General features: G+C 66.2%; 44 protein-coding genes, 3 rRNA genes and 2 pseudogenes. 13 read left to right on the plus strand and 36 right to left on the minus strand.

Annotated features, from left to right (window positions below; all coding sequences use genetic code 11):
• The 11 genes and pseudogenes from ppnK to ACQY5A_RS08490 form a co-directional block, all read right to left on the minus strand.
• A pseudogene (ppnK, locus tag ACQY5A_RS08440) lies at positions 1 to 147 on the minus strand (NAD kinase); the annotation flags it as partial.
• A complete protein-coding gene (locus ACQY5A_RS08445) occupies positions 144 to 953 on the minus strand; it encodes a TlyA family RNA methyltransferase (protein ID WP_428339952.1) in 810 nt (269 codons plus the stop codon). The gene ACQY5A_RS08445 and the pseudogene ppnK, both read right to left, overlap by 4 nt.
• A gap of 7 nt (positions 954 to 960) precedes the next feature.
• Entirely contained in the window at positions 961 to 1,137 is a 177-nt protein-coding gene (locus ACQY5A_RS08450; RefSeq protein WP_428338499.1) for a hypothetical protein, read from the minus strand.
• A 12-nt stretch (positions 1,138 to 1,149) separates the two neighbouring features.
• Entirely contained in the window at positions 1,150 to 2,160 is a 1,011-nt protein-coding gene (locus tag ACQY5A_RS08455; protein WP_428338513.1) for an HAD-IIA family hydrolase, read from the minus strand.
• A 1-nt stretch (position 2,161) separates the two neighbouring features.
• Positions 2,162 to 2,950, minus strand: coding sequence for a tetratricopeptide repeat protein (locus ACQY5A_RS08460; RefSeq protein WP_428339953.1), 789 nt, complete (start codon positions 2,948 to 2,950; stop codon positions 2,162 to 2,164).
• A 378-nt stretch (positions 2,951 to 3,328) separates the two neighbouring features.
• Positions 3,329 to 4,573: an HNH endonuclease signature motif containing protein gene (locus tag ACQY5A_RS08465; RefSeq protein ID WP_428339954.1), complete on the minus strand. Its 1,245-nt coding sequence runs from the start codon at positions 4,571 to 4,573 to the stop codon at positions 3,329 to 3,331.
• Positions 4,574 to 4,881: 308 nt separating this feature from the next.
• A 5S ribosomal RNA gene (rrf, locus tag ACQY5A_RS08470) occupies positions 4,882 to 4,994 on the minus strand.
• 78 nt (positions 4,995 to 5,072) lie between these two features.
• Positions 5,073 to 8,187, minus strand: a 23S ribosomal RNA gene (locus ACQY5A_RS08475).
• A 314-nt stretch (positions 8,188 to 8,501) separates the two neighbouring features.
• A 16S ribosomal RNA gene (locus ACQY5A_RS08480) occupies positions 8,502 to 10,034 on the minus strand.
• The 16S, 23S and 5S rRNA genes sit together here, the layout of an rRNA operon.
• A gap of 392 nt (positions 10,035 to 10,426) precedes the next feature.
• Positions 10,427 to 11,719, minus strand: coding sequence for a tyrosine--tRNA ligase (gene tyrS / locus ACQY5A_RS08485; RefSeq protein ID WP_428339955.1), 1,293 nt, complete (start codon positions 11,717 to 11,719; stop codon positions 10,427 to 10,429).
• A gap of 33 nt (positions 11,720 to 11,752) precedes the next feature.
• Complete coding sequence (locus ACQY5A_RS08490; RefSeq protein WP_428339956.1) at positions 11,753 to 12,364, minus strand: DNA-3-methyladenine glycosylase; 612 nt, start codon at positions 12,362 to 12,364, stop codon at positions 11,753 to 11,755.
• A 59-nt stretch (positions 12,365 to 12,423) separates the two neighbouring features.
• Between ACQY5A_RS08490 and ACQY5A_RS08495 the strand changes: the two genes are divergently transcribed.
• From ACQY5A_RS08495 to ACQY5A_RS08505, 3 genes are read left to right on the plus strand one after another with little or no spacing between them, the layout of a single operon-like run.
• Entirely contained in the window at positions 12,424 to 13,176 is a 753-nt protein-coding gene (locus tag ACQY5A_RS08495; protein WP_428339957.1) for an ABC transporter ATP-binding protein, read from the plus strand.
• Positions 13,122 to 13,940, plus strand: a complete 819-nt coding sequence (locus ACQY5A_RS08500) for an ABC transporter permease (protein ID WP_428339958.1) — start codon at positions 13,122 to 13,124, stop codon at positions 13,938 to 13,940. The genes ACQY5A_RS08495 and ACQY5A_RS08500 overlap by 55 nt, the downstream gene beginning before the upstream one ends.
• Positions 13,937 to 14,560: a TetR/AcrR family transcriptional regulator gene (locus ACQY5A_RS08505; RefSeq protein WP_428339959.1), complete on the plus strand. Its 624-nt coding sequence runs from the start codon at positions 13,937 to 13,939 to the stop codon at positions 14,558 to 14,560. Before ACQY5A_RS08500 ends, ACQY5A_RS08505 begins: the two co-directional genes overlap by 4 nt.
• Here ACQY5A_RS08505 and ACQY5A_RS08510 read toward each other — a convergent pair.
• Positions 14,526 to 14,750 (minus strand): Trm112 family protein, encoded by a 225-nt coding sequence (locus ACQY5A_RS08510; protein WP_428339960.1) that lies wholly within the window; start codon positions 14,748 to 14,750, stop codon positions 14,526 to 14,528. The two genes, ACQY5A_RS08505 and ACQY5A_RS08510, sit on opposite strands and share 35 nt — an antisense overlap.
• 14 nt (positions 14,751 to 14,764) lie before the next feature.
• Positions 14,765 to 17,734: an acyl-CoA synthetase gene (locus tag ACQY5A_RS08515; protein ID WP_428339961.1), complete on the minus strand. Its 2,970-nt coding sequence runs from the start codon at positions 17,732 to 17,734 to the stop codon at positions 14,765 to 14,767.
• Positions 17,735 to 17,915: 181 nt separating this feature from the next.
• On the opposite strand from ACQY5A_RS08515, the gene ACQY5A_RS08520 reads away from it, so the two are divergent.
• Both ACQY5A_RS08520 and ACQY5A_RS08525 read left to right on the plus strand, forming a co-directional pair.
• Positions 17,916 to 19,694 carry an ABC-F family ATP-binding cassette domain-containing protein gene (locus ACQY5A_RS08520; protein WP_428339962.1) on the plus strand — a complete coding sequence of 593 codons (1,779 nt, stop codon included), beginning with the start codon at positions 17,916 to 17,918 and terminating at the stop codon, positions 19,692 to 19,694.
• A gap of 194 nt (positions 19,695 to 19,888) precedes the next feature.
• Positions 19,889 to 22,189, plus strand: coding sequence for a putative bifunctional diguanylate cyclase/phosphodiesterase (locus ACQY5A_RS08525; protein WP_428339963.1), 2,301 nt, complete (start codon positions 19,889 to 19,891; stop codon positions 22,187 to 22,189).
• Here ACQY5A_RS08525 and argH read toward each other — a convergent pair.
• The 10 genes from argH to pheS all read right to left on the minus strand — a co-directional run bounded on the left by argH (position 22,186) and on the right by pheS (position 34,308).
• Positions 22,186 to 23,598 carry an argininosuccinate lyase gene (gene argH / locus ACQY5A_RS08530; RefSeq protein ID WP_428339964.1) on the minus strand — a complete coding sequence of 471 codons (1,413 nt, stop codon included), beginning with the start codon at positions 23,596 to 23,598 and terminating at the stop codon, positions 22,186 to 22,188. The two genes, ACQY5A_RS08525 and argH, sit on opposite strands and share 4 nt — an antisense overlap.
• Before the next feature lie 100 nt (positions 23,599 to 23,698).
• Entirely contained in the window at positions 23,699 to 24,895 is a 1,197-nt protein-coding gene (locus ACQY5A_RS08535; RefSeq protein WP_428339965.1) for an argininosuccinate synthase, read from the minus strand.
• Positions 24,896 to 24,922: 27 nt separating this feature from the next.
• A complete protein-coding gene (locus ACQY5A_RS08540) occupies positions 24,923 to 25,417 on the minus strand; it encodes an arginine repressor (protein ID WP_428339966.1) in 495 nt (164 codons plus the stop codon).
• Positions 25,414 to 26,340, minus strand: a complete 927-nt coding sequence (argF, locus tag ACQY5A_RS08545; protein WP_428339967.1) for an ornithine carbamoyltransferase — start codon at positions 26,338 to 26,340, stop codon at positions 25,414 to 25,416. The genes ACQY5A_RS08540 and argF overlap by 4 nt, the downstream gene beginning before the upstream one ends.
• Positions 26,337 to 27,527 carry an acetylornithine transaminase gene (locus ACQY5A_RS08550; protein WP_428339968.1) on the minus strand — a complete coding sequence of 397 codons (1,191 nt, stop codon included), beginning with the start codon at positions 27,525 to 27,527 and terminating at the stop codon, positions 26,337 to 26,339. Before ACQY5A_RS08550 ends, argF begins: the two co-directional genes overlap by 4 nt.
• The gene (gene argB, locus ACQY5A_RS08555; protein ID WP_428339969.1) at positions 27,524 to 28,402 is read right to left on the minus strand and encodes an acetylglutamate kinase; all 879 of its coding nucleotides are present in this window, start codon (positions 28,400 to 28,402) and stop codon (positions 27,524 to 27,526) included. Before argB ends, ACQY5A_RS08550 begins: the two co-directional genes overlap by 4 nt.
• Positions 28,399 to 29,613, minus strand: coding sequence for a bifunctional glutamate N-acetyltransferase/amino-acid acetyltransferase ArgJ (gene argJ, locus ACQY5A_RS08560; protein ID WP_428339970.1), 1,215 nt, complete (start codon positions 29,611 to 29,613; stop codon positions 28,399 to 28,401). The genes argB and argJ overlap by 4 nt, the downstream gene beginning before the upstream one ends.
• Positions 29,610 to 30,653: an N-acetyl-gamma-glutamyl-phosphate reductase gene (argC, locus tag ACQY5A_RS08565; protein ID WP_428339971.1), complete on the minus strand. Its 1,044-nt coding sequence runs from the start codon at positions 30,651 to 30,653 to the stop codon at positions 29,610 to 29,612. The genes argJ and argC overlap by 4 nt, the downstream gene beginning before the upstream one ends.
• Positions 30,654 to 30,769: 116 nt before the next feature.
• Positions 30,770 to 33,256, minus strand: a complete 2,487-nt coding sequence (gene pheT / locus ACQY5A_RS08570) for a phenylalanine--tRNA ligase subunit beta (protein ID WP_428339972.1) — start codon at positions 33,254 to 33,256, stop codon at positions 30,770 to 30,772.
• A complete protein-coding gene (gene pheS, locus ACQY5A_RS08575; RefSeq protein WP_428340436.1) occupies positions 33,256 to 34,308 on the minus strand; it encodes a phenylalanine--tRNA ligase subunit alpha in 1,053 nt (350 codons plus the stop codon). Before pheS ends, pheT begins: the two co-directional genes overlap by 1 nt.
• A gap of 171 nt (positions 34,309 to 34,479) precedes the next feature.
• Here pheS and ACQY5A_RS08580 point away from each other — a divergent pair.
• Together ACQY5A_RS08580 and ACQY5A_RS08585 are read left to right on the plus strand one after the other, a co-directional pair.
• A pseudogene (locus tag ACQY5A_RS08580) lies at positions 34,480 to 38,395 on the plus strand (Pls/PosA family non-ribosomal peptide synthetase).
• On the plus strand, positions 38,350 to 39,723 hold the full coding sequence (locus ACQY5A_RS08585; protein WP_428339973.1) for a M1 family metallopeptidase: 1,374 nt from the start codon (positions 38,350 to 38,352) through the stop codon (positions 39,721 to 39,723). Before ACQY5A_RS08580 ends, ACQY5A_RS08585 begins: the two are co-directional and overlap by 46 nt.
• Before the next feature lie 8 nt (positions 39,724 to 39,731).
• Here ACQY5A_RS08585 and ACQY5A_RS08590 read toward each other — a convergent pair whose 3' ends face one another.
• The 7 genes from ACQY5A_RS08590 to infC all read right to left on the minus strand — a co-directional run bounded on the left by ACQY5A_RS08590 (position 39,732) and on the right by infC (position 44,389).
• Positions 39,732 to 40,529, minus strand: coding sequence for a rhomboid-like protein (locus tag ACQY5A_RS08590; protein ID WP_428339974.1), 798 nt, complete (start codon positions 40,527 to 40,529; stop codon positions 39,732 to 39,734).
• Between the two features lie 9 nt (positions 40,530 to 40,538).
• Positions 40,539 to 41,432 carry an adenylate/guanylate cyclase domain-containing protein gene (locus ACQY5A_RS08595; RefSeq protein ID WP_428340437.1) on the minus strand — a complete coding sequence of 298 codons (894 nt, stop codon included), beginning with the start codon at positions 41,430 to 41,432 and terminating at the stop codon, positions 40,539 to 40,541.
• Between the two features lie 189 nt (positions 41,433 to 41,621).
• On the minus strand, positions 41,622 to 42,128 hold the full coding sequence (locus ACQY5A_RS08600; RefSeq protein WP_428339975.1) for a VOC family protein: 507 nt from the start codon (positions 42,126 to 42,128) through the stop codon (positions 41,622 to 41,624).
• 192 nt (positions 42,129 to 42,320) lie between these two features.
• Positions 42,321 to 43,094: a TrmH family RNA methyltransferase gene (locus ACQY5A_RS08605; RefSeq protein ID WP_428339976.1), complete on the minus strand. Its 774-nt coding sequence runs from the start codon at positions 43,092 to 43,094 to the stop codon at positions 42,321 to 42,323.
• A 38-nt stretch (positions 43,095 to 43,132) separates the two neighbouring features.
• Complete coding sequence (gene rplT, locus ACQY5A_RS08610; RefSeq protein WP_428339977.1) at positions 43,133 to 43,522, minus strand: 50S ribosomal protein L20; 390 nt, start codon at positions 43,520 to 43,522, stop codon at positions 43,133 to 43,135.
• Positions 43,523 to 43,575: 53 nt separating this feature from the next.
• A complete protein-coding gene (gene rpmI / locus ACQY5A_RS08615) occupies positions 43,576 to 43,770 on the minus strand; it encodes a 50S ribosomal protein L35 (protein ID WP_428339978.1) in 195 nt (64 codons plus the stop codon).
• A gap of 19 nt (positions 43,771 to 43,789) precedes the next feature.
• The gene (gene infC, locus ACQY5A_RS08620; RefSeq protein WP_428340438.1) at positions 43,790 to 44,389 is read right to left on the minus strand and encodes a translation initiation factor IF-3; all 600 of its coding nucleotides are present in this window, start codon (positions 44,387 to 44,389) and stop codon (positions 43,790 to 43,792) included.
• Positions 44,390 to 44,780: 391 nt separating this feature from the next.
• Here infC and lysX point away from each other — a divergent pair, with 391 nt between their 5' ends.
• The 3 genes from lysX to ACQY5A_RS08635 all read left to right on the plus strand — a co-directional run bounded on the left by lysX (position 44,781) and on the right by ACQY5A_RS08635 (position 49,909).
• Complete coding sequence (gene lysX, locus ACQY5A_RS08625; RefSeq protein WP_428340439.1) at positions 44,781 to 48,107, plus strand: bifunctional lysylphosphatidylglycerol synthetase/lysine--tRNA ligase LysX; 3,327 nt, start codon at positions 44,781 to 44,783, stop codon at positions 48,105 to 48,107.
• Between the two features lie 71 nt (positions 48,108 to 48,178).
• Complete coding sequence (locus ACQY5A_RS08630) at positions 48,179 to 49,639, plus strand: alpha/beta hydrolase (protein WP_428339979.1); 1,461 nt, start codon at positions 48,179 to 48,181, stop codon at positions 49,637 to 49,639.
• An 18-nt stretch (positions 49,640 to 49,657) separates the two neighbouring features.
• Positions 49,658 to 49,909, plus strand: coding sequence for a hypothetical protein (locus ACQY5A_RS08635; protein WP_428339980.1), 252 nt, complete (start codon positions 49,658 to 49,660; stop codon positions 49,907 to 49,909).
• Positions 49,910 to 50,011: 102 nt separating this feature from the next.
• Here ACQY5A_RS08635 and uvrA read toward each other — a convergent pair whose 3' ends face one another.
• Positions 50,012 to 52,933: an excinuclease ABC subunit UvrA gene (gene uvrA, locus ACQY5A_RS08640; RefSeq protein WP_428339981.1), complete on the minus strand. Its 2,922-nt coding sequence runs from the start codon at positions 52,931 to 52,933 to the stop codon at positions 50,012 to 50,014.
• A 93-nt stretch (positions 52,934 to 53,026) separates the two neighbouring features.
• Here uvrA and ACQY5A_RS08645 point away from each other — a divergent pair, with 93 nt between their 5' ends.
• From ACQY5A_RS08645 to ACQY5A_RS08655, 3 genes are all read left to right on the plus strand, one after another.
• Positions 53,027 to 53,704 carry an MBL fold metallo-hydrolase gene (locus tag ACQY5A_RS08645; RefSeq protein WP_428339982.1) on the plus strand — a complete coding sequence of 226 codons (678 nt, stop codon included), beginning with the start codon at positions 53,027 to 53,029 and terminating at the stop codon, positions 53,702 to 53,704.
• A gap of 131 nt (positions 53,705 to 53,835) precedes the next feature.
• Positions 53,836 to 54,081, plus strand: coding sequence for a hypothetical protein (locus ACQY5A_RS08650; RefSeq protein ID WP_428339983.1), 246 nt, complete (start codon positions 53,836 to 53,838; stop codon positions 54,079 to 54,081).
• Entirely contained in the window at positions 54,078 to 54,962 is an 885-nt protein-coding gene (locus ACQY5A_RS08655; RefSeq protein ID WP_428339984.1) for a tyrosine-type recombinase/integrase, read from the plus strand. The genes ACQY5A_RS08650 and ACQY5A_RS08655 overlap by 4 nt, the downstream gene beginning before the upstream one ends.
• On the opposite strand, the gene ACQY5A_RS08660 is transcribed toward ACQY5A_RS08655, so the two are convergent.
• The 5 genes from ACQY5A_RS08660 to ACQY5A_RS08680 all read right to left on the minus strand — a co-directional run bounded on the left by ACQY5A_RS08660 (position 54,952) and on the right by ACQY5A_RS08680 (position 57,617).
• Entirely contained in the window at positions 54,952 to 55,140 is a 189-nt protein-coding gene (locus ACQY5A_RS08660) for a ribosome modulation factor (RefSeq protein ID WP_428339985.1), read from the minus strand. The genes ACQY5A_RS08655 and ACQY5A_RS08660 overlap by 11 nt on opposite strands.
• Before the next feature lie 101 nt (positions 55,141 to 55,241).
• Positions 55,242 to 55,694, minus strand: a complete 453-nt coding sequence (locus ACQY5A_RS08665) for a hypothetical protein (protein WP_428339986.1) — start codon at positions 55,692 to 55,694, stop codon at positions 55,242 to 55,244.
• An 84-nt stretch (positions 55,695 to 55,778) separates the two neighbouring features.
• Positions 55,779 to 56,606, minus strand: a complete 828-nt coding sequence (locus ACQY5A_RS08670) for a phage major capsid protein (RefSeq protein ID WP_428339987.1) — start codon at positions 56,604 to 56,606, stop codon at positions 55,779 to 55,781.
• Positions 56,607 to 56,742: 136 nt separating this feature from the next.
• Complete coding sequence (locus tag ACQY5A_RS08675) at positions 56,743 to 57,279, minus strand: hypothetical protein (protein ID WP_428339988.1); 537 nt, start codon at positions 57,277 to 57,279, stop codon at positions 56,743 to 56,745.
• Positions 57,276 to 57,617: a hypothetical protein gene (locus ACQY5A_RS08680; protein ID WP_428339989.1), complete on the minus strand. Its 342-nt coding sequence runs from the start codon at positions 57,615 to 57,617 to the stop codon at positions 57,276 to 57,278. Before ACQY5A_RS08680 ends, ACQY5A_RS08675 begins: the two co-directional genes overlap by 4 nt.
• Positions 57,618 to 57,671: the final 54 nt, after the last annotated feature.

Raw genomic sequence — 57,671 nt, forward strand, 5'->3', positions numbered from 1 at the left:
AACCGGCCCGCGGTCGACGGCCTCGGCCGAAAGTATGCGAAGACGAATATTGTTGACGCTCAGCACTTTTTCGATCCGACGGGCGGTCTCGGTCGCTTCCTCGCGCCCGGTGTGGACGACCAGCAGGACGGTGCGCTCACTAGTCATTGCGGACCTGCCTCAATCGCCTCTCGGACCGCAGATTCCAGTTCATCAGCAGACAAACCCCGATCGGTTTCGGCACGTAACCACAGAAAGTATTCAACGTTGCCCGATGGACCTGGCAGCGGGCTGGGGGTCACGCCGACGGCGTGCCATCCCAGCTCGTCGGCGCGACGCGCGACGTTGAGGACAGCGCTTGCCCGCAGCTCGAGACTGTGGACGACCCCGCCGGCCCCCACCTGCCCTCTGCCCACCTCGAACTGCGGCTTCACCATAGGAACGATATCCGCGGCGGGCGAGGCGCATCCAGTCAGCGCAGGTAACACAGTGGTCAGCGAGATGAAGGACAAATCGGCGACGATCGTCTCGACCTTGCCCTCGATTGCCTCTGGCGTGAGTTCTCGCACGTTGGTCCGTTCGAGAACCACCACCCGCTCGTCCGACCGCAGCGACCACGCCAGCTGGCCGTAGCCGACGTCGACGGCGACCACTTCCCGGGCGCCGCGGTCGAGCAGGACGTCGGTGAATCCGCCCGTCGAGGCTCCCGCGTCCAAACAGCGTCGACCCTGCACGTCGATGCCGAAGGCGTCGAGCGCACCGATGAGCTTGTGTGCACCCCGGGACACCCAGCCGCGTTCGGTGTCGCCGGCGACCTTCAGTGCCGCCGTGACTGCAACGGCTGTGCCCGGCTTGACGGCGGGCATCCCGTCGATGCTGACTTTGCCCGCGCCGATCAGCTCCGCGGCTTGCTGTCGCGATCGGGCCAGACCGCGCCGGACCAGCTCGGCATCAACACGGGTACGCCGCGGCACAGTGGCCTCAGGCCTTCTCCGCCGACTCCAGCGCCTGCACCAGCATGTCGTGCGCCTCGGAAAGCTGGCGTGCGAGCTCCTCGAGATCGGCCTCGGAGGGCATCTTGTCGGGGTTGGCAGGATCCGGTAGCTCGGCGAGGATGGCGTCGATCCGTGCGCGAATCTCATCAGGGTCGGTACTCATCGCTTTACCACGCTATCGGATTTGGGCCAGAGACCACCGTTGCAGGGCGTCGCGCGCGGTATCGTCGCCGGCCTCGATGGAAACCGTCTGGCCGTCGGGGTCGCGTGACCAGACCGCATGAGCGACGGCGCGAACAATCGAGAGTCCGTCGCCCTCGTCGTCCGCGGCGGTGCTGACCGTGATCGCGTGGTCCGCGGTGTCGACCTGCCAGGCCGACTGCGGGCCCACCGCAAGCTCCTTTGCGTGCTGGTGCAGCGAACGAAGGTCCTCACCGATGAATGTCGCGCGCTGCTCGGGTACGGCATAGACAGCGTCTCGTGCGGAGTTGACCCCGGTGAGCACCATCAGGCTGGGCAGCCCGGCGGCGGTGGCGCCGGCGATGTCGGTGTTGAGCCGGTCACCGACGACCAGCGGTGTGCGAAACTCGCCGCGTCCCAACGCATCTAGCAACAGTGTCGGCGCCGGCTTGCCCGCGACCTGAGGCTCGGCATCGGTCGCTGCTTTCAGCGCGGCCACCATCGAGCCGTTGCCGGGCAGGAGGCCGCGTTCGGTCGGCAGCGTCGCGTCGACGTTGGCGGCGACCCACAAACCCCCGGCCCGGATCGCCAGCGCCGCCTCGGCAAGGATCGCCCATCCGGTGTCCGGCGAGTGACCTTGCACGACGGCGTCCGGCTTGTCGTCGTACAGCCGGACCGGCTCGAGGCCGACGGCGGCGACTTCGGCGGCCAGTGACTCCGTGCCGACGACCAGCACCCGGGCGCCCGGTTTCAGGTGATCGGCCAACACGTGAGCCGCGCTTTGCGCGCTCGTGACGACGTCGTCGGCGGTCGCTTGCAGGCCGAGGTCAGTCAGGTGCTGGGCGACTTCCTCGGCACTGCGCGACGCATTGTTGGTGACGAATAGCGTTCGACCCGAGGCCTTTTCCAGCGAGTCAGCAGCGCCCTCGGTCAGTTCATGACCCCGGAACACCGTCCCGTCCAAGTCGAGGAGCAGGCAATCATGTTCCTGGGCAAGCGTTCCCACCTCAGCCGAGCTCACTCACTCGATCCTCGGCATCGGTGGCGCCTTCGACGTCAGCTTCGGCCGCGTGCAGGAACCACTCCACCGCCTCCGCGCCGCGGTCGAGTGCCAGCAGGGTTTCGGCGTAGGCGTAGAACAACCGGGCCGCGATCGTGCCGACCCGCGTCGGGTCCAATTGCGGGGTGGACAGAACGGTCAGCGCCTGTTCGAGCTGTCCGAGGTCGGCGCGGGCGCCGGCGGTGACGATCCGCATCTCGTCGGCCTCATCGCCGACCAGCTTGGCCGCCTCGGCCCCGCGGGCCAGTTCCAGTGCGCGTTCGGGCCGACCCAGGCCGCGTTCGCAGTCGGCGATCAGCGGAAGCAGCGGTGACTTGCTGCCCATCCGTCGCGCCGCCCGCAGCTCGGCGATGGCCTGCGCCCAGTCGCCACACTGGTAGGCCGCGATTCCCACGGCTTCCCGCACCGCGGCGATGCGGCCGGAACGCAGTCGCGCGGCGCGGGCATGGCTGAGCGCGGCCTCGGGGTCTTCGTCCAGCAACTCCCCAGCGGCGACCAGGTGGCGCGCCACCGCATCGGCGTTCGCCTTATCGAGGGTGCTGAGCTCGCGGCGAACGTCGGGTGCTAGCTGCTTTGCTTCGATCTTGGGCGGGATCGGCGGCCCGTTGCGATCATCCGCGGCGGCGCCGTGCTGGGGTTGAGATCTTCGAGCGCGGTTGGGACCGGACGCGGAAGCCGGGGCGCGTGGCGGTCGCTGCGGTCGTCGTGCCCCGTCGCCGTGCGTGTCGTCGCCCACTCGTACCCTTCGCTTCGAAATACGTCAGTACCTGCCGACTTAGGATACGGCTCACGTGCGCTCGTCCCTACTACAGTGGGCGGTCCCCGAGAACTGATCCAAAGCTGTGAGAGTCGTTGGACTGGTGCGTTTCACAGACTATCGGACCGGCAGGGTGATGGTTGCGGGCGCCACAAGCGCAATGACGTGACCCAGCGCGCGGGCAAATCGGAACGCCCGTGCAACCTGACTTGGCTCAAATACTGCGTACGTCAGAAGGATCTGGATGAGGGCGTGGGCACGATCTGGTAGCGGCGGGTGTCGCGATCGAATAGCGTTATGGCCCAGCGCTTTTGGGCTTAGGTAGGGTGCCGGTGGTGAGCGGCTCCGATAGCCGAGCTAGTTCATTGGTGGTGGTTGGGGTTGGAAGGGGTCGTACCACCACCAGTGGGCGCGCTCGCCGGTGGGTCCCGGGCAGGGTGGGACCGCGGGCGGGGGACGGTTGGGTGGGCGTGCCAGCGATCCTGCGCTCAGTTCTCGGCCGGCGCTGTCGGTGACGACGAGATTCTCGGCGGGTCCGGTGATGGTGATGGCGCCGCGGTGGTGCAGCCGGTGGTGATACGGACACACCAACACCAGGTTGGACAATTCGGTCCGGCCACCGTCTTGCCAGTGCCGGATGTGGTGTGCGTGCAAACCGCGGGTGGCCCCACAGCCAGGAACCACGCAGCTGCGGTGGCGGTGCTCAAGGGCGCGGCGAAGCCGCCGGCTGATCACCCGGCTCGCTCGGCCGGCCCCGATGACCTGGCCGTGACGTTCGAACCACACCTCACAGGTGGCGTCACAGCCCAGGTAGCGGCGTTGGGCGTCGGTGAGCAGCGGGCCCAGATGCAGCGCGGCGGCGTTGTCCTTGACATCGACGTGCATCACCACCGTGGTGTGCTGCCCGTGGGGGCGCCGGGTCGCCTCGGCGTCCCAGCCCGCCTCGATCAGGCGCATGAACGCCTCGACGGTGCTCGGCACCGGGGGTGTCTGCTCTGATCCGCGCTCGCCGGTGCCGCGGTCCTGGGTCCACTCGGCGAACAGCGCGTCACGGTGCGACGCCAGTGCCGCCTCGAAGGTCGCCGCGTCCAGCTGAGCCAGGGTGATCCGCCAGCTGGTGGTGTGCTCGCCAGAGGTCGTGGTGATCGCGGGCTGCGGCTGGGGCCGCGGATCGGGTTCGGGTCGCGGCTCCAGCTTGACCGCGGTGCGCAGCTGGCTCACCGTCGCGCAGGCCGCCAGCTGGGCGTAATGCTCATCAGACCCCGCGCCCGCCCGCCCCGCGATGACCCCGACCTGATCCAGCGACAACCGGCCCTCCCGCATCCCGGCCGCGCAGCGGGGAAACTCCGGCAGCCGGCGCGCCACGGTGGCGATCGTATGAGCGTTTCCCGAGGAGCAGCCCAGCTTCCAGGCCACCAACGCCGCCACCGACCGCGCACCCGTAGCCCCGCAGAGCCCGTCACGATCCAGCTCGGCGACGATCTCCACGATCCGCCCGTCAATTGCGTTGCGCTGACCCGCCAACTCCGCCAACTCCTCGAACAACACCTCCACACGCTCAGCAGGGCTCACCACTACCAGAGGAGACGCGGTCAACGACATAACGAAATCATCCCAGCCAGGTCCGACACGTTTCGGCGGCCGATCCACGCCCAGATGCTGCCATCTCTCAGCGGCACAGCCTCATTGGCTGCCACACGCGTCTCACGAGGCCTTTGCGGGCGAATCGGAACGCCCGTGCAATGCGGCAGTGCCGCAACGAAATGACGCTACTGCCTGACCCTGATCGTGTTTCGAACCGGTCCGACTCCCGGTCACGGGCCCACCGCGAGGCGCGTACGCCTGACTCATGGGTGCATGAATGCCCGTGCCCCCCAGGGGTTTTGGGGGGCACGGGGCTTGTTGTGTGTGTTCGGCGGTGTCCTACTTTTCCACCCTGGTGGGTAGTATCATCGGCGCTGGCAGGCTTAGCTTCCGGGTTCGGGATGGGTCCGGGCGTTTCCCTGTCGCTGTGGCCGCCGTAACTTTATTCTGTTCATTCTTTTTTGGTTTGTTGTTGGTGGTGGGGTGGGGTGGTTGCGCTGCGTGGAAGTGGTTGCGTGTGTGTAAGTTTTCGGCCGGTTAGTGCCAGTTCCCTGCGCCCGTTGCCGGGTGTGTAGGTCTGGTCTATTGATCCCGTGGTCTGCGGGGGGCCTTATCCCACTTGATGGGTGAGAAGCCTGGTCTTGGAGAGGGTTTCCCGCTTAGATGCTTTCAGCGGTTATCCTGTCCGAACGTGGCTATCCAGCGGTGCCCCTGGTGGGACAACTGGTGGACCAGAGGTTCGTCCGTCCCGGTCCTCTCGTACTAGGGACAGGTTTCCTCAAGCTTCTGACGCGCGCGGCGGATAGAGACCGAACTGTCTCACGACGTTCTAAACCCAGCTCGCGTGCCGCTTTAATGGGCGAACAGCCCAACCCTTGGGACCTGCTCCAGCCCCAGGATGCGACGAGCCGACATCGAGGTGCCAAACCATCCCGTCGATATGGACTCTTGGGGAAGATCAGCCTGTTATCCCCGGGGTACCTTTTATCCGTTGAGCGACACCCCTTCCACTCGGGGGTGCCGGATCACTAGTCCCGACTTTCGTCCCTGCTTGACGTGTCAGTCTTGCAGTCAAGCTCCCTTGTGCACTTGCACTCAACACCTGATTGCCGTCCAGGTTGAGGGAACCTTTGGGCGCCTCCGTTACATTTTGGGAGGCAACCGCCCCAGTTAAACTACCCACCAGGCACTGTTCCTGAACCGGATATACGGTTCGAGGTTAGAGGTCCAATACGATCAGAGTGGTATTTCAACAACGACTCCGCAATTACTGGCGTAATTGTTTCACAGTCTCCCACCTATCCTACACAAACCGTACCGAACATCAATACCAAGCTATAGTGAAGGTCCCGGGGTCTTTTCGTCCTGCCGCGCGTAACGAGCATCTTTACTCGTAGTGCAATTTCGCCGAGTCTATGGTTGAGACAGTTGAGAAGTCGTTACGCCATTCGTGCAGGTCGGAACTTACCCGACAAGGAATTTCGCTACCTTAGGATGGTTATAGTTACCACCGCCGTTTACTGGGGCTTAAATTCTCCGCTTCACCTTACGGTTAACAGGTCCTCTTAACCTTCCAGCACCGGGCAGGCGTCAGTCCGTATACATCGTCTTGCGACTTCGCACGGACCTGTGTTTTTAGTAAACAGTCGCTTCTCACTGGTTTCTGCGACCCACGACCGCTGCCCCGGGCAAGCCGGTTGACGGTGTGTGGGCCCCCCTTCTCCCGAAGTTACGGGGGTATTTTGCCGAGTTCCTTAACCATAGTTCTCTCGTACGCCTTGGTATTCTCTACCTGACCACCTGTGTTGGTTTGGGGTACGGGCCGTGTGTGTGCTCGCTAGAGGCTTTTCTCGGCAGCATAGGATCACCGAATTCACCTCATTCGGTTATGCATCACCTCTGGGACTGATGACATCCGGATTTACCTAAATGTCGTCCTACGGGTTTGCCCCAGTATTACCACTGACTGGTACGGCTACCTTCCTGCGTCACCCCATCGCTTGACTACTACCCATCCGGGTCCCACGCAGCCGGTGGCTCTCGCACCCTCGAAAGGGATTGATGGGCCACCTTTTGGGTGGTTAGCAGAATGGATTCATCACGGGCGCGCACACACGGGTACGGGAATATCAACCCGTTGTCCATCGACTACGCCTGTCGGCCTCGCCTTAGGTCCCGACTCACCCTGGGCGGACTGGCCTGGCCCAGGAACCCTTGGTCTTTCGGCGGGCAAGGTTCTCACTTGCCTTATCGCTACTCATGCCTGCATTCTCACTCCCACACCCTCCACCACTCCATCACTAGGTGGCTTCACTGGATGCAGGACGCTCCCCTACCCAATCAACAGATGTTGATTGCCGCGGCTTCGGCGGTGTGCTTGAGCCCCGCTACATTATCGGCGCACAATCACTTGACCAGTGAGCTATTACGCACTCTTTCAAGGGTGGCTGCTTCTAAGCCAACCTCCTGGTTGTCTATGCGACTGCACATCCTTTTCCACTTAGCACACGCTTAGGGGCCTTAGCCGGCGATCTGGGCTGTTTCCCTCTCGACGCACGGAGCTTATCCCCCGCCGTCTCACTGCCACGCTTTGACTTACCGGCATTCGGAGTTTGGCTGACGTCAGTAACCTAGTAGGGCCCATCGGCCATCCAGTAGCTCTACCTCCGGTAAGAAACACGCAACGCTGCACCTAAATGCATTTCGGGGAGAACCAGCTATCACGGAGTTTGATTGGCCTTTCACCCCTACCCACAACTCATCCCCTCAGTCTTCAACCTAAGTGGGTTCGGGCCTCCACGCGGTCTTACCCGCGCTTCACCCTGGCCATGGGTAGATCACTCCGCTTCGGGTCCAGAACACACCACTACACCACCCAAAAGGTGGATACGCCCTATTCAGACTCGCTTTCGCTGCGGCTACCCCACACGGGTTAACCTCGCGACATGTCCCTGACTCGCAGGCTCATTCTTCAAAAGGCACGCCATCACCCCACGACAAAGTCGAAGGCTCTGACGGCTTGTAGGCACACGGTTTCAGGTACTATTTCACTCCCCTCCCGGGGTACTTTTCACCATTCCCTCACGGTACTCATCCGCTATCGGTCATCAGGAAGTATTCAGGCTTACCGGGTGGTCCCGGCAGATTCACAGCAGATTCCACGGGCCCGCTGCTACTCGGGTAACAACACAAAACAGGATGTACGGTTTTCACCTACCGGGCTCTCACCGTCTACGGCAGACCATCCCAGGCCACTTCGATTAACCCACACCTACTGCCCTCCGGCCGGATAGAGCCAGACGCGTTATCCCCACAACCCCGCACACACAACCCCTACCCGGTCACCCATGCGCACGGTTTAGCCATCCTCCGCTTTCGCTCGCCACTACTCACGGAATCACACTTGTTTTCTTTTCCTACGGGTACTGAGATGTTTCACTTCCCCGCGTTCCCTCCCGCACCCTATGTATTCAGATACAGGTGACACGACATCACTCGTGCCGGGTTTCCCCATTCGGACATCCTCGGATCCACGCTCGGTTGGCAGCTCCCCGAGGCATATCGCAGCCTCCCACGTCCTTCATCGGCTCCTGATGCCAAGGCATCCACCATGTGCCCTTAAACACTTACAAACACAAGAAAACAACTCAACAAAAAACTGAAATACTCAGCACTTTTGCTTAGATGCTCGCAACCACTATCCAATTACACAAACACCACACCCCACCACCAAGATGGAGCGACACCACCTGACCAGGCCACCAGACGGCCAGAACAACACAGGTGTTGCCTCAGGACCCAATAGTGTGTTGGCGGAAATGCCGGCGCCTGAAGAAACCAGAACACCCACGTTGTTGTGCACCAAACCCCCGCCCACTACAGGCACGGAGTTCCTCACGGCCCGAGCACGACGCTGATGCCGCACTCTTTTCGTGGTGCTCCTTAGAAAGGAGGTGATCCAGCCGCACCTTCCGGTACGGCTACCTTGTTACGACTTCGTCCCAATCGCCGATCCCACCTTCGACAGCTCCCCCCACAAGGGTTAGGCCACTGGCTTCGGGTGTTACCGACTTTCATGACGTGACGGGCGGTGTGTACAAGGCCCGGGAACGTATTCACCGCAGCGTTGCTGATCTGCGATTACTAGCGACTCCGACTTCACGGGGTCGAGTTGCAGACCCCGATCCGAACTGAGACCGGCTTTCAAGGATTCGCTACACCTCACGGCATCGCAGCCCTTTGTACCGGCCATTGTAGCATGTGTGAAGCCCTGGACATAAGGGGCATGATGACTTGACGTCATCCCCACCTTCCTCCGAGTTGACCCCGGCAGTCTCTCACGAGTCCCCGCCATAACGCGCTGGCAACATGAGACAAGGGTTGCGCTCGTTGCGGGACTTAACCCAACATCTCACGACACGAGCTGACGACAGCCATGCACCACCTGCACACAGGCCACAAGGGAACCGATATCTCTACCGGCGTCCTGTGCATGTCAAACCCAGGTAAGGTTCTTCGCGTTGCATCGAATTAATCCACATGCTCCGCCGCTTGTGCGGGCCCCCGTCAATTCCTTTGAGTTTTAGCCTTGCGGCCGTACTCCCCAGGCGGGGTACTTAATGCGTTAGCTACGGCACGGATCCCAAGGAAGGAAACCCACACCTAGTACCCACCGTTTACGGCGTGGACTACCAGGGTATCTAATCCTGTTCGCTCCCCACGCTTTCGCTCCTCAGCGTCAGTTACTGCCCAGAGACCCGCCTTCGCCACCGGTGTTCCTCCTGATATCTGCGCATTCCACCGCTACACCAGGAATTCCAGTCTCCCCTGCAGTACTCCAGTCTGCCCGTATCGCCCGCACGCCCCCAGTTAAGCCAGGGAATTTCACGGACAACGCGACAAACCACCTACGAGCTCTTTACGCCCAGTAATTCCGGACAACGCTCGCACCCTACGTATTACCGCGGCTGCTGGCACGTAGTTGGCCGGTGCTTCTTCTCCACCTACCGTCACCGGCAACACAAGCTACCGGCTTCGCCGATGGTGAAAGAGGTTTACAACCCGAAGGCCGTCATCCCCCACGCGGCGTCGCTGCATCAGGCTTGCGCCCATTGTGCAATATTCCCCACTGCTGCCTCCCGTAGGAGTCTGGGCCGTATCTCAGTCCCAGTGTGGCCGGACACCCTCTCAGGCCGGCTACCCGTCGTCGCCTTGGTAGGCCATCACCCCACCAACAAGCTGATAGGCCGCGGGCCCATCCCACACCGCAAAAGCTTTCCACCACAAACCATGCGATTCGTAGTCCTATCCGGTATTAGACCCAGTTTCCCAAGCTTATCCCGAAGTGCAGGGCAGATCACCCACGTGTTACTCACCCGTTCGCCACTCGAGTACCCCCGAAAGGGCCTTTCCGTTCGACTTGCATGTGTTAAGCACGCCGCCAGCGTTCGTCCTGAGCCAGGATCAAACTCTCCAAACAAAAACCCACCCACACCCCAAAAGGCGCAGACCGAATTCAAATCAGAAAAACCTGACCACCAGCAAAACAACACCAAAAACTGGCATCAAAAACAAAACAAGCCACACCCCAACACGGGACGCCAGAATGCAGCCAAAAACAACAACAAAACAAAACCACCAAACACACTATTGAGTTCTCAAACAACACCCGCCGGCCGCGCAGCAAGACCCGCGGCTTTTGGCCGCTTGCTCGTTCCACGGACGTCGAAGGATCCCACCGAAATGGGATCTCCCTCTGGATGCCGCCGCGCTCTCCGGATTGACCGGGTCGCAGCGACTCGATTAAGTTACGTGACAGAAAACTGAGAGTCAAACAGCCTGATAGACGGCGTGTTTCGACTCGTCACAAGATCAACCGAGACGCTCCACGCCGGCGATGTTCCTCTTGCCGCGGCGCAGGACGAGCCACCGTCCGTGCAAGAAGTCGGTCGGTTGCGGCGCCCAGTCTTCGGCGTCGATCTTGGTGTTGTTGACGTAGGCCCCGCCCTCGGCGATCGTGCGTCGCGCCGCACCCTTGCTCTGCGCCAGCCCGCTCGCGACGAGCAGGTCGACGATCCCGTCCGGCGTTCCGGGCTTCAGCTCGGCGATCAATGTCTCCCGCAACGCGGCGCGCAGCGTGGCCTCATCCAGCCGGTTGAGCTCACCGCGGCCGAACAACGCGCCGCTCGCGTGCTCGACGGCTTCGGTGGCCTGCTCCCCGTGCACAAGGGTCGTGAGCTCGCGCGCCAACCGCCGTTGCGCCGCACGCTGCTGCGGGGTCTTCGCGGTGATTGCTTCCAGTTCGGCCAGCTCATCGGCCGAGAGAAAGGTGAACCAGCGCAGGTACTGGATGACGTCGGCATCGGCGGTGTTGACGAAGTACTGATACCAGGCATACGGGCTGGTCATCTCCGGGTCGAGCCAGAGGCTGCCGCCGCCGGTGGACTTCCCGAACTTGGTGCCGTCGGCAGCGGTCACCAGCGGGACCGTGAGAGCGTGCACCGAGGCGGCCAGCTTCTGGCGCACCAGTCGGACGCCGGCGATGATGTTGCCCCACTGGTCGGATCCGCCGACCTGCAGCGCACAGTGATGACGCCGGTGCAGTTCGACAAAGTCGTTGGCCTGCAACAACATGTAGCTGAACTCGGTGTAGGAGATCCCGTCGCCCTCGAGCCGCCGCTTGACGGTGTCCCGGTCCAGCATCACGTTGACCGAGAAGTGTTTGCCGACGTCACGCAGGAGCTCGATCGCCGACATCGCCCCGGTCCACTCGAGGTTGTTCTCCACGATGGCGCCCGTCGGCGAGCTGTCGAAGTCGACGAACCGCTCGAGCTGGCCGCCGATGCGACCGGTCCATTCCTGGACGGTTTCCGTGGTGTTGAGCACGCGTTCGCCGGTTTCGCGTGGGTCGCCGATCAAGCCGGTTGCGCCGCCGGCGAGGACGATGGGCCGGTGCCCGGCCTGCTGGAAGCGGCGCAGCGCCAGCAACGGCACCAGGTGGCCGGCATGCAGGCTGGGCGCAGTGGGGTCGAAACCGGCATACAACGTGATCGGGCCCTTGGCGGCTTCCGCGGTCAGCGCCTCGAGATCGGTGGACTGTGCGATCAGCCCACGCCAGTTCAGCTCGTCGATGATTTCAGCGCCCACAGTTAGATCTTCGCGCATGTGCATGGCACCTTCCCGGCGGGCGCGCCCGACTCAGTCGCTGGCACCGGGTGACGGGGCCCGAGGACTGCGCCGGTAGGCGGAGACCTCCGGCCGTCCCGCGAGCCACAGCCGCCACGGCCGGTCGGCGGCCTGGCTCACGCCGACGCGGGGCCCCGGCATCGCGTCGACGGCGTCGTTGAGCTCGAGGCGCACGGGACTGCTCGGATCGAACAGATCGATTCCATTGTCGGCCATGGCGATTCCCATCGCCGCGCAGAGGTTTCCCGGCCCGCGGGCCAAGGCACGAGGCGGGATCGCCGCGCCGCGTCGGGCGAGGGCGACGTCAAGTCCGGTCTCGATGGCCGCGGCGCGGAGCAGGACGGCGGCCGCGACCCCGTCGGTTGCACACACCACGTTCGCGCAGACGTGGATGCCGTGGCTGAGGTAGGCGTAGAGCCGCCCGGGTGGACCGAACATCACCCCGCTTCGACCGGTGGCGCCACGATAGGAGTGCGCGGCAGCGTCCGGCCATGGCCCGTCGGGCACCCCGCCATACGCCTCTACCTCGACAACGACCGCGCTGACGCCACGACCGGTGAGGGTCGCGCCAAGGAGTCGATGCGCCGCGTCGACGGGGTCGACCGCAAGCTGGTCCGCGCCCACTGAACAGATTCTGCCTGCGTCTCTTGACAGCTCAGTCGGCAGGGGCGGATATTCATCAGATGATGACTTCATCGAGCGATGAATTGTCGCCGCATCGCCACGAGGTGGCGATCGACATCGACCACCTGCGGGTCGTTCGCGGCGGCCGGCCGGCACTGGACGACTTCTCGGTTCGGGCGACCCGCGGCACGATCACCGGGCTGCTCGGACCGTCCGGCTGCGGCAAGACCACCTTGATCCGCAGCATCGTCGGTACCCAGCGCATCACGTCGGGCAGCGTGCAGGTGCTCGGTCTGCCGGCAGGATCGCCGTCGCTGCGCCAGCGCGTCGGATACGTGCCGCAGAATCCGACGATCTACGACGACCTGCGGGTTGTCGACAACGTCAAGTACTTCGCAGCGCTGTACGGATTCGACCGGCAGGCTGCGGAATCCGCGGTCGACCGGGTTGGTCTCACCGACCACGCCACCGCATACTGCGGCAATCTGTCCGGCGGTCAGCGCACCAGGGTGTCGCTGGCTTGTGCGCTGGTGTGCCGGCCGGAACTGCTGGTTCTCGACGAGCCGACGGTGGGTTTGGACCCGGTGCTGCGCGCTGATCTGTGGGAGGAGTTCACCGAGCTCGCTCGCGGCGGGACCACTTTGCTGGTGTCGAGCCACGTGATGGACGAAGCCGACCACTGCGGTGATCTGCTGCTCATGCGCGAGGGGCATCTGATCGCGCACACCACCCCGACCCAACTACGAGAGGACACCCGATGCAGGTCGCTGGAGGACGCGTTTCTGTCGATCATCACGCGGCAAGCCGGGTAGGTGTGCAAGAGCAGCTGAAACCGTTTGCCGCCACTACTTTTCGGATTCTGCGGCAGCTGGCAGCCGACCCACGCAGCATCGCGATGATCGTGTTCGTGCCGGTTCTGGTGATCACGCTGATGTACTTCATGTTCGAGAACGCTCCGCATCGGCCGGGCGGGCCGACACCGTTCAACAACGCGTGTTTGATTCTGCTGGGGCTGTTTCCGCTGTTCTTGATGTTCATCATCACGTCGATCACCATGCAGCGCGAACGGGCGTCGGGAACGTTGGAGCGGATCCTGACCACCCCGCTGCGCCGACTCGACCTGCTGATCGCTTACGGCACTGCGTTTTCCATCGCCGCGGCAGCGCAGGCGACATTGGCGTGTGGGGTCTCGTTCTGGTTGCTCGGCTTCGACACCGCCGGCAGTCCGCTGTGGGTGTTCGTGATCGCGATCGTAAACGCGGTGCTCGGTGTCGGGCTCGGATTGTTGTGTAGTGCGTTCGCGCGAACGGAGTTTCAAGCCGTGCAATTCATCCCGCTGGTGATGGTGCCGCAACTCCTGCTGGCGGGCATCATCGCGCCGCGAGCGCTGATGCCTTCCTGGCTGGAATGGGTCAGCAACGTCCTGCCGGCCAGCTATGCGCTCGAAGCGCTGCAACAAGTGGGCGCCCACGCCGACCTGACCGGTGTCGCGGTCCGTGACATGGCGATCGTGCTGGGCTTCGCGATCGCGGCGCTGTGCCTGGCCGCAGCGACGCTGCGCCGGCAGACGCCATGACCGCAGCCAACTCCGGACGCAAAAGGCCCGGCCGGCCGGCCGGCAGCTCCAACACCCGCGATCGCATTCTTGACTGCGCTCGAGACCTGTTCGCCCGCAATGGGATCAACAGCACCTCGATCCGCGCGGTGGCCGCCGCCGCCGGCGTCGATTCGGCGCTGGTGCATCACTATTTCGGTACCAAGGAAAAGCTCTTCGCCGCAGCCGTGCACATCCCGATCGATCCGATGGACGTGATCGGGCCGCTACGCAAAGTGCCCGTCGAAGAACTCGGTCACCAAATTCCGTCGATATTGTTGCCGCTGTGGGAGTCCGAGATAGGCGCGGCGTTCATCGCCACGTTGCGCTCGATCCTGGCAGGTTCAGAGGTCAACCTGTTCCGGACGTTCATCCAGGACGTGATTGGTGCTGAAGTAGGGGCACGCGTCGACGATCCGCCGGGCAGCGGGATCGTCCGGATCCAGTTCGTGGCATCGCAATTGGTGGGCGTCTTGCTCGCGCGCTACATCCTGCTGCTGGAGCCCTTCGCGTCGCTGCCCGCGCAGCAGGTCGCGGACACCATCGCGCCGAACCTGCAGCGCTACCTCACTGGGGAGTTGCCGGATTTGCCTGCGCGATGAAACGCTCGTGCTCCTCGTCGCTCACGTCGACCGCCTCGTCGACGAGCAGCACCGGGATGCCGTCCTCGATGCGGTAAGCCCGCCGCAGCCGCGAGTTGTAGAGCAGCGCATCGCTGCCCCTGTTCACCGACAACAGCGGGCCTCGATCGGCCGGGCAGACCAAGATGGCCAGTAGCTTTTCGTCAATCACGTTGGCTCCGTACGTCATTGTGCACCAGACAACTCCGCGCGCGCGGGTCCAGTCAGCCGCCGGAACTGATTTGCTTCGGCGTGGAACACCCAGGCGTGCCGTCCCGCCTTCGGGATCCCGGCGGCGCGCAGCGCGCTGACCGTCGGACGATAGGTCGCGCTGAGCTTCAGCTCGGGCACCACAAACACGATGTCCGGGCCCAGCCCGAAGGGCATGGCCGCGACTGCCTCGGTGAGGTCAGCCGCGGTGATCGTGGCGCCCGGCCGGGTCGACACCGCGGTCACAGCCACCTGGTGTCCGTCCATCGGCACGCCGTACGTCACCGCCAGGTCGACCGCCGGAATCAAACCGAGCGCATCGGTGATCGGGTCGGAGTAGACGACCCCGCGTTGGGTCTGCACGGTGGAGCCTCGTCGGCCCAGCAACCAGAAGTCGCCGTCGTTATCGCGGCGAAACAGGTATTCGGTGGAGATCCAGGTGTCGGCTGGACCGAAAACGCCTCGTTTGACCGATGCCGTGGGATCGATCGGCCCGCGCGGTTCGGCCAGCAGCACCCCGACCTCGTTGGTGTCCGGGACTCGCACCAAGCCGGTGTCGTCCTCCAAGATCAGGTCGTGATCGGCGTCGTAGGCGCCCAGTTCGACCCGGCCGGCACCCGGCAACGGCCGGCCCTTGCTGCCGATCTTGGCTCCGGACACGTTGGCCAGCACCGCATGTCCGTCCGTCGTCGCGAAGAACTCGACCACGTGGGCGGGCGCGAACACGTCGACGATGCGCTGCCACAAGCCGGTCGGCATTCCCGAGCCGATGAACACCCGTACCGGGTGATTGCCGCGCAGGGTGAAACCGGGGTCGTCGATGACATCGCGGAGCATGGCCCACGTGTACGACACCACGGTGACGCCATATTGGTTCAGCTCGGCCACGAACCGGTCGGGCTTCAGCCCACGGGACAGCGCGATCCGGGTGCCGCCGACCACCGCCCCGCCGAGGCTGACCAGCAGCCCTGACTCGTGGTGCAGGGGCGTCAGGCAGTACACCGTGTCGGTACGTCCCAGGGCGGCTGCCGATGCGGTGCCGAAGGCCGACAGCGCCCACCGGTAATTAGTGATCTGCTTGGCGACGAGTTGCCCACTGGCGGAGCTGAATCCGATGAAGGCGAGATCGCGCGCAAACCCGGGATTCGGCCGGTACCAGGCGGGCAGCTCGACGGCGTCGGGGTCGATCTGCTCCATGTCGATGACATTGGCGTCATTGGGTAGGTGCAGGTCGCGGGATTCACCACCACCGAGGACCAGGATCTGCTCGGGCAGCTGCCGGGCGATCTCGAGATTGGCGGGATCGGTGATGATCTCCGACACTCCCCCGAGCCTGACTTCGGCGGCCAGGTCGGCGTCTGGATGCAGCAGCACCGCGACGGCGCCCAACCGCGACAGCGCGGCGATGGCAACCAGCGCGCTCGGCCGGGTTTCCATCAGTAGGCCGACGTGTTCGCCTTGGCGCACTCCGACGGCGATCAGCCCGCGCACCACGTTGTCGATACGCCGGTTCACCGCTTCGTAGGTGTGCACGCGGCCGTCGAAGAGCAGGAATTCGCCGTTAGGAGCCTCGTGCGCCTGCTCGCCGATGATGCGGCCCAACGAGATCCGGGTGTGATCGTTGATCTGACCCAGACGGGCCAGACGGGGCAGCGTTCGCGCGGTCTCTACGGCCAATGTGCGCATGGACTTGTTTGCGGTGACGAAGGCGTCGGCCGCTCCGCGGGCGAGTGTGAGTGCGACCTCGGAGGCCTCACCCAATCCGTGCAGCACCCGCGAGCTGAACGCGACACCACGGTCGGAGGGCTCGTCCGGCTGGTCGGCCATCGGGAAGATGTCGGTGGGTTTCTTCCCGTCCCCGGAAATCCACAGTACCCAATCGGCGACGGTCGGCCAGCTCTCTTGTGCCGCTTTGGATCCGACCACCAGGCCGAAATGGCCGGTCCGGATCAGGTATTCGTACACCTCGGCGTTGGGCGCCGCGCGCCGAATGCCTCGCACCGCGGCCGGCTGGCCGATGTCGTCGACTTCGCCGACGAAAGCCAGGATCGGGCAAGTGATATCGGTCAGGGTGACGAGTTGGCTGTTGATGGCGAAACCGCCGCTCATCATCCGGTTGTGCGCGACGAACTGCTTGAGCAGTTCGGAGATGGCGGGCCCAGACCAGGCGATCCAGCCCTCGGACTCCAGGAATCGGCGCTGGGCTTCCCGCGGCAGCAGTGCCTCGCGGTCGTGGAGTTGGCGCACGAAATCGATCCGCGCTTTGGCAGTCTTGAGCGGGTCGAGCATCTGAAAGCCGGTGCGCGCCAACCAGCCGGGAATGTCCAACCGGTTGAAGACGTGGTCCGCCATGAAGGTGGCCACACCGGGGGCGATGTTCGGTGGCAGCCCCATCGGCAGCGCCGCCAGCGTATCTACCGGGGAGCCGAACGTGACGATGCTGGCGATGCTCTTGGAACGTCGGTAGGCGGCCGCCTGGTAGCAGAACATGCCGCCCTGCGAGTAGCCGATCAGATGCACGTCACGCTCGGTGATGTCGGCCATCGCGTCTAGCGCTTCGCTCAGGGCGACGATGTGGTCGGCCAGCGTGCGGCTCATGCCGCCTTCGATCTTGTCGGGCGAGCCGAAGTCGATCACCCAGGGATCCAGCCCGGCGGCATGCAGAATGCCGACCGCGCCCTCGTCGCGGGTGACGTCCCACATGTTTGCCGACATCATCATCGGATGCACCAGCAGCACCGGCTCGCCGGCCTGCGGATGCCCGGGTCGGCTGTCCGGCGGGAAATAACGGCGGAGCTTGTACATCGGCGTGCTCTCGACGGTCTGTGACGGAGACGGAGAGTTGCCGGTTTCCAGCCCACCGAGTCGCAGGACCTCCAGGCCGTTCTGTGCGGTCGCCATCAGGCGCTCCACCGGTCGAGTGACCGCGGAAAACCTCAGATCCATGCCGCCGCTCCCCTCGAACGAAGACCACAGTGTGCTGCGCGTAGGCCAGACAGCGTGCACATCATGGCACATCACAGGGGGTGCGCCCATTGCTTTGCGCACGGTGCCGGTCCGTGGGGACCAGCGTAGTCGTCCGCCTTCGCGGACAACGGTTGCGCAGCGTACGTCTAGGGTCGGGCCGGTGGCACACCTGCTCGGCGCCGAGGCGATACACCTCGAATACCCGGCTCGGGTCGTCTTCGAATCGACGACGGTCGGGGTCAGCGACGGCGATCGCATCGGCATAGTCGGACGCAACGGCGACGGTAAGTCCAGTTTGCTGGGTCTGCTCACGGGTCAGGTGCGTCCCGATGCCGGGCGGGTCACCCAGCGCAGCGGGCTGCGGGTCGGGGCGCTCAACCAGGCCGACATCCTCGACTCGGACGCCACGGTGGGATGGTGCTTGGTCGGCGACCTGGCGGACCACGAGTGGGCCGGGGATCCGCGTATCCGCGACGTGGTCAGTGGCTTGGTCTCCGACATCGCCTGGGACGCCGTGATCGGCACTCTCAGTGGTGGGCAGCGGCGGCGCGTCCAGCTTGCGGAGCTGCTGATCGGCGACTGGGACGTCATCGCGCTGGACGAGCCGACCAACCACCTCGACATCGAGGGCATCACCTGGCTGGCCACCCACCTGCGCGGGCGCTGGGCGCGCAACACGGGCGGACTGCTGCTGGTGACCCACGACCGTTGGTTCCTCGACGAGGTGGCGACGGCGACGTGGGAGGTGCACGACGGACTCGTGGAGCCGTTCGAGGGCGGGTACGCCGCATACGTCCTGCAGCGGGTCGAGCGGGACCGGTTGTCCGCTGTCGCGGAATCCAAGCGGCAGAACCTGATGCGCAAGGAGTTGGCCTGGTTGCGCCGCGGGCCGCCGGCCCGGACGTCGAAGCCGAAGTTCCGCATCGACGCGGCCAACCAATTGATCGCCGACGTGCCACCGCTGCGGAATGCCGTCGAATTGGCCAAACTCGCCACCGCGCGGCTCGGGAAAGACGTCGTTGATCTGCTTGACGTGTCGGTCTCGTTCGACGGCCGACCGGTGCTGCGCGACGTCGAATGGCGGATCGGTCCGGGCGAACGGACCGGCGTCGTCGGGGCCAACGGGGCCGGCAAGTCGACACTGCTGGGACTCATCACCGGCGCGATCCAGCCGGAGAGCGGAAAAGTCAAGCGCGGCAAGACGGTTCAGTTGGGGATTCTGGACCAGCGCGGTGGCGAGCTGATCGCCCTGGCCCACGAGAGGGTCGCTGATGTGCTGGGCCGGCTCCGGACCGGCTACGAGGTGGACGGCCGCGACGTCACGCCCGCCCAGTTACTGGAACGCCTTGGATTCGACGGCGCTCAGTTGTCCGCCCGCGTCAACGAGTTGTCCGGCGGCCAGCGGCGCCGCCTGCAACTGATGCTCACGTTGTCGGCCCAGCCCAACGTGCTGTTACTCGACGAGCCGACCAATGACGTCGACACCGACATGCTGGCCGCCACCGAAGAACTGCTCGATTCGTGGCCCGGCACACTGATCGTGGTCTCGCACGACCGCTACCTTCTGGAGCGGGTGACCGACCAGCAGTACGCGATTCTGGACGGGCGGTTGCGCCACCTCCCCGGCGGTGTCGACGAATACCTGCAACTGGCCGCGCAGGCGGGCGCGCAACGCACCGCAGTCGCCTCGCCCAAACCGTCGGCTACCCAGGAGATCTCCGGTGCCGACCTACGTGCCGCGCAGAAGGAGATCGCCGCCATCGACCGCAGGCTGGCCCGGCTCGCGGAGCAAATCGACGCCAAGCACCGCGCGCTGGCGGATCACGATCAGTCCGACCACGTCGGCATCGCCGGCCTCACCGAGCAATTGCGAGAACTGGAAAGCGACGTTGCCGGCCTGGAAAACCGGTGGATGGAAGTTTCCGAAGTATTGGACTGAATTTTTAATTGACTATGGCATTAATATTGCAGAAATTTCGCAGATCCTGCGGTCGGATCGGGGGCGCAGATCGCGACATTCGTATCGTCTCCAAATCGCCTCCGCCAGAGGCGATGTCTTTTAAGATGCTGTCAAGCGAACGTCGCCGTCCCCGAATTTGGTTACCGCCTCTGACAGGTAGAGAGATGTCCGCAATGACGCGACGCCGAACCGCATTGGTCGGGGTGGCGACGGTGGGCTTGGTTTTCTTTGCGGGAATGTTGTTCGGCGGCAACGTCCATTCGGGTCCGCTGGGAGTGGGCGCAGTCGGCCCTACCGGTTCGGCGGTCATGGGTCTGTTCGCCACGGGATGCGCCGTCGCCGCCGCGCTTGCTGCCCGGCGCGGCCAACGCGGGTCATGGATCGCGGTGGCGATCGGATTGGGTGGCTGGACCGTCGGTAGCGCTGTGTGGTGTTACGTCGCACTCGGTGGCGCAGCGCCGATCTCGAATTCCTCGATTTCGGAACTCGGCTACGTGGTACTGCCGCTATTCGCCTTAGCCGCTGCGCTATTGGTTCCGAGCCGTGACGATTCCCGATTCGGCATCAGCTTGCTACTCGACGGAGTTCTCATTGCTGCGTCATTGTTGGAGGGCCTTGGAGCACTGGCTCTGAACACGGCGGCCACGGTGAGTTTCTCTCGCGTCCTGGTCGCCGTGATCACCGCGTTCTACCTCGCGGTGGTCGTCATGGCACTGATCGTCACGCGAAAGGCTGAGCCGGGTCGACGGTTTTCGCCGGCCCTACTCTCTGTGGGCTTCGCCGCAATCGGGACGGCGGGCGCGATGCGGATCTTTGAGAACAATCCGGATCAGATTCAGGACAACGTCGTCGCTCTGGGGTGGATCGGCGGGACCTATTTTCTCGCGCTGTCGGCCCTCGCGTCCCGGCCAGGACCCGATCTCGACGGTGGTCTTGCCCGCCCATCGTCTCGATTCTCCATGCTGCTGCCCTATCTGCCGTTGACATTCGCCGCCACGGTCGGTGCGATGCACTTCTGGCCGAAGGATTCGCGCGAGGCGTTCGTCTACGCAACAGGTCTGGTGATGGTGTGCACGGTCCTCGTACGGCATTTACTGGCACTCGACCGAAAACGAAGATTGCTTGATGCAGTCACCGACGCTGCGCTGCGTGACGCGGTGACCGGTCTGGCCAATCGGCGGTTGCTCGACGAACGATTGGCGCACGCCGCACAGTTGAACCACCGTCTCGACGTCCCGCTCAGCGTATTGAGCATCAGGGTCGACGATTTCAAGATCGTCAACGACACCCTCGGCTACGCGGCCAGCGATGCGCTGCTACGCAGCGTCGGTGCGCTTATCCAGGCCAGTGTCCGCGCCGACGACACCGTCGCCCGCCTGGGTGGCGACGAATTCGTCGTCGTCGTCGAAGATCGCCCCGAGGTGGCCGCTCAGGTGGCGAACAGGATCGCCAAAGCCTTCGACAGCGCGCTCGAAATCGCCGACAACCGGGTGTATGTGCATCTGAGCATCGGTGTGACAACGGCCCAGGCCCGCAGCGAACCCGCAACAACCGCAGCCGATCTGCTCAGCCAGGCCGAATCGGCCCGTGCCCGCGCCGAGCAGACGAGTGCGACCGATGTTCAGACGTACACACCGGAGAAGGACGCACATCTTGGTCGACGGCAAACCTTCCGTACCGGTATCCAGCGCCTGCAATTGCTCTGGGATCTCCGCCGCGCCATCGACGACCGTCTGCTGACGCTGGTCTATCAACCGCAGTTCCGGATGTTGAGCGGCGCGGTATGCGGGGCCGAAGCGCTATTGCGTTGGGAACACCCCACTTTGGGCACCCTGGAGCCCAGAGAATTTCTACCGTTGGTGCGCGAGCACGGGCTGACCGATGCCGTCACCGACGTGGTGCTCTCACGCGCGATCGCGGACGCCGCGGGTTGGCATGCGATCGGCGCGGACATCCCGGTCGCGGTGAACTTGTGGGCACGTTCGCTCGGTGAGGACACCCTGCCCGACCGCATCCTGACCGTGCTGGACGTGCACGGCATGTCGCCGAGCCTGCTGACGGTGGAGATCACCGAGGAGTTGATGGTGGCCGACTTCGATAAGGGTCGGTCCGTACTGAATCGCCTCCGGGAAGCCGGCATTCGCATTTCGATCGACGACTTCGGCAGTGGGTATTCCACGTTGACTTATCTTCGCGAGTTGCCCATCGACGAGGTCAAACTCGACCGCCAGCTCATTGCGCCGATTCTGTACGACCGACGCGCCGCAACAATCGCACGGTCCGTCATCGAGTTGGCCGAGGAGTTCGGGATCGCCAGCGTCGCCGAAGGCGTCGAAAACGACGACACGGCCCGCTGGCTTCGACAATTCGGCTGCGACGTCGTGCAGGGCAACTTCTACTCCGGCCCGTTGCCGGCCGGCGAAATCCCCCAGGTTCCTTCGGTCGCGGCGCGTATTGGCCCGGCAGTGCGCTAGCGGCTCAGCCGGTGGCGAAGCCGCTCCACGGCGGAGAGCACCGAATCATGTTGGCGCGCAACCTGACTGGGCGCTGTACCACCGCGGGCATCGCGCGATGACACCGAGCCCTCGATGGTGAGCACGTCGCGAACCCGAGGCGTCAGATCAGCGCTGATGGCAGCCAATTGGTCGTCGGTCAGCTCTTCCAAGCCGACACCGAGTTTTTCGGCAACCTGGACGGCGGCCCCCGCGGCTTCGTGGGCATCCCGGAATGGAATACCCTGGCGCACCAGCCATTCAGCGATATCGGTGGCCAGCGTGTAACCGGCCGGTGCCAGAGCCGCCATCCGCTCGACGTTGAATGTCAGGCTGCTGACCATGCCGGCCATCGCCGGCAGCAGCAGCTCGAGCTGCGCGACGGAGTCGAACACCGGCTCTTTGTCTTCTTGCAGGTCGCGGTTGTATGCCAGCGGCTGTGCCTTCAGGGTTGCCAGCAGGCCGGCCAGGTTGCCGATCAGGCGGCCCGACTTGCCGCGGGCAAGCTCGGCGATGTCGGGATTCTTCTTCTGCGGCATGATCGAACTGCCCGTCGACCACGAATCGTGCAAGGTGACATAGCCGAATTCGGTGGAGCTCCAGATGATGACGTCCTCGGCAAGACGGGACAGGTCGACGCCGATCATCGCGAAGACAAATGCCGCCTCCGCAGCGAAGTCCCGCGACGCCGTCGCGTCGATCGAGTTGTCCGCGGCGGCGGCGAAACCGAGTTTTTCCGCGATCGCGTCGGGGTCGAGGCCCAGCGACGAGCCGGCCAACGCTCCAGAGCCGTACGGCGAGACCGCTGTCCGTGCGTCGAGGTCGACGATCCGGTCGACGTCGCGCAGCAGCGGGTGGGCGTGGGCGAGGAGATGATGCGCCAGCAGGACCGGCTGGGCAGACTGCATATGGGTCTTGCCGGGCATGATGGCGTCCGGATACGCCGCGGCCTGGCCGACCAATGCTTCGACAAGCTCTAGGGCGCCGGCGGCCACGCGCCGCAGCGCGTCGCGCAGCCACATCCGAAAAAGGGTGGCCACCTGATCGTTTCGTGAACGGCCGGCCCGCAGCCGACCGCCCAAATCCGGGCCGACCCGGTCGATCAGCCCGCGCTCCAGCGCCGCATGGACGTCCTCATCGGTGACCAGCGGCCCGAAACTGCCGTCGGCGACGTCTTCGGCCAGGCCGTCCAGACCGACCAGCAGACTATCGCGCTGATCCGCGGTCAGCAGCCCGGCGCTGTACAGCACCTCGGTGTGCGCGCGGGACGCGGTCACGTCGTAAGGCGCCAAGACCCAGTCGAATTGGGTCGACCGGCTCAGCGCGGTCAACGCGGCGGACGGCCCGTCGGCGAACCGTCCTCCCCACAGCGAACCCTCGTTGGTGCTCACGTGTTCTCCGCCCTGTTCTGCGCGAGCAGACGCAGAATCGCACGCGGACGGGTGTGCCGGTGCGATTCTGCGTCTGCTCGCCAGGAAACGGTCGAGGCCGTCACCGCAGATCCCGGCGCGCGGCGAGCTTGGACGACAGCCCATGCACGTAGACGAAACCCTTCGCCATCGACTGGTCGAAGGTGTCACCTTCGTCGTAGGTGGCCAGGTTGAAGTCGTACAGGGACTCGGCACTGCGCCGGCCGTTGACGGCAATATGCCCACCGTGCAACACCATTCGGATTTCACCGGTGACATGTTCCTGGGTCTTGGCGACGAAGGTCTCCAGCGCCGTCTTCAGCGGCGAGTACCACAGCCCGTCGTACACCAATTCGGCCCAGCGCTGGTCGGTGTGCCGTTTGAACCTGCCCAGCTCACGTTCCAGGGTGACGTGCTCGAGCTCGGTGTGGGCGGTGATGAGCACCATCGCCCCGGGTGCCTCGTAGATTTCGCGGCTCTTGATGCCCACCAGCCGGTCTTCGACGACGTCGAGGCGCCCGACGCCCTGCGCGCCGGCGCGGCGGTTGAGTTCTTCGATGGCCTGCAGGACCGACACCGAACGGCCGTCGATCGTAACCGGCACGCCGCGTTCGAAGCCCACGATGACTTCGTCAGGGGTGTTCCAGTTGACGGTCGGGTCTTCGGTGTAGTCGTAGACGTCCTTCGTCGGCGCGTTCCAGAGGTGTTCCAGGAAGCCGGTTTCCACCGCGCGACCCCACACGTTCTGGTCGATGGAGAAGGGCGAGCGTTTGGTGACGTTGATCGGGATGTCGTTCTCGTCGGCGAAGGCGATGGCCTTCTCCCGGGTCCACGCGTAGTCCCGGACCGGGGCCAGCACCTCGAGATCTGGTGCCAGTGAAGCGAATCCGACTTCGAAACGGACCTGATCGTTGCCCTTGCCAGTGCAGCCGTGCGCGACGATGCTGCCACCGTGCTCGCGGGCCGCCTTGACCAGGTGCTTGGCGATCAGGGGCCGGCTGATGGCGGACACCAGCGGGTAGCGGTCCATGTAGAGCGCGTTGGACAAGATGGTCGGCAGGCAGTAGCCGTCGGCGAATTCGTCGCGGGCATCGACCACGACGGCTTCCGCGGCACCGCAGTCCAGCGCCCGCTGACGCACCACCTCCATGTCCTCACCGCCCTGGCCGAGGTCGATGGCGACCGCGACGACCTCTCGGTTGGTCTCCTTGCCGATCCAGCTGATCGCCACCGAGGTGTCCAGACCGCCGGAGTACGCCAAGATGACGCGTTCGGACATGAATTGATCTCCTTTTGGATCGTGCGGTTACGTCAGGTTTTGGATCACGCGTGCGAGCTCTGCGCCGGTCATCGGTTCGCGGGCCGCCACGAAGATGGTGTCATCCCCGGCGATGGTCCCGACCACATAGGGCAGCGCGGCCCGGTCGATGGCACTGGCCAGGTAGTCCGCTGCGCCCGGCGGAGTGCGCAGCACGGCCAGGTTGCCGGTCGCGTCGGTGGACACCAGCACCTCGTTCAACAGCCTCGACAGCCGCGCCGTGCCGCCGGACACCCCGCGTAGCGGACTGCCGTCCTCGGGCACGACGTAAACGCCGACGCCACCGTCGGCGCCGCGCACCTTCACCGCGCCGAGCTCCTCCAGATCCCGCGACAGAGTCGCCTGGGTGACCTCGACGCCGTCGGCGGCCAGCAGCGCAGCCAACTCGCTCTGGCTGCGGACATCGGCCGACGACAGGATCGCCACGATGCGGGCCTGCCGCCCGACGCGGGTGATCTCGGGTGTGGTCTTCGAGCGGGTCATGTCACCCGTTCCAACAACCAGACCAGCAGAGCCTTCTGCGCATGCAGTCGGTTCTCGGCTTCGTCCCACACTGCGCTGTGCGGGCCGTCGATCACCTCGTCGGTGATCTCATGGCCGCGATGAGCCGGAAGGCAATGCAGCACAACGACATCGGAGTCGGCCTTGGCCACCAGGTCGGCGTTGAGCTGGAAGGGACGGAACGGCCGCACGCGATCCAGCCCGTCGTCCTCCTGGCCCATCGAGGTCCAGGTGTCGGTGACCAACACGTCGGCACCGGATGCCCCGGCGACGGGGTCTGCGGTGATGGTGACCGAGGCCCCGGTGTCCACGGCGCGATGCTCGGCAGCGGCGGTGAACAGCGGATGAGGCTCGAAACCTGCTGGGGCGGCGATCGTTACGTGCATACCCGCAGTGACGCCGCCGAGCATCAGCGAGTGCGCCATGTTGTTGGCGCCGTCACCGAAGTACGTCATCCGCAGACCGCGCAGCGATCCCTTGCGCTCGGCGACGGTCTGCAGATCGGCCAGCACCTGGCAGGGATGGAACTGGTCGGAGAGCGCGTTGACGATCGGCACCGTCGCGGTCTCGGCCATGGCGCTCAGCCGGGCCTGGCCGTAGGTGCGCCACACGATGGCGTCGACGTAGCGGGACAACACTTTCGCGGTGTCCTGCAATGTTTCTTCGCGGCCCAGCTGCGTGCTGCGGCCGTCGACGACGACGGCGTGCCCACCGAGCTGGGCGATGCCCACCTCGAAGGAGAACCGGGTGCGGGTGGAGTTCTTGTCGAAGATCACCGCGACCCCGCGCGGTCCCTCCAGCGGACGGCGGCTGAACGGATCCTTCTTCAGTTCAGCTGCGAGCGCCAGCACATCGGCCTGCTCGTCGGGCGCGAGGTCGTCATCGCGCAGAAGGTGCCGAGTCATTGTGCCCCCTTGGCCGCGTCGAGGATGCCCGGCAAGGCGGCCACGAAGGTGTCGAGCTGACGCTCGGTGATGATCAATGCCGGCGCCAGGCGGACGACGTCGGGTGCGGCTGCGTTGACCAGGAACCCGGCGGACCGGGCGGCGGCCTCGACGTCGTTCGCCGCGGGCGTGGTGAGCACGATCCCACACAGCAGGCCACGACCGCGGACATAGTCGACCGCCGGATGGTGAAGCGATTCTATGTTCTGGTGCAACGTCTTTCCGAGCGCTCCGGCGCGGCGCACCAGGTCGTCGTCAGCAAGCACCCGCAGCACCGCCAATGCCGCGGATGCGCAGATCGGGTTTCCGCCGAAGGTGCTCCCGTGCAGCCCCGGAGTCAGCAGCTGCGCGGCCGGACCGGTCGCCAGGCACGCCCCGATCGGCAGGCCGCCGCCGAGGCCCTTGGCCATCGTCACCACATCGGGAATGATGCCGTCGTGCTGATGGGCGAAAAACGTTCCGGTGCGGCCCATCCCGGTCTGCACCTCGTCGAAGACCAGCAGTGCGCCGTGGCGGGCGGTGATATCGCGCGCCGCAGCCAGGTAGCCGTCCGGCGGCACCACGATGCCGCTCTCCCCCATGATCGGCTCCAGGAACACCGCAGCGGTGTCGTCGCCGACGGCGGCCGTCAACGCATCGACGTCGCCGTAGGGCACGTGGGTGACGTTGCCCGGCAGCGGCGCGAACGGTGCCTGCTTGCCCGGCTGGCCGGTCAGGGCCAGAGCGCCCATCGTGCGGCCGTGGAAACCACCCTGCGCCGCAATTAGTTTCGTGCGACCGGTGAGCCGGGAGAGCTTGAACGCGGCCTCGTTGGCCTCGGTGCCGGAGTTGCAGAACAACACTCGGGTCTCGGTGTCGGCACCTAGAAGACCGGCCAGCGCCTCGGCCAGCGCAATGCCGGGCTCGGCGGCATACAGGTTCGACGTGTGTCCCAGCGTCGACATCTGCCGCGTGACGGCTTCGAGGACGGCCGGATGGCCGTGCCCCAGAATGTTGACCGCGATACCGCCGAGTAGGTCCAGGTAAGACTTGCCGTCGACGTCGGTGACCACGACGCCGTCGCCACTGGCCAAGGCGAGCGGCGGAACACCGTAGTTGTTCATCATCACCGCCGACCACCGGTCCTGCAGTTCTTCGGTGCGGGTCATGCGGTTACCACCTTCGTTCCGGATCCGTCGTCGGTGAGCAATTCGACCAGCACGCAGTGCTCGACGCGGCCGTCGATGACGTGTGCGCTCGGCACTCCGGCGTTCACCGCCCGCAAGCAGGCTTCGACCTTGGGGATCATGCCGGTCTCCAGCGTCGGTAAGAGTTGGGTCAACGTGGCAGTGTCGATCTCGCCGACCAGCGAATCCCGGTCCGGCCACTGGGTGTACAGGCCCTCGACATCGGTGAGCATCAACAGCTTCTCGGCTCCCAATGTCTCGGCCAGCGCGCCGGCGGCGGTGTCGGCGTTGATGTTGTGGACGACGCCGTCGATGTCGGGGGCCAACGTCGAGACCACCGGAATCCGGTTGGCGGCAATCAAATCCAGCACCACGGCGGGATTCACCCGGGCGATGTTGCCGACCAGGCCGATGTCGGTGTCGACCCCGTCGACGCTGACGCTGCGTCGCACCGCGGTGAACAGGTTGGCGTCTTCACCGGTGATGCCGACGGCGTAGGGCCCGTGCACGTTGATCAGGTTGACCAATTCGCGGCCGACCTGACCGAACAACACCATCCGCGCCACATCGAGCACTTCGGGGGTGGTGATGCGGAATCCACCTTTGAAGTCGCCGGCGATGCCCAGTCGCTCGAGCATCGCGCTGATCTGCGGGCCACCGCCGTGCACCACGACCGGATGGATGCCGCAGTTGCGCAGAAAAGCCATGTCCGCGGCGAACTCTCGCCGCAGGGTGTCACTGGTCATGGCGTTGCCACCGTATTTGACCACGACGATCTTGCCGTGCAACTGGGTCAGCCAGGGCAAGGCCTCGGCCAGCACCTGCGCCTTGATGTCGGTGGAGATCGTGGCGCTCATGACGAGTAGGCCGAGTTCTCTTCGACGTAGGCGTGCGACAGGTCGGTGGTCCGGATCGTCGCGTGCGCGCTGCCGACTCCCAGGTCGACGGCCACTTCGATGTCGGTGGCCGACAGGTCGACCTCGCGAGCTCCGGGCGCCCCAACGCCGTCGATGCAGACTGCGGAACCGTTGAACGACACCGTGATCCGGTCCGGGTCGAGGTGCACCGGTGCCATGCCGACGGCGGCCAGCACCCGGCCCCAGTTGGGGTCGGAGCCGAACAGGGCGGTCTTCACCAGGCTGTCTCGGGCGATCACCCGGGCCGCGGTGACGGCCTCGTCTTCGGTCAGCGCGCTGGTCACGCTGACCGCGATGCGCTTGGTTACGCCCTCGGCGTCGGCTTGCAGCTGAGCGCACAGATCGTCGCAGACCCGTAACACGGCGTCGTCGAGATCGGTTTGGCTGGGCGTTATTTCGCTCGCTCCCGAGGCCAGCAGCAGCACGGTGTCGTTGGTCGAGCAGGCTCCGTCGATGTCGAGCCGGTCGAAGGTTCGTGCGGTGGCGCGGCGCAGGGCGGCCTCCAACGCGGACGGCCCGGCGACCGCGTCGGTGGTGAGCACGCACAGCATGGTGGCCAGCGATGGCGCCAGCATGCCGGCGCCCTTGGCCATTCCGCCGACCGTCCAGTTGTCGGGGTGATGCAGCGCAACCTGTTTGGGCGCGGTGTCGGTGGTCATGATGGCCCGGGCGGCTTCCTCGCCGCCGGTGATGCCGCCGGCCATCTCGTGCACCAGATTCGCGACGCCGGCCAGCACCTTGTCCATCGGTAGCCGGTCGCCGATCAGGCCGGTGGAGCAGACCGCGACGTCGATCGCCCCGGTCTCGGTGCCCCACTCCGACAGAGCGGCGGCCAATCCCTCCGCGGTGGCGTGGGTGTCCTGAAAGCCGCCGGGCCCGGTACAGGCGTTGGCGCCACCAGAATTCAGCACCACCGCGCGCAGCCGCCCGTCGGCCAGCACCTGCCGGGTCCATAGCACCGGCGCGGCCTTGACCTGGTTGCGGGTGAACACGCCGGCGGCCGCATGATCGGGTCCCTCGTTGAACACCAGCGCGAGATCCAGTTTCCCGGAGACTTTGATGCCGGCCGCGATACCCGTCGCGCGGAAACCGGCCGGCGCCGTGACGCCCTGCGTCCGGACCAATGGCGTGGTGTTGGCAAGGTCGGTCACGGTGCCAACCCGACCACTGAAAGGCCTTCGGATTCGGGCCAACCCAGCGCCAGGTTCATCGACTGCACGGCCGCACCTCCGGTGCCTTTGACAAGGTTGTCGATCGCCGCGATCGCGATGAACGTGGCAGCGTCCTCGTCGACCGCGATCGCAAGCTGTGCGGCGTTGCTGCCGATCACCGCGCCGGTGCGGGGCAATCGCCCTTCGGGTAGCAGGTGCACGAAAGGCTCGTCGTGGTAAGCCTTTTCATAGGCCGCCCACAGCTGCGACAGCGGTGCCGTGGTCCGCGCGGTGCAGGTGGCCAGGATGCCGCGCGTCGTCGGGATCAGCACGGGCGTGAACGAGACTGTGACGTCGCGGTGGGTGACCTGGCTGAGTCCCTGAACCATTTCGGGTGTGTGCCGGTGCGCGCCGGCGATGTTGTAGGCCCGCGCCGAACCAATGACCTCCGAGCCGAGCAGGTCGGTTTTCGCGGCGCGCCCGGCGCCTGACGTGCCGCTGACCGCGACGACGGTGACCGCGGGATCGACGAGATCGGCGGCTATCGCCGGGAATAGCGCCAATACTGCGGCGGTCGGGTAGCAGCCCGGAACGGCGATTCGGCGGGCGTCACGCAGTGCGTCGCGATTACCCGGGAGTTCGGGCAGCCCGTACGGCCAACTCCCGGCGTGCGCCGAGCCGTAGAAACGCTCCCACGCGCCGGCGTCGCTCAACCGGAAATCGGCGCCACAGTCCACGACCAGGGTCTGCGGGTCGAGTTGTTCTGCCAGCGCCGCGGAATGGCCATGCGGCAGACCGAGGAACACCACATCGTGGCCGTCGAGAATGTCGATCTCGGTGGGCTCCAGCACTCGCTGGGCCAGCGGCAATAGGTGCGGGTGATGCTCGGCGAGCAGGGTTCCGGCGCTACCGGCGGCGGTCAGCGCGCCAATCGTCAGCCGGCCATCCTGGTAGGCGGGGTGCCCGAGCAGCAGTCGCAGAATCTCGCCGCCCGCATACCCGCTGGCACCGGCCACGGCCACTTGTATCGACCCGGTCATGACACCCATCGTTGCATGACTATGCAGTGCTGTGCAAATTCATTCTCGGCCCAGCGTCGAGTTGGTGGGCCGTTTCGCGGCCTGGACCCCAACAACTCGACGCTCAAGCAGCCATTTCAGCTACGCAGCACCGCGCCGACCCATTCGGCCGCACACCTCACCGCCGCGTCCCGGGCGGCACTGGCTTCGTCCTCGGTAAGGGTGCGGTCGGTGGCGCGAAAACGAAGTGCGAAAGTTAGTGACTTGCGACCCTCGCCGACCTGCGGCCCGGTGTAGACGTCGAACAGCCGGACCTCTTCCAACAGCTCCCCCGCACCGTCGCGGACGGCTTCCGCGACGATGCGTGCCGGGATGTCGGCATCCACGACAAGGCTGACGTCCTGGAACACCGCAGGGAACGGCGACACCCGAGGCGCGGCGAGCACCTCGACGATCGGTATGGCGTCCAGGTTCAACTCGACCGCACAGGTGCCCTTGGGCAGGCTGGATCGCTCGATCACCGCGGGGTGCAGCTGTCCGGCGTGCCCGACCACGGTCTCGCCGACGAGCACTTCGGCACAGCGGCCGGGATGCCATGGCAGATACTGAGCGGCCCGCAGTTGCATGTCGACGCCGCCGGCGCGGGCGATGATGCGAACCGCCTCGAATGCGTCGGCGGCGTCGGCTCGTCGCCCCTCGCCCCATGGGCCGCGGGGCTCCCTCAGCCCGGTCAGCACGACGGCGACGTACTGCGGTTGCCTCGGTAGCGACGCGTCGAGCGCGGCGATCTCGTCATCGGTCGGACGACGGTCCACCGGGATGACCGCGACACCCCTGGTCTGCTCGGTCGGTTGCACCACCTGCGCAGCCGCGAACAGTGCGACGTCGACGATGCCGCGTGAGACGTTGCGCGACAACGCCTCCAGCAGTCCGGGCAGCAACGTTGTCGCCAGGTGCGGCCGATCGGCTTCCAGCGGATTGACCACCCGGGTGGTGTGACGTCGGCTGTCGTCGGCGGGCAGACCCCAGGCGTCGAACACACCCGCGGGCAGAAACGGTGTCGGAAGTATTTCGACGTATCCGGACAGCGCCAGCGACTTGCCGATCGCACGGCGCCGACGTTGAACGGCGGACAGCCCGCGACCAGCCGGAGCCGGCGGCAGCACCGAAGGAATGACTTCCAGCCCTTCCAGCCGCAGCACTTCTTCGACGAAGTCGGCTGGCTGCAACAGGTCCGGACGCCAACTCGGTGGAGTCACGGTGAGGCTGTCGCCGCTTCCGGCCACCGCGGCGCCGATCTGAGTCAGCCGCCGGGCGGTCGTGCCGGGCCGGTAGGTCACGCCTGCCATTCGATCGGGCAGGTCGGCCGCCAGCTGAACCGGCGGAAGTGACCAGTCGTCCCGGGGCGGGTCGCCGCGCCAGTCGGTCAGGTTTGGCGCCACCTCGCCGCCGGTGATCTCGGCCAGCAGCGTGGCGCAACGGTCCAGCGCCGCAACGGAAATGGCGGGATCGACCGCACGCTCGTAACGGCGTGCCGCTTCGCTGGGCAGACGCAGCCGACGCGCGGTACGCGAGACCGCGGCCGGATCCCACACCGCGGCCTCCAGCAATACATCGGTGGAGTCGCCGCGCATCTCGGTGCTGCCCGATCCCATCACGCCGGCGATCGCGGCGGTCGCGACATCGTCGACGATCAGTACGTCGGCCGGGTCGAGTGCGCGTTGGACGTCGTCGAGCGTCTCGACAGTCTCACCGGGGCGGGCGAACCGGACATCGAAGCCGCCGGTGATCCGGTTGAGGTCGTGCGCATGCATCGGATGACCGAGTTCGAGCATCACGTAGTTCGTGGTGTCGACGGCCGGCGAAATCGCCCGGATGCCACCGAGCAGCAACCGGCGTTGCAACCACCACGGCGACACGGCGGCCGCGTCGATTTTGGTCACCGAGCGCAGCGCGAACCGGCGTACACCGGTCTCGGGTTGGACGGTCAGAGGCCAGGCCTCCCCCTGCGCGGGAAGGGCGGGCACGGCGGCAGGATCCACGAACTCCAGGTCGTACGCGCATGCGATCTCACGGGCCAGGCCGCGTACCGACATGCAGTATCCCCGGTCCGGGGTGATCGCGAGGTCAAAGACCACGTCGTCGAGACCGAGCACCGCCGCCCCGTCCGTGCCCGGCTTCGCGGTATCCGGCGGCAACACCAGAATGCCGGAATGGTCTGCAGCCAAACCGAGTTCGGCGGCCGAGCAGATCATCCCGTCGGAGGTTTGGCCGTAGGTCTCGCGCGCGGTGATGGTGAATCCACCCGGCAACGTGGTGCCGGGCAACGCCACCACCACCAGATCGCCTACAGCGAAATTTGTTGCGCCGCAGATGATGTCGCGCGGCCGCTGATCGCCGACATCGACCTTGCAGGCGCGGATCGGCTTCTTGAACTCGGTGAGCTCTTCGATGGCCGCCACCCGCCCGACGGTCAGCGGACCGTCGACGGGGCCCAGGGTGATGACGTTTTCCACCTCGTGGCCGATGCGCACCAGGGCCTGCTCGAGGTCGTCGGGCGTGGCGTCCCATCCGGGTGCCCCGACGCTGACGACGTCCCGTAACCAGCTGTACGGGATACGCATCAGGCACCGACTCCAAACGGCAACGAGAAGCGGACATCGCCTTCGACCATGTCGCGCATGTCGGGGATGCCGTTGCGGAACTGCAGGGTGCGCTCCAGGCCCATGCCGAACGCGAACCCCGAGTACTCGTTCGGGTCAATACCGACAGCGCGCAACACATTCGGGTTGACCATCCCGCAGCCGCCCCATTCGACCCAGCCGGCGCCACCCTTCTTGTTCTCGAACCACACGTCGACTTCGGCGGAGGGCTCGGTGAACGGGAAGAAGTGCGGTCGGATCCGGGTGCGCGCCTGTGGCCCGAACTCAGCGCGGGCGAACGCGTCCAGGGTTCCGCGCAGATGCGCCATCGACAGGCCACGGTCCACCGCGAGACCCTCGACCTGGTGGAAGACCGGAGTGTGGGTGGCGTCGAGTTCGTCGGTCCGGAACGTGCGGCCGATCGAGATCACGTACACCGGCAGCGCACGCTCCAGCAGCGCACGCACCTGCACCGGCGAGGTGTGGGTGCGCAGCAACTGCCGCGAGCCCTCCGGCGCGATGTAGAAGGTGTCCTGTTCGCTGCGGGCCGGGTGGTCGGCGGGAAAGTTGAGCGCGTCGAAGTTGAACTGCTCGGTTTCCACTTCCGGTCCCTCGGCCAGTTCCCAGCCCATCGCGATGAAAGTGTCGGCGACGTGCTCGGCCAGGATCGTGATCGGATGACGTGCGCCGGTCGGTTGCCGGGTCGAGGGCAACGTCACATCGATGCGCTCGGCGACCAACACCTCTGCGTCGCGCTCGGCACGCAGGACGGCGAGTCTGTCGTCGTAGCTGTGCTGGACATCGCTGCGCGCGGTGTTCACCAGCCGACCGGTGCCGGCGCGCTCGGTCTTGGGCACGGTGGCCAACGCCTGCCGCGCCAATGCGACCGGTGAGCGATCGCCGAGGTGCTCGGTCTTGGCCCTCGCCAGCGCGTCGAGATCAGCCGCGGCCCCGAACGCGCGCCGGGCTGCGTCGACCGCGGCGGTCAACGCCTCCGGCGACAGGGTTTCCGTTGACGGGGGCTGGGCACCCAACGCGGCGACACTCTCCTTTTCGGTGAACTCCTGGTGATGCACGTTCCACGGACCGGCGACACGGCCCGCCGCGCAAGAGCCGATCATATGTGGTCTCATCCCCGGCGATCGGAAGCCGTCAGCCACTTTCCCCACTCGGCTAGCGCGCGCTGGCGGGTAGCGGGCCCGGGCATGAGTATTTTCGTACAGGTGGCCACGCCCCAAGCTCCCGAACGCGTGCCGGCGCACTACCTGTTGTCACCGCTTGCAGCGGGCCCGCGCACACTCATCGACGTCCTTTACGACACCGCCGCCTGCTTCCCCGAAGCCGCGGCGATCGACGACGGCACCGTCCAGCTCACCTACAGCGAACTGATCAGCGACATCGAAGCGAGCGTGGCCTGGCTGGCCGCCCGCGGCATCGGTCGGGGTGACCGGGTCGGTATCCGGATGCCGTCGGGCGGCTTCGGGCTCTACGAAGCGATCCTGGCGACGCTGGCCATCGGTGCGGCGTATGTGCCCGTCGACGCCGATGACCCCGACGAACGTGCCGAGTTGGTGTTCAACGAGGCCAACGTGGTGACGATCGTCACCGAAGCCGGCATGCGACGCGGCCCGGGCTCCTCGCGGGGCTGGCGGGCCGAGTCGCCGCTGCTCCGCGATGACGCGTGGATCATCTTCACCTCTGGATCCACCGGCACGCCCAAGGGCGTCGCCGTCACGCATCGCAGCGCGGCGGCATTCGTCGACGCCGAGGCGCAGATGTTTCTGCGGGACAACCCGATTGGTCCGGGCGACCGGGTGCTGGCCGGTCTGTCGGTGGCGTTCGACGCGTCGTGCGAGGAGATGTGGCTGGCCTGGCGACACGGTGCCTGCCTGGTCCCGGCGCCACGGTCGCTGGTGCGCAGCGGGATGGATCTCGGGCCGTGGCTGGTCAGCCGCGACGTAACCGTGGTCTCGACGGTCCCCACCCTGGCCGCGCTGTGGCCCGCCGAGGCGCTGGAAGCGGTGCGACTGCTGATCTTCGGCGGCGAAGCCTGCCCTCCGGAGCTGGCCGCGCGGCTGGCCGTCGACGGCCGCGAAGTGTGGAACACCTACGGCCCCACCGAGACCACCGTGGTCGCGTGCGCGGCCCGGCTGAACGCCGACGGGCCGGTGCGCATCGGACTGCCGCTGCCGGGCTGGGATCTCGCGGTCGTCGACACCGACGGCCATCCGGTGGCCCAGGGTGAGATCGGTGAGCTGGTGATCGGTGGTGTGGGTCTGGCCCGCTACCTCGACGAGGCGAAAGACGCCGAGAAGTACGCCCCGATGCCCACGCTGGGCTGGCGGCGCGCCTACCGCAGCGGTGACCTGGTGCGGCTGGAAAGGGAAGGCCTGATCTTCTGCGGCCGCGCCGACGACCAGGTCAAGGTCGGCGGTCGGCGGATCGAACTGGGTGAAGTCGACTCAGCGTTGGTTCACCTTCCGGGCGTGATCGGGGGTGCGGCTGCGGTTCGGCGGACGGCGGCGGGCACGCCGGTGCTGGTTGGCTACGTTGCCAGCGCCGACCCGGACTTCGACATGGCCACCGCGCGTGCTGTGTTGGCCGAACAGCTACCGGCTGCGTTGGTACCGCGCCTGGTTCGGGTGGACGAGTTGCCTACCCGCACCTCGGGCAAGGTCGACCGCGACGCGCTGCCCTGGCCGCCGCCCGGCGGCGACAGCGAGCAAGCCGCCGAGCTCAGCGGCACGGCAAGCTGGCTGGCCACGCTGTGGCGAGATCTGCTGGGCGCCAGGATCGATGGGCCGGAGGCCGACTTCTTCGCCCTCGGCGGCGGCTCGCTCGCCGCGGCTCAACTAGTGGCTGCGTTGCGGGACCGCTACCCGCAGGTCACCGTGGCGGACCTGTACGACCATCCGAGGCTCGGGTCGCTGGCCGGGTTCCTCGACGAGCTGGAACCTCCGCCGGACGTCGTCGTACGGATCGTACGCCCGACTCCGCGACTAGCCCAGCTGGCGCAGGTCGCGCTGTCGCTGCCACTGGCCACGTTGGCCGCGCTGCAATGGGTGACGTGGTTGGCGCTGGGTAACAACCTCGCCCGCGCGCTGCATCTGGTGCCGTGGACGGTCGCGGTCAACTGGTGGCTGGTCGCCGCGGCGTTCGTCGTGTTCGTCACGCCACTGGGCCGGATGGCCATCTCGGTGCTGGCCGCACGACTGTTGCTGCCGAACGTCCAAACCCGGCACCTACCCGCGCGGCGGGTCGCTACACCTGCGGGTGTGGTTGGCTGAGCGGCTCGCCGACGCCAGCGGCGCCGGCAACCTGGCCGGGGCGCCGTGGCTGGTCTACTACGCGCGCGCACTCGGCGCCGACATCGGCAAGGGCGTCGACCTGCACTCGATGCCGCCGGTCACCGGGCTGCTGACGCTCGGGCATCGCAGCGCGGTCGAACCCGAAGTGGACTTGTGCGGGCACTGGCTCGACGGCGACGCGCTGCACATCGGCGCGATCGCGATCGGCAACGACGCCACGATCGGGGCCCGCACCACGTTGCTGCCGGGCGCCGTGGTCGGCAAGAACGCCGACGTCGCACCCGGCTCGGGAGTGGTAGGCAAGGTCAAGAGCCGGCAGTACTGGAAGGGCTCGCCCGCGGCGAAATCCGGTCGGGTGAAACACCCCTGGCCCGACGAGCGACCGGCCCGCCGAAGCCATTGGGTGGCGATGTACGCGCTGACGTCGGTGCTACTGGCCGCGATGCCGCTGACCGCACTGGCCGCCGGGCTGGCCGTGATCGGTGTGAGCGTCCGGCACACCCGCCGGCTGTCGGAGGCCGTACTGCCGACCCTGTATTGGACGCCGGTCGCGACGGTAGCGGGTCTGGCCGCCTACGCGGCGATGACGATCGTCGGGGTGCGGATGTTGTCGATCGGGCTGCGGGAGGGCTATCACCCGGTCCGCAGCCGCAGTGGGTGGCAGCTCTGGGCGACCGAGCGACTGATGGACGGCGCCCGCAACTACCTGTTTCCGCTCTACGCGAGCCTGGCCACACCCATCTGGCTGCGGATGCTGGGCGCCAAGGTCGGCCGCGGCACCGAGATCTCGACGGTCCTGCTGACGCCCAAGTTCACCGTCATTGAAGACGGCGCTTTCCTTGCCGACGACACCCTGGTCGCCTCGTACGAGCTCGGCGGTGGCTGGATTTACGCGGCCACGACAACGGTCGGCAGGCGGGCGTTTCTCGGCAACTCGGGCATCACCCAGCCGGGCCGCCGGGTGCCCGACGATGGACTGGTCGCGGTGCTGTCCGCGGCACCACCTAAGGCAAAACGCGGCTCGTCCTGGCTGGGCAGCCCGCCCATGCGGTTACGTCGGCGTCCCGCCGAGGCCGACACAACGCGCACCTATGAACCGCCGTGGCGTTTGAAAGCGGTGCGGGCAACCGTGGAAACGTTCCGGGTGATCCCGGTGATGGTGACCGCGGCGATCGGGCTGGCGGTGCTCGGTGCGCTGCAGGCACTGGCTCGGATCTTCGGTTTCTGGTCGGCCGCGCTAAGCGGTGGCGTGGTGCTCTTGATTGCGGGTGGGCTGGCGGCCGGGGTCGCGGTTGCGGCGAAATGGCTTCTGGTCGGGCGGATTCGGGCCGGTGAATTTCCGCTATGGTCGTCGTTCGTGTGGCGTAACGAACTTGCCGACACGTTCGTGGAGACCGTCGCCGCGCCGTGGTTCGCGCGTGCGGCCAGTGGGACACCGGTGATGAACATGTGGTTGCGGGCGCTGGGCGCCGTCGTCGGCCGCGGCGCCTGGTGCGAGACGTATTGGCTGCCAGAGGCGGACCTCGTCACGCTCGGCCCGGGAAGCACCGTCAACCGCGGCTGCGTGGTGCAGACGCATCTGTTCCACGACCGGGTCATGCGGATGGACGAAGTCGTGTTCGAGGCTGGTGCCACGCTGGGCCCGCACGGGGTGGCCCTACCGTCATCGCGGCTCGGCGCCGGCGTCACCGTCGGCCCGGCGTCGCTGGTTGTCCGCGGCGATTCAGTGCCGAAATCGACTCGCTGGCAAGGTAATCCGATCAGACCATGGAACGCGCCACGAGAGAAGTCGGGCAAGAAGGCCGCCGCGTGAAACGTGCCGCCAAGAAGTCGGCGCCCAGCCAGGCTTCCACCGTGATCGACCCGTACCTGCCCACGAACGGCAACCTCGGGTATCGCGTGTCGAGTTATGAGTTGGCTCTGGAGTACAAGGTCTCGATCAACCGGCTCTCCGGGTCGGCGACGATCACCGCCGCCGCGCTTGCCGAGTTGGAAGAATTCACCCTCGACCTCGCCGATGCGCTGACGGTGTCGAAGGTGTCGGTCAACGGCAAGCGCGCGGCCCACTTCGCCTGCCGGATGGGCAAACTCCGCATTCGGCTGTCCTCGAAACTCGCGTCCGGCGCGGCGATGTCGATCGTCGTTCACTACCACGGTTCACCGCGGCCGCTGCGATCGTTATGGGGCGACGTCGGTTTCGAGGAACTCACCAACGGCGTACTAGTCGCCGGGCAACCCAACGGGGCCGCATCGTGGTTCCCCTGCGACGACCATCCCAGCGCCAAAGCCTCGTTCCGGATCCAGATCAGCGTCGACAACCCCTACCGGGTGGTCGCCAACGGGCGGCTGGCGTCACGTCGGCCGCGGGCGGCGCAGACCGAGTGGAACTACGAGCAACCCGAGCCGACGTCGACGTACCTGATCACCCTGCAGATCGGAAGGTACGAGATGACCCGGCTCGGCACGGCCCCGGTGCAGATGCGCGCCGCGTTGCCCGTGCGGCTTCGACGAGAGTTCTATAAAGACTTCGCCCGCCAGCCCGAGATGATGGAACTGTTCGTCGAGCTCTTCGGCCCCTACCCGCTGGCAAACGGTTACACGGTGGTCGTGACCGACGATGATCTGGAGATACCCCTTGAGGCCCAGGGCATCTCGATCTTCGGCGCCAATCACTGTGACGGCACCGGCGCCAGCGAGCGACTGATCGCCCACGAGCTGGCGCATCAATGGTTCGGCAATTCCGTCACCGCCCGGCAGTGGCGCGACATCTGGCTGCACGAGGGATTCGCGTGCTACGCGGAGTGGCTGTGGTCAGAACACAGCGGCGGCCCCAGCACCGAGCAACTCGCGCGGCAGTATCACCAGAGGCTGCGGGCAGCGCCGCAGGATCTGCTGCTCGCCGATCCTGGACCGCGCAACATGTTCGACGACCGCGTCTACAAACGCGGCGCGCTGACTCTGCACGCGCTACGCGGTCGCGTGGGCGACGACAAGTTCTTTGCGTTGCTGAAAGACTGGACAACCCGCTACCGCCACAGTAACGCCGTAACCGACGATTTCACCGGGCTGGCCGCTGACTACTGCAGCGAATCGCTGACGGCGTTGTGGGACAGCTGGCTGTACTCGCGCGCGGTGCCCTGACTCATCGCTCAGCCGTTGAGTGCCGGCTCCGGCGCAAGCTCTGGCGCCGGCCGTCGACGCGCTGCCCGCACGCGGGTCAGCACTTCGGCCGTCACCGCGCCCACGGCACCGACGGCAAATGCGCCCGCCGTCGACCAGTCGCCGTGCGCCAGCAGGAAGAAGCCGAAGATCGAAGACACGGTCAGCAGCACGCAGCGCACCCGTGTCCAGCGCGCGGGGCCGTCCAGCCGGGTGGAGACCAGCACGCCCAGCATCAGTGCGACGGCATGCCCGACGTCGGTGAAGTCTTCGCCCAGTGCGGCCGCGGCGACGCCGACCGGAATCCAGAAGCCGATCCAGGCCGGGCGCAGCCGCAGCGGTATGGCCGACGCCAGCGCACCCAGCACCGCGACCGCGCCGTAGCTCACCCCGACGTCACTCGCGCGCGACACCGACAGCGGCAACCAGTGGAATTCGATTGCCGCGGTGAGGCCGGCGGCGACCAGAAGCGTCGCGCCGATGTGGCCGGTGACGAACACGAGGGCCAGCCGGCCGCTGCGCCAGATGAGTTCGGCCAGTGCCAGCAGGCAGACCAGGCACGGCAGCCAGAAGTACATCGGTCCGGTGTCGGTGATGAATGCGCTGTCCAGCAGCGTGGCCCAGTGGCCGTGCGCCAGGTTGTGCAGATTTGTGCTGGCCTGCGCGACGACGTGCGCGCGCGCACGCGGACTCAGGTCGACCAGCGCCGTGCTGACAACGATCAGCACGGCCGCGTACGCGAGCGTGATCCGCACACGCGAAAGCCGCAACAAAACCTGAACGATCATCGCCATCTACTATGCGTCAGCACCGTCGTCATCCGGATTGTCCGAAGCTGATAAGTCGCTGACAGTTTCTCCGGCCGACTTGAGCCGGTAGATGGCCAAATCAGCAGGGAGACCTGCGGGTTTACCGGAAAAAACAGGCCAGTGCACACGCTTGGCCGAGACCCCGAGTGTGACCAAGTCGTCTGCCTCGAGTTGGGCCAATGTGGTGGCGGAGATCATCACTCCGCCCCGGGTGGCCCGCTCCATCACCCGTGCCGTGACGTTGACATCGACCCCCAGCCAGTCAGCGGCCAGGCGCTGCGGGCGGCCGGTGTGGATTCCCACGCGCATCCGTGGTTTGTAGCCGCCGACGTCGACCGACCTGAGGGCTCGTTTGGCGTCCAGGACCGCGGCTACGGCGACGCGAGGATCGTCGAACACTGCCATGGTGCCGTCACCCATCCGTTTGACGATCTGTCCCCCAGCGTCCAGCAGGGGCGGTTCGATGGCCCGCGCCACCTTCCGAAGCAGTTTGAGCGTCGCGTCATCACCGGCGCGCAGCGACCAGGTGGAGAATTCCACCAGGTCGGTGAAGACGATCGTCACCTCTTCGTTCGCCGGGCGCCGCTTTACCGCCTCGGTGAGCGCCTGCCACACCTGGAGTGCGCCAAGGCTGACCTCCCGGGACGCGCCGCCGCGCTCGCCCAGCAGTCGACCGGCGGCCCGGGCCGCGGCACGGGGTCCACCCTGGCCGGCAGTCGAGAGCGGGTCGCCGAAGTCAGGATCGCCGGGCAGGCCGCGACGCGCCCGGCGGACCAGCTTGATCAGGCCAGGGCTGCGATTGGTGCTGCTCAGCCACTGCGCCGCACCACGCAAAGATCGCGACGAATGCTCGCGCGATGAAAATGGGTCCGGCGTCGTCACCGTTTGCTCGGGCTCGCCGGACACCGGTTGGGGCCCGAGTTCCACAACGCTCAGCGTAGGTGGTCCGCGGAGAGACCGGCAACGACCGTGGTGGTGGCGTCCGACACCTCCGACGATCAACCGCCTGATCACAGCGCGGCGACGCCCCGATCGACGCTCGATAACTTCTCGATTCACGCCGTGTTGCGGTCACGACATTGCGCCGAAAATCCACGTGACCCCGTAGCGGTCGGTGACCATGCCATAGGCCGGGGAGAATTCGGAGGGCGCGAGGGCCTGGATGATGGTGCCGCTGTCGGCGAGCCCGTGCCACAGCGGCGTGATCTCTTCGCGCGTGTCGCCGTTGAGAACAACGAAGAAGGGTTCGGTGTGGGTCAGGCCCGCAGCACGGGGGGACGCATCATCACCCAGACCGCTTGAGGCCAGAGCGGGTCCGTCGGCGCCGAACACGTCATAGGCCGCGAGTCGAAACCCGTTGTCGGCCAAGACCATACCGAAGGAGACGTGCTCGGCGTCGGGCGAATCGGCAGGCACCGGATTGAAGGTGGCCCTGTCGGAGTCGGCGGAATCGTTCGGCACACCGCCTTGGCCGTAGGTGCCGATCGAGAGCTGGCCCCCGAACACGGAGTGGTAGAACTCCAACGCTTGCCTGGCATTACCGGCGAAATTGAGGTGCGTGACGACATTGACGGACATGAAAGTTCTCCCTCATCGCGGATTGTCGTCCTTGAAATTACGCCGTTAAGCGCGGGCATCCCCGCACGTCAGGCGAGATGCGATGTGATCACTCTCGTTTTCGAGATTCGAGAGGCAGCGACCGTGGTCGACGCTGCCCGGGCTGAGTCCGGCGCGGGGCCGCCGCAAAGCCGCCTAGCTCGGTAAAGCCGTCTAAGCTCGCTGCGCCTTCGCGCTTAGATAGAGGCAAATCGCCGCAGCCGCAGCCACATTCAAGCTCTGGGCGCTCCCCGACATCGGGATGCTCACCCGACTGTCCGCCTGCTCGGCGATCTCCGCGGACAACCCGTGAGCCTCTGACCCGAACAGCCACGCCGTCGGGCCGGCGAGGTCGGCGTCGTCGAGTGAGGATTCACCGTCCACAGTGGTGGCCACGACCCGCAACCCGGCGCCTTGTAGCGCGGTGATCACGGCATCGCCGTTGGGCGCCACCACAACCGGGACGGCGAAGATGCTTCCCGTCGAGGCGCGCAGGCACTTGCCGTTGTACGGGTCGACGCTGTGACCGATGAACACCACTGCGTCAGCGCCCATCGCGTCCGCTATGCGAATCAATGTGCCGGCATTGCCGGGCTCACGAATCCCAACGCCGACGGCGACAAGTCGGGGGCTCTGCGCGAGCACGTCCGCGAGGTCGGTGCCCGGATGCCCACACACCGCTACTATTCCGGCCGGAGTGACAGTGTCCGACAACGCTTTTGCGGCCCGCTCGGTGATAAGTTGAACCGCGGACCCGTGCTCTGCCAGCAGTCCGGCGTAACGCTCTGCCGCTGCTTCGGTGGCGAAGATCTCGCGGATCAGCCCATGCCGGGAGGCGGCCTGCACCAGGTTGGCGCCCTCGACCAGGAACTGATCACTACGGCGTCGGGCCACCTGCCGGTGGAGTTTGACGGCGGCGACCACCCGGGTCGATCGTTCGGTCAGCACCGGCGGCGATTGCGATCCGATTGTCGCGCCGCGCGAGCTTAGGCGGCCTCTCCGGAGGGAGCGTTGACGTCCTTGGGCAATGCCTCGCGAGCAACGGCGACCAACGCGGTGAACGCGGCGGCATCGCTGATCGCGATGTCGGCCAGGTTCTTACGGTCGACCTCGACGCCCGCAGCCTTGAGGCCCTGGATCAGTCGGTTGTAGGTGATGTCGTTGGCGCGGGCCGCAGCGTTGATCCGAGAGATCCACAGCTTGCGGAACTCGCCCTTGCGTGCACGGCGGTCGCGGTAGGCGTAGGTCAGCGAATGTAGCTGCTGCTCTTTGGCTTTGCGGTAGAGGCGGGACCGCTGACCGCGATAGCCTTTGGAAGCCTTCAGGATGGTGCGGCGCTTCTTTTGGGCGTTGACTGCCCGCTTCACGCGTGCCATGGGGTGTTCCTATCTCGTCGGGGAAGTGGTTGTTCCGGCGCTTGTGCTGCCGGTCAGCCGTTCAGTAGCTTCTTGACCCGCTTGGTGTCGTTGGCCGACACCGTGGTCCGTCCATCGAGCCGTCGCGTCCGCTTGGTCGGCTTGTGCTCCAGCAGATGGCGGCGGCCGGCTTTCTCACGCACGATCTTCCCGGTTCCGGTGCGCCGGAATCGCTTCGACGCTCCGCTGTGGGTCTTGGCCTTGGGCATGTGTCCTCTGTCCTCTGTGTCAGTTCGGCGACGGTTCGGCGTCGCCGGTTGGTGCGGGCTGCGACGACGGGCCACTGGCATCTTGGGCCGCACGAGCGCGTGTCTTCGCGCCGCGGTGCGGTGCCAGCACCATCGTCATGTTGCGTCCGTCCTGCTTGGCCGAGGTCTCGACGAATCCGTAATCGGCAACGTCGCCGCCGAGGCGCTGCAGCAGCCGGTAACCCAGTTCGGGTCGCGACTGCTCGCGTCCGCGGAACATGATGGTCACCTTGACCTTGGCTCCCGCCTCCAAGAATCGAATCACGTGACCCTTTTTGGTCTCGTAGTCGTGATCGTCGATCTTGGGTCGCAATTTCTGTTCTTTGACGACCGTCTGCTGCTGGTTCTTGCGAGACTCTCGCGCCTTCTGCGCCGCCTCATATTTGAACTTGCCGTAGTCCATGATCTTGCAGACCGGTGGTCTGGCATCAGGCGCAACTTCGACAAGGTCGAGGTCGGCATCCGCGGCGACGCGAAGGGCGTCTTCGATACGCACAATGCCTACCTGCTCGCCTCCCGGACCGATCAGTCGGACTTCGGGTACGCGGATGCGTTCGTTGACGCGGGTCTCAGTGCTGATGGGGCCTCCCTTATTGATCTTCTCGTCAATTGCCACCGCCACCTGCTCCACTCGGAGTCAGCGGTTGGGATACCACGCCATCAGCAAAAAAGCCCTGCATAAGCAGGGCCCGGTGCCGACCGATCACGGCCATGAGGCCGCCTGCCAACGGCAGAACAGGCACGTCCGATGTGCCGGTGACCGGACCGCTGAGCCTTGCCGGCCAGCGGTGGGAGCGGGACTCCACTTGCTGTCTCTGGCTCAGCCGGAGACGGTCGCGCAGGTGAGTCTACCAGTCAGGACACCCTGCTCCGACACGTCGATACCGGGCCGGGCAGCCGTGCGCGGCGGCTTGCGGCCGACACGGGGAATTCCGCCCAGCCGGATCATAGGCATTCCCTAGCAATACCGAATATCCTCGCCGTCTGTGACCCTCACTGCGTCCCGCCCACGAATCGAGCCGACTTCTCGGCTCCGTTGGGTGCCGGCAACTGCCGGATGGACCGTGGGTGTGATCGCCACCTTGTCGCTGATCGCCAGCGTGTCGCCAGTGATTCGATGGGCGATCCGGGTGCCGCGGGAATTCATCAACGACTTCGTCTTCAACTTCCCCGACACCAGCTTCGCATGGTCGTTCGTGCTGGCCCTGCTGGCCGGGGCGCTGACCGCGCGTAAACGTATTGCCTGGTGGGCGCTGCAGATCAACCTGCTGCTGGCCGCCGGACTGAACGTGGCAGGCCTGGTCGTGGACCACCCCGGCGCGGCGAAGAGGTTCGGCGAGACGCTCGGACTGGGCCTGCACCTGGCCGCGGTGGTGGTGGTGGCCTTCGCCTACCGGGAGTTCTGGGCCAAGGTCCGCCAGGGCGCGTTGTACAAGGCGGCCGGCGTGCTGATCACCGGGTGGGCGATTGGCATCGTGCTGTCCTGGGGTCTGATCGAGACGTTTCCCCGGTCGCTGGCCGCCGAGGACCGGTTGTTCTACGTGGTGAACCGGGTGGTCGGGTTCGCTGTCGTCGAGTCGGCGCAGTTCACCGGCCGGCCACCGATCTTTCTCAACGCGCTGATGGGATTGTTCAGCGCGATGGCGTTGATCGCGGCCGCGATCGTCCTGTTCCAATCGCAGCGCGCCGACAATGCCCTGACCGGTGAGGACGAGTCGGCGATCCGCGGGCTGCTCGAATTGTGGGGCAAGAACGACTCGTTGGGCTACTTCGCCACCCGCCGCGACAAGTCGGTGGTTTTCGCGCCGAGTGGACGCGCGGCGATCACCTACCGCGTCGAGCTGGGGGTGTGCCTGGCCAGTGGCGACCCGATCGGCGACCCCCGGGCGTGGTCTCAGGCCATCGATGCGTGGTTGGCGCTCTGTCAGAGCTACGGCTGGACACCGGGCAACATGGGCGCGAGTTCGGCCGGGGCCAAAGCATTTCGCGAAGCGGGCCTCAATGCGTTGGAGCTCGGCGACGAAGCGATCTTGAACACCGCTGAATTCAGGCTGTCCGGCCGGGACATGCGCGGGGTCCGCCAGGCGGTGACGCGGGCACGTCGCGCCGGGCTGACAGTGCGCACCCGCCGTCACCACGACATCGAGCCCACCGAGATGGCGCAGGTGACCTCGCAGGCCGATGCGTGGCGAGACACCGACACCGAGCGCGGGTTCTCGATGGCCCTGGGCCGCCTGGGTGATCCGGCCGACGGTGATTGCCTGCTGGTCGAAGCCCTCGGATCCGACGGCGTCGTGGTCGCGATGCTGTCGCTGGTGCCCTGGGGGCGCAACGGTGTGTCGCTCGATCTCATGCGTCGCTCGCCGCAGTCCCCCAATGGCACGATCGAGCTCCTGGTCAGCGAGCTGGCCCTGCACGCCGAGCGCATCGGTATCAGTCGAATCTCGTTGAACTTTGCCATGTTCCGGTCCGCATTCGAGCAGGGCGCCCAACTCGGGGCCGGCCCGGTGGCCCGGTTGTGGCGCGGATTTCTGCTGTTCTTCTCGCGGTGGTGGCAGCTGGAGACGCTGTACCGCTCCAACATGAAGTACCAGCCCGACTGGGTGCCACGCTTCGCCTGCTATGAAGACGCCCGGATGATTCCGCGGGTGGGCGTCGCGTCGTCGATCGCGGAGGGCTTCCTTGTCCTGCCTTTCGTGCGGCGCGACGAACAGCACACCGGCCACCACCCGTCGGTGCCCCCGACGCTGTTGGCGACGGGCCTGCTGCACAGTGACGGCTCCGCGCCGGACGCGGCGGCACTGCAGGAAGCCGACTTCGGCGACGGCGACCACATCCGCCGACTGCCCGAGCAGATGCGCGTCCGACTGTCCAAGCTGAAGGCCCTGCAGGACAGCGGGATTGATGCATACCCGGTCGGGCAACCGCCGAGCCACACCGTGGCTCAGGCTCTCGAGACCGGTTACCAGACCGACGTGTCGGTGTCGGGGCGGGTGCTGCGAATCCGAGATTTCGGCGGCGTACTTTTCGCCCAGCTGCGCGATTGGTCCGCCGAAGTTCAACTGCTGCTGGAGAATTCGGTCCTCGAACACGGCCGGACCGCCGATTTCACCAAGGCCATCGACCTCGGCGACCTGGTCGAGGTCACCGGGCAGATGGGCTCCAGCAAGACCGGCACCCAGTCGCTGATCGTGCACCGTTGGCGGCTGATCGGTAAGTGCCTGCGGCCTCTGCCGAACAAGTGGAAGGGTCTGACCGACCCCGAGGCGCGGGTGCGCAGCCGGTATGTCGACCTGGCCGTCAACATCGAGGCACGCGAACTGATCTCGTCCCGCAGCAGGGCTCTCCGCGCGATTCGAGATACCCTGAACGACAAGGGTTTTCTGGAGGTAGAAACACCGATTCTGCAGCAGATCCACGGCGGTGCCACTGCCCGTCCGTTCACCACCCACATCAACAGCTACGACCTCGATCTGTATCTGCGGATTGCGCCCGAGCTGTACCTGAAGCGGTTGTGCGTCGGCGGTATCGAGCGGGTCTTCGAATTGGGGCGGGCCTTCCGTAACGAGGGTGTTGACTTCAGCCACAACCCGGAGTTCACCCTGCTGGAGGCGTATCAGGCGCACGCCGACTACAAAGACTGGATTGACGGGGCCCGGGAGCTGATCCAAAACGCCGCGCAGGCCGCCAACGGCGCCCAGGTGGTGATGCGTCCCGGTGCCGACGGTGAGCTGGAAGCGGTTGACATCTCGGGCGTCTGGCCGGTGAAGACAGTCCACGAGGCAGTGTCCGAGGCACTCGGTCAGCACATCGAACCGAGCACCGACCTGGCCACACTGCGTCGACTCTCGGATGCGGTGCAGATCCCGTACCTGGCGCGCTGGGATGCCGGCGCCGTCGTGCTCGAGCTTTACGAGCACTTGGTCGAAGCCCGCACCGAGCTGCCCACCTTCTACATCGACTTCCCGTTGTCGGTGTCGCCGCTGACCCGGCCGCACCGTAGCCGGCCCGGGCTCGCCGAACGCTGGGATCTGGTGGCGTGGGGCGTCGAATTGGGCACGGCCTACAGCGAGCTCACCGACCCGGTCGAGCAGCGCCGCCGCCTCGAGGAACAGTCCTATCTGGCCGCCGGCGGAGATCCCGAGGCCATGGAGCTCGACGAAGATTTCCTGCAGGCCATGGAGTACGCGATGCCGCCGACCGGTGGCCTGGGCATGGGCGTCGACCGGGTCGTCATGCTGATCACCGGCCGAAGTATCCGCGAAACGCTGCCCTTCCCGTTGGCCAAGCCGCGCTAGCCACCCGACGTTACGCAACACGCGCCACCAGATCCGCAAAGTCGTTCTCAAAGCACGCGAGAAAGACGACAATGGAGCCCGTGACGGGTTCAACGGCGAACCTCCCCTTTGCGGTGCTGGCCGACAATCACACCTCGTTGATGCACGGTTGGGTGCCCGCGGTAGTCCAGGTGTTCTCGGCTGTCCTACTGGTGGCGGCCGTCGGACGGCAATCGCGACGGTGGCGACTGCTGTTGCCGATAGCGGCGTTGCTGGGCGCCGCGCTGGCCGGTGTGTCGCATTGGTACACCGAAAACCGCGGCCTCGCTGATGATCCGGCACCCCAGCTGCTGTGGTGGTGGATCGCTGGCACGGGTGCCGCTGCCGCCGTCCTGGTCCTGGGCTGGCGCACCGCACACTGGTGGCGACGCAGCGCGGCGCTGCTGTCGGTGCCGCTATGTCTGCTGAGTGCCGCGCTGACGCTGAACCTCTGGGTCGGCTACTTCCCCACCGTGCAAACCGCGTGGGATCAGCTGACCTCCGGACCACTGCCCGACCAGACCGATGCGGCCGGCATCGCCGCGATGACTGCCGCGGGCAGGCAGCCGACCCACGGCAGCGTCGTGCCGGTGGCGATTCCCGACGACGCGTCGCATTTCAAGCACCGCGGCGAAGTCGTCTACCTGCCGCCCGCCTGGTTTGCCAGCAGTCCCCCGCCGCAGCTGCCGACGGTGATGATGATCGGCGGCGAGTTCAATACGCCCGCCGACTGGCTGCGGGCAGGGAATGCCGCGAAGACGATCGACAACCTGGCCGCCACCCATGGCGGTAACGCCCCGGTGTTCGTCTTCGTGGATTCCGGTGGGGCGTTCAACAACGACACCGAATGCGTCAATGGTATTCGTGGCAACGCTGCCGATCATCTGACCAAAGACGTTGTGCCATTTATAATTTCTCGATTCGGCGTGAGCCCCGAAGCGGAGCATTGGGGCACTGTCGGGTGGTCGATGGGTGGGACCTGCGCGCTCGATCTCACCGTCATGCATCCGGAGTTGTTCAGCTCGTTCGTCGACATCTCCGGCGACCTGGGCCCGGAGACGGGGACCAAGTCGCAGACCATCGCCCGGTTGTTCGGCGGCAATGCCGATGCGTGGGCCACCTTCGATCCGGCCACCGTCATCGCCAAACACGGGCGCTATACCGGTGTTTCGGGCTGGTTCGACGTATCGTCGAGCACCCCGACCAAGCGTCACCGTGGCATCTCGGTCACCGACGCCGGCGACACCACGCTGACCAGTCGGGAGGCCAAGCCGGGTGATCAGACCGCGGCGGCCGAGTCGTTGTGCGAACTCGGCCGCGCCAACGGGATCAACTGCACGATCGTCGCGCAGCCGGGCAAGCACGACTGGCCCTTCGCCAGCAACGCCCTCGCCGCAGCGCTGCCCTGGCTGGCGGGCCGGCTGGGCACGCCTGGCGTGCCGCGGATCCCGTCGCCGTCCACGTGGCAACCCACATCGGCACCGACGCCGCACGCCAAGCCTGTCGATCGCTGACACGGGTAGCGTGGCATTGTGCCCGACGAGCCGGAGAATCCCGCCACAGAGCCCGCCACCGACACCGGCTACACAAGTTCCGGTGTTCCGACGTTCGATGCGGTTCGGGAGAAGATCGAGTCCCGTTACGAGACGTCTATCGGAGCAGGGGAACTGGATGCCGAAACCCCCGAGGGCCGCGACGTCGAGGAGCAGTTCGAAGCGAGGCAGCACGCCGCCGCGGATCGGCTGGCCCAGATCCGCGAATCGATGCGCGACGACAGCCGCTGACGCAGCGCCCAGCCACCGTGCGTGAATTCACGACCGACGAGCGGCGAAGAAGGCTGACCAGCCGGCAGTTTGTCTGGACGGTGACACGTGAGACCGCTGGGCTCAGGCGCTGACCTTGCGGCGCTTGGTCGCTCGCCTCGTGGTGCCGGCTGACGGCTTGCGACCGGCGGCGAGTATTTCCGCGAGGAACTTGCCGGTGTAGCTTTCCGGCACCTCCACGATGTCTTCCGGTGTGCCGAGGGCGACGATGGTTCCGCCGCCGGCGCCGCCTTCTGGACCCATGTCGATGATCCAGTCCGAGGTCTTGATCACATCCAGATTGTGTTCGATGACGATCACCGTATTGCCTTTGTCGACAAGGCCGTTGATGACGTCGAGCAGCTTGCGGATGTCCTCGAAATGTAAGCCGGTGGTGGGCTCGTCGAGGATGTAGACGGTGCGCCCGGTGGAGCGCTTCTGCAACTCCGAGGCCAGCTTCACCCGCTGCGCCTCACCGCCGGACAGCGTCGGCGCCGGCTGGCCAAGGCGCACGTACCCGAGTCCGACGTCGACCAGGGTCCGCAGATAGCGGTGAATGCCGGTGATCGGCTGGAAGAACTCCGCAGCTTCCTCGATCGACATGTCGAGCACTTCGGAGATGGTCTTGCCTTTGTAGTGCACCTCGAGGGTCTCGCGGTTGTACCGGGCGCCGTCGCACACCTCGCACGGCACATACACATCCGGCAGGAAGTTCATCTCGATCTTGATGGTGCCGTCGCCGGTGCAGGCCTCGCAGCGACCGCCCTTGACGTTGAACGAGAATCGGCCCGGCTGATAGCCGCGCACCTTGGCCTCGGTGGTCGCCGCGAACAGGGTGCGGATCTTGTCGAAGACGCCGGTATAGGTGGCCGGGTTGGATCGCGGGGTGCGACCGATCGGCGACTGGTCGACCCGGACCAGCTTGTCGACGTGGTCCAGCCCGGTGACGCGGGTGTGGCGGCCCGGGACATGGCGGGCGCCGTTGAGCCGGTTCGCCAGCACCGAGGCCAGGATGTCGTTGACCAACGTCGACTTGCCGGAGCCGGACACGCCCGTCACCGACGTCAGCACGCCGAGCGGGAACGCCACGTCGATGCCGCGCAGGTTGTGTTCGTTGGCGCCGACGACCGTGAGCTGACGCTTCTTGTCCACCGGACGCCGAATCGCCGGGGCCGCAATGCTTTCCTTACCAGACAGGAACGCGCCAGTGATCGATTCCTTGTTGATCAGCAGGTCGGCGTAGGTGCCGCTGTGCACGATGTGGCCGCCGTGCTCGCCGGCGCCCGGACCGATGTCGACCACCCAGTCGGCGTGCGCGATGGTGTCCTGGTCGTGCTCGACGACGATCAGGGTGTTCCCCAGATTCCGCAAGCGAGTGAGGGTTTCGATCAAACGGCGGTTGTCGCGCTGATGCAGGCCGATCGACGGCTCGTCGAGCACGTAGAGCACGCCGACCAGCCCGGAGCCGATCTGGGTGGCCAGCCGGATGCGCTGCGCCTCGCCACCGGACAGTGTGCCCGCAGCCCGTGACAGCGACAGATATTCCAGTCCGACGTCGAGCAGAAAGCCCAGCCGCGATTGGATCTCCTTGAGTACCTGGCCCGCGATCGCTTGCTCGCGAGTGCCCAGCGTGAGCCCGTTGAGGAAGTCCGCGCAGTCGTTGATGGACAGCTCGCAGACCTCGGCGATGGACTTGGCGCCGTGCGTACCGGCAGCCAGGGTGACCGCCAGGATTTCCGGCTTGAGTCGGGTGCCGTCGCACACCGGGCACGGAACGTCACGCATGAAGCCCTCGTAGCGCTCCTTCATCAGCTCGGATTCGGTCTGATCCAGCTTGCGCTCCAGAAACGCCAGCACGCCCTCGAAGTCGGCGTAATAGGAGCGGGTGCGGCCGTATCGGTTGCGGTACTTGACGTGCACCTGCTCGTCGCAACCCTCCAGAATTGCCTTGCGCGCCTTGATCGGTAGCTTGCGCCACGGTGTGTCGACGTCGAAGCCCATGGAGTCACCCAGACTCGCCATCATTCTCGTGAAGTACTCCGCGGTATGGCCCATCGACCAGGGCGCAACCGCGCCCTCGGCCAAGGTGCGATCCGGGTCGGGCACCACCAGATCGGGATCGACCTCTTTGCGGATGCCCAGACCGACGCACTCCGGGCAGGCGCCGTACGGCGAGTTGAACGAGAACGACCGCGGCTCCAGATCGTCGACGGCTAGGGCGTGCCCGTTGGGGCAGGCGAGCTTTTCGGAGAACCGCTGCTCGCGGTTGTGGGCGTCGTGAGCTCCATGATCTGGGAACTCCAGCACCACGATGCCGTCGGCCAGGTTCAGCGCGGTCTCGACCGAATCGGTGAGCCGCTGCTTTGCGCTGGCCTTGACGGTCAGGCGGTCCACCACGACCTCGATGTCGTGCTTCTCCTGCTTTTTCAGTTTCGGCGGATCGGTCAGCGAATGCACCACGCCGTCGACCCGGACCCGGCTGTAGCCCTGCGCGTTGAGTTTTTCGAAGAGGTCGGCGAATTCGCCCTTTCGGGTCCGCACCACCGGGGCCAGCACCTGGAAGCGGGTGCCTTCGGGCATCACCAGCACCTGGTCGACGATCTGCTGCGGAGTCTGGCGGGCGATCCGCTCACCGCAGACCGGGCAGTGCGGTGTGCCGGCCCGGGCGTAGAGCAGCCGCAGGTAGTCGTAGACCTCGGTGATAGTGCCGACCGTCGACCGTGGGTTGCGGTTGGTCGACTTCTGATCGATGGACACCGCCGGGGACAACCCCTCGATGAAGTCGACGTCCGGCTTGTCCATCTGCCCAAGGAACTGGCGGGCGTAGGCCGACAGCGATTCGACGTAGCGCCGCTGCCCCTCGGCAAAGATCGTGTCGAACGCCAGCGAGGATTTTCCCGAGCCTGACAGCCCGGTGAAGACGATCATTGCGTCGCGTGGCAAATCAAGATCGACACTGCGCAGATTGTGCTCGCGAGCACCCTTCACGATCAGGCGGTCAGCCAAGATGTCTCTTCCACTCCGAGCTCGTCACACACGTCATCACCATGCTAAGTGCCCCCACCGACAAGCGACGGTCAGCCCGTTACCGTGACTGGTATGACCACCCTGAACGACAACTACACCGGCCACGTCGAAACGGGTGAGGCCGCGCGACGAATCCTGCCGGGCGCGTCGATTGTGAAGACGTCGGTCGGCCCCATGGACAACAACGCCTACCTGGTCACCTGTTCCGCAACCGGCGAGACGCTCCTGATCGACGCCGCCAATGACGCGGACGCTCTCGTCGACCTTGTCCGCGCGCACGCCCCGAAGGTGTCTCTGATCGTCACCAGCCACCAACATTTCGACCACTGGCAAGCGCTCGAAGCCGTCGCCGCGGCCACCGGGGCGCCGACCGCCGCACATAAGATCGACGCCGAACCGCTGCCGGTCACACCGGACCGCCTGCTGGCCGGCGGCGACACCATTCAGATCGGTGAGCTGACTTTCGACGTCATCCACCTGCGTGGGCACACCCCAGGATCGGTCGCGCTGGCCCTCGACGGGGCGGCGACCGGCGGAGTCACTCAGCTGTTCACCGGCGATTGCTTGTTCCCCGGCGGTCCTGGACGGACAACACGCCCGGAAGACTTCAACTCGTTGATGAGCGGGCTCGAAACACAGGTGTTCGCGCGCTTCGACGATCGCACGGTCGTATATCCCGGCCACGGTGACGACACCACCCTGGGCGCGGAGCGACCTCACCTGTCGGAGTGGCGCGAGCGCGGCTGGTAGCCACTGCGCCGCTGCGACGTATGCCTGCGCGCGGCATATGCCCGTTTTCGACATTTGCGCTGACAGCGACATATGTCCGACTTTCCTTGCAGCCATTGGCAATTCGCGATCCGTGGGGTTAGCTACGGTGCATGACAACCACTCATGCGCTACTCGCGGACCTCGATGCCGCGGGCGTATTTACTGATCTGCCGATGAGCGACGGCGAGCTCCTGGTCGCCGCACTCAGCTTCGACTTCTGCTTCCGGCGCAGCGATCCGGCCCGCTCGATGCGCTCTCGCGCGTCGGCCGTGCGCGCCGGCCGGTGGCCGTGCGAAGACCGCGCCGGCGTCGCCCAGGCGCTCGACCTCGCCGCCAGCATCGTGGCTGTGATGTGAGCGGGAGTCCCAAGGGTCGTCATCCGACTCCGACCCTTAGCGATCGCCGACCGAGCGGGCCCGCGCCGCGACCGTTCCCAACGGCATGGGCCGCACTGGTCGACGACTACCTCGCCGCTGAGGCCGGCGCCGGCCGCTCGACCGCAACGATCGCCACCCGCCGCGGGCATCTGGCCTGCCTGGCGCGCGGGCTCCGTTGCACGCCAGCACATGTCACGACGGCCGGCATCCTCGCTTGGTTCGGCCGGCAGACGTGGAGCATCGAGACGCGCCGCAGCCACCGAAACACCGCCGCCTCGTTCTTCGGCTGGGCCCATCGCGCCGGGCACCTTCCGGCGAACCCGGCCGCAGACCTGCCGGTGATGCGCGCGGCGGCACCGGCACCGCGGCCGGCGCCCGACTCGGCATGGTTCGCGGCGATCGCCGGTGCGGATCCGCGTGTGCGCCTGATGCTGCGACTCGCGGCCGAGGCAGGTCTACGTCGCGCCGAGATAGCGCGCGTCCATCGTCGCGACCTCACGCGCGGGCCGGCCGGCGCCGAGCTTCTGGTCCACGGCAAGGGCGCGAAGCTGCGCGTCGTACCGATCGGCGACGGCCTGGCCGTCGCGATCGCCGGCGCCGACGGGTTCCTGTTCCCTGGCGACGAGGACGGGCATCTGTCGCCGCGGTGGGTCGGCAAGCTGATGGCCGGCGCGCTGCCCGACCACTGGACCGCTCACACGCTGCGGCACCGCTTCGCGACGAGGGCGTACCGCGGATCGCGGAATCTGCGCGCAGTGCAAACGCTGCTCGGCCATTCCAGCGTTGCGACGACCGAGCGATACACCGCGGTCGACTCCGACGAGATTCGCGCTGCGGCAATGGCTGCGCTCAGTTGTTAGCCGCGAGGTAACGCCGCATCGCCGGCGTCGCCGCGGTGCGGATCGTGAGCATGGTTCCGTACCCGCGCTGCCACAGCTTCGCGAGGACCAGCGATTGGCCGGCGTACGGGTTGCGGTCGCCGGGATCCGCCAGACGGCCGGCGTATAGCGCGTAGGTGTATTCCGCGCGCTTCGACATCGGCCCATCATGCAGGCATGAAGGTCCGCACCTGGGGATACCACGCCGATGGCCTGGACCTCGACGTCGCCCAAGCTGTTCATCCCCCCTGGGTTGAGGACTCACCAACTGGTGTCGAGGTTGCGCTCGTCGAGGTCGCACTCGAAGTGTTGACGCGCAGACGGCCGCGGCCCGCGTTGCGGGAAGAGGTCGATCGAGTAGGCGCCGCCGTCGTTGTCGCCGCGGCAGAGTTTCTGCAGCTGGTCGATTTCCGACGGAAAGAACATCGCCCGCCGTTGCTGCCGGGTGTCGACGGTCTGCCCGTAGATCCCCGCCGTTTGCGTTGTCGCAGCGCCGGCCCCGGCCTCATTCCAGCGGAGGATCGCGCCCCGGAGAATGGCCTTCGCCGCCCTCCGGTGCGCGAACCCCTCTGTCGTGATGCACTGCGCGACGATTTCGGCCATCCCGATCGCGTCCTCGATCATCGCCGCGGCCTTCGCCGGCGGGATGGTCGCGAACGATGCCAGGTCGGCCGGCACCACCAGGGGTGCCGTCTCAGTCGTCGGCTCAGGCATGTACAGCCTTCCTATGTGGGTGCCTCCCGGGAGCGCCGGCGCTGGGTCTACGTCACCCTCGGCGCTCAACCGGGAGGCCGCTTATCAGGCGATGGTCAGTTTCGCCACGCGCGCGGCGTGCATGACCGTCCAGCCCAGGCGCCACGTCACCCGGACGCCGATCGCGTCCGAGCTGAAATAGGCGTCCTCGGAGCGCGCGAGCCGGACTGGGCTCTGTGCTCCGATGATCGCGGACTCATCGCTGACCAGCAGCGAGCCGACAGGCATGGCCGGAGTGACCAGCACGGGAAGCCCGAGCAGCGCGCGGGTAGCGGCCACGACGCCGGCGCCGACCAGCGACTCGTTCGAGTCGGCAGCGCGCTTGAGTTTCGACAGCGACGCCCAGGCCGCCGGCGACGCGATGATGTGTGTTGCCGTGCCGCCGGCGTCCTCGATCCCGGCGATCGCGTCGATCAGCGGGTCCAGATCATCCGCGACCGCGCCGCCGTTGGTGATTCCCGGCGTGTTGAGCAGACCGGTCGGGCCGGGGTCGGCTGCGAGGCTGCCGAGATACGCGGCGTTGGCCTTGGTGACGACGCTTCGCGATAGCGAGTCGACGACCATCCGCGCGGCCTCGGGCTGCGCCAGCGTCTCGAAGCTGTACTTGCCGAGCGCGGCGACCTTGCCGGTCAGCACGACGGCCTCATCGAATTCTTGGTTCGCGTCGGGAATCTCGGCGCCTTCCGCGACGAACCCGACGACGCCATCGTCGGCGACGTACGGAACTCGGATCGCCGGCTCGTCGCCCTCGATCTGCCCGACAACGTTCGCTGTGTTCAGGATCAGCGCGTCGGGCACGACGTCGGCGGGTACGAACGCGGTCAGGTCGGGTGCCCAAGCCTTCGGGCTGTTGGGCGTGGTCTTGGTTGCCATGATGAAAACCTCTCAGGAGAGTTAGACGTGTGAGTCGAATGCCGCTGGCCTGCAAGGCTTTCGCGGTTGCCCTCCTGGGGCTGTGCTGTGGCCGGGACGTCCCGCCGGGATCAGTGACCGGCCACAGCACACGATTCTAGCGGTCGTCGCTGTCGCGGCCCATGATTACGCCGGCCATCGCGTCACGCCCGGACGGCTTCGGGGGACGTCCGACGCCGAGGCCCTCCCTCTTGACGACCGGACCGACCGGCGGCGCCGCGATACCTAGCTGTTCACGCGCCGCCGCGACCGCATCCGACACTTTCGAGCCGTCGACCGTGCCGTCATCGGCCACCAGATTTGCGAGCTCGACGCCGGACGCCCACAGCGCAGCCGGTCGGAGACTGTCCGCGGTCGCCAGCCGTTCAACCTCGGCGCGCTGCATGGCCTCGATTCGTTCGGCGAGCTGGTCGCGCTCGGCTTCGGCCTCGCGCAGCCGGCGCCGATACTTCGCCGCCTCCCGGCCCGCTCCGTCGCTGGCGTCGTCGTCCTGGTCCTCGACGGCCTCCGTGGCATCTTCGGCGCCGTCGACCGGCGCCTCGGGTGCCTCGCTGCCGCTGGCGGTTGTTTCGTCGGTGTCGGTCGAATCTGGCTCGACCGTGGCCGTATCGGTGGTGCTGGTGTCGGTACTCATCGGTTGGTTTCTCTCTCGGAGTAGGGCCGGACGATGGTCACGCCCGGATATTGGCCGGACTCGATGCCGAGCCGGTCAGCGTCGGCCTGACTGATCGCCAGCGACGAGAACGTGAACACGTCGGTCGACGGGCCGACGCCGATCGGCACGCCGTCGAGGTCCAGGTCGACGTCCGCCTCGGTCGTGTGGCAACGGCCGGCCTGCTGATTGGCCTGCCACCGCGCCGAGTAGCCCTGGACCTCGGCCAGCGTGACTTCGTGCCGCGGACCCGGCGGGCGCTCACCCAAATCGCCGAACAACTCCCGAGCCGCAGCCCGCAAGTCTTCTCTGTCAGTCAATTTTGGATCCTCTCGATTTGTTTTTTTGTGCGGAATCAGGGGGGGCATTGCCTA

Origin of the sequence: Mycobacterium sp., assembly GCF_965277065.1 — a bacterium.
In the GTDB taxonomy this organism is placed as follows: Bacteria; Actinomycetota; Actinomycetes; order Mycobacteriales; family Mycobacteriaceae; genus Mycobacterium.

Bases quoted from the DNA above. Each gene is read 5' to 3' on its own strand.
- ACQY5A_RS08450 (WP_428338499.1), bottom strand. From the start codon at position 1,137: ATGAGTACCGACCCTGATGAGATTCGCGCACGGATCGACGCCATCCTC.
- ACQY5A_RS08465 (WP_428339954.1), bottom strand. From the start codon at position 4,573: ATGTCGTTGACCGCGTCTCCTCTGGTAGTGGTGAGCCCTGCTGAGCGT.
- tyrS (WP_428339955.1), bottom strand. From the start codon at position 11,719: ATGCGCGAAGATCTAACTGTGGGCGCTGAAATCATCGACGAGCTGAAC.
- ACQY5A_RS08495 (WP_428339957.1), top strand. From the start codon at position 12,424: ATGATGACTTCATCGAGCGATGAATTGTCGCCGCATCGCCACGAGGTG.
- ACQY5A_RS08500 (WP_428339958.1), top strand. From the start codon at position 13,122: ATGCAGGTCGCTGGAGGACGCGTTTCTGTCGATCATCACGCGGCAAGC.
- ACQY5A_RS08505 (WP_428339959.1), top strand. From the start codon at position 13,937: ATGACCGCAGCCAACTCCGGACGCAAAAGGCCCGGCCGGCCGGCCGGC.
- ACQY5A_RS08515 (WP_428339961.1), bottom strand. From the start codon at position 17,734: ATGGATCTGAGGTTTTCCGCGGTCACTCGACCGGTGGAGCGCCTGATG.
- ACQY5A_RS08525 (WP_428339963.1), top strand. From the start codon at position 19,889: ATGACGCGACGCCGAACCGCATTGGTCGGGGTGGCGACGGTGGGCTTG.
- ACQY5A_RS08535 (WP_428339965.1), bottom strand. From the start codon at position 24,895: ATGTCCGAACGCGTCATCTTGGCGTACTCCGGCGGTCTGGACACCTCG.
- ACQY5A_RS08540 (WP_428339966.1), bottom strand. From the start codon at position 25,417: ATGACCCGCTCGAAGACCACACCCGAGATCACCCGCGTCGGGCGGCAG.
- argF (WP_428339967.1), bottom strand. From the start codon at position 26,340: ATGACTCGGCACCTTCTGCGCGATGACGACCTCGCGCCCGACGAGCAG.
- ACQY5A_RS08550 (WP_428339968.1), bottom strand. From the start codon at position 27,527: ATGACCCGCACCGAAGAACTGCAGGACCGGTGGTCGGCGGTGATGATG.
- argB (WP_428339969.1), bottom strand. From the start codon at position 28,402: ATGAGCGCCACGATCTCCACCGACATCAAGGCGCAGGTGCTGGCCGAG.
- argC (WP_428339971.1), bottom strand. From the start codon at position 30,653: ATGACCGGGTCGATACAAGTGGCCGTGGCCGGTGCCAGCGGGTATGCG.
- pheT (WP_428339972.1), bottom strand. From the start codon at position 33,256: ATGCGTATCCCGTACAGCTGGTTACGGGACGTCGTCAGCGTCGGGGCA.
- ACQY5A_RS08585 (WP_428339973.1), top strand. From the start codon at position 38,350: ATGGAACGCGCCACGAGAGAAGTCGGGCAAGAAGGCCGCCGCGTGAAA.
- ACQY5A_RS08590 (WP_428339974.1), bottom strand. From the start codon at position 40,529: ATGATCGTTCAGGTTTTGTTGCGGCTTTCGCGTGTGCGGATCACGCTC.
- ACQY5A_RS08600 (WP_428339975.1), bottom strand. From the start codon at position 42,128: ATGTCCGTCAATGTCGTCACGCACCTCAATTTCGCCGGTAATGCCAGG.
- rplT (WP_428339977.1), bottom strand. From the start codon at position 43,522: ATGGCACGCGTGAAGCGGGCAGTCAACGCCCAAAAGAAGCGCCGCACC.
- rpmI (WP_428339978.1), bottom strand. From the start codon at position 43,770: ATGCCCAAGGCCAAGACCCACAGCGGAGCGTCGAAGCGATTCCGGCGC.
- ACQY5A_RS08630 (WP_428339979.1), top strand. From the start codon at position 48,179: ATGGAGCCCGTGACGGGTTCAACGGCGAACCTCCCCTTTGCGGTGCTG.
- ACQY5A_RS08645 (WP_428339982.1), top strand. From the start codon at position 53,027: ATGACCACCCTGAACGACAACTACACCGGCCACGTCGAAACGGGTGAG.
- ACQY5A_RS08650 (WP_428339983.1), top strand. From the start codon at position 53,836: ATGACAACCACTCATGCGCTACTCGCGGACCTCGATGCCGCGGGCGTA.
- ACQY5A_RS08660 (WP_428339985.1), bottom strand. From the start codon at position 55,140: ATGTCGAAGCGCGCGGAATACACCTACGCGCTATACGCCGGCCGTCTG.
- ACQY5A_RS08665 (WP_428339986.1), bottom strand. From the start codon at position 55,694: ATGCCTGAGCCGACGACTGAGACGGCACCCCTGGTGGTGCCGGCCGAC.
- ACQY5A_RS08670 (WP_428339987.1), bottom strand. From the start codon at position 56,606: ATGGCAACCAAGACCACGCCCAACAGCCCGAAGGCTTGGGCACCCGAC.
- ACQY5A_RS08675 (WP_428339988.1), bottom strand. From the start codon at position 57,279: ATGAGTACCGACACCAGCACCACCGATACGGCCACGGTCGAGCCAGAT.